This window comes from Neochlamydia sp. S13 (genome assembly GCF_000648235.2).
Taxonomy (GTDB): Bacteria; Chlamydiota; Chlamydiia; order Chlamydiales; family Parachlamydiaceae; genus Neochlamydia.
The window spans coordinates 1,787,819-1,845,489 of sequence record NZ_AP017977.1 but is presented as its reverse complement, the minus strand read 5'-3'; the positions used below and the strand labels follow the sequence as shown (position 1 = coordinate 1,845,489).

At 37.7% G+C, this 57,671-nt stretch carries 51 protein-coding genes, 2 tRNA genes and 4 pseudogenes (2 of these 57 running past the window's edge); 29 read left to right on the top strand and 28 right to left on the bottom strand.

Annotated elements, in window-relative coordinates:
• From TY21_RS07185 to gnd, 4 genes are all read left to right on the top strand, one after another.
• A protein-coding gene (locus tag TY21_RS07185; RefSeq protein ID WP_042243911.1) for a UDP-N-acetylmuramoyl-L-alanyl-D-glutamate--2,6-diaminopimelate ligase crosses the window boundary here: on the top strand, positions 1–686 show its final stretch. Its footprint begins 814 nt before the window's first position; 686 of the gene's 1,500 nt are visible here — the last part of the coding sequence; its start codon lies off the left edge, out of view; it ends in the stop codon at positions 684–686.
• A 4-nt stretch (positions 687–690) separates the two neighbouring features.
• Positions 691–1,458: an N-acetylmuramoyl-L-alanine amidase gene (locus tag TY21_RS07180; protein ID WP_079980012.1), complete on the top strand. Its 768-nt coding sequence runs from the start codon at positions 691–693 to the stop codon at positions 1,456–1,458.
• Positions 1,459–1,579: 121 nt separating this feature from the next.
• A tRNA-Arg gene (locus tag TY21_RS07175) sits at positions 1,580–1,653 on the top strand.
• Between the two features lie 87 nt (positions 1,654–1,740).
• Positions 1,741–3,192 (top strand): decarboxylating NADP(+)-dependent phosphogluconate dehydrogenase, encoded by a 1,452-nt coding sequence (gnd, locus tag TY21_RS07170; protein WP_042243913.1) that lies wholly within the window; start codon positions 1,741–1,743, stop codon positions 3,190–3,192.
• A 557-nt stretch (positions 3,193–3,749) separates the two neighbouring features.
• Here the strand turns inward: gnd and TY21_RS07165 are convergent.
• The 5 genes from TY21_RS07165 to TY21_RS07145 all read right to left on the bottom strand — a co-directional run bounded on the left by TY21_RS07165 (position 3,750) and on the right by TY21_RS07145 (position 11,177).
• On the bottom strand, positions 3,750–4,634 hold the full coding sequence (locus tag TY21_RS07165) for a hypothetical protein (RefSeq protein ID WP_042243915.1): 885 nt from the start codon (positions 4,632–4,634) through the stop codon (positions 3,750–3,752).
• Positions 4,635–4,752: 118 nt separating this feature from the next.
• Complete coding sequence (locus TY21_RS07160) at positions 4,753–5,394, bottom strand: lysophospholipid acyltransferase family protein (RefSeq protein ID WP_042243918.1); 642 nt, start codon at positions 5,392–5,394, stop codon at positions 4,753–4,755.
• Between the two features lie 257 nt (positions 5,395–5,651).
• A complete protein-coding gene (locus tag TY21_RS07155; RefSeq protein ID WP_130589616.1) occupies positions 5,652–7,286 on the bottom strand; it encodes an IS1634 family transposase in 1,635 nt (544 codons plus the stop codon).
• A gap of 176 nt (positions 7,287–7,462) precedes the next feature.
• Positions 7,463–8,812 carry a leucine-rich repeat domain-containing protein gene (locus TY21_RS07150; RefSeq protein ID WP_052354511.1) on the bottom strand — a complete coding sequence of 450 codons (1,350 nt, stop codon included), beginning with the start codon at positions 8,810–8,812 and terminating at the stop codon, positions 7,463–7,465.
• Positions 8,813–9,350: 538 nt separating this feature from the next.
• Positions 9,351–11,177 carry a leucine-rich repeat domain-containing protein gene (locus TY21_RS07145; RefSeq protein WP_197725043.1) on the bottom strand — a complete coding sequence of 609 codons (1,827 nt, stop codon included), beginning with the start codon at positions 11,175–11,177 and terminating at the stop codon, positions 9,351–9,353.
• Positions 11,178–11,515: 338 nt separating this feature from the next.
• Between TY21_RS07145 and TY21_RS07140 the strand changes: the two genes are divergently transcribed.
• From TY21_RS07140 to TY21_RS07130, 3 genes are all read left to right on the top strand, one after another.
• Positions 11,516–13,192: an IS1634 family transposase gene (locus TY21_RS07140; protein ID WP_130589615.1), complete on the top strand. Its 1,677-nt coding sequence runs from the start codon at positions 11,516–11,518 to the stop codon at positions 13,190–13,192.
• A gap of 674 nt (positions 13,193–13,866) precedes the next feature.
• Positions 13,867–14,748, top strand: coding sequence for an IS1634 family transposase (locus tag TY21_RS07135; protein ID WP_130589614.1), 882 nt, complete (start codon positions 13,867–13,869; stop codon positions 14,746–14,748).
• The gene (locus tag TY21_RS07130; RefSeq protein ID WP_130589613.1) at positions 14,745–15,500 is read left to right on the top strand and encodes a transposase; all 756 of its coding nucleotides are present in this window, start codon (positions 14,745–14,747) and stop codon (positions 15,498–15,500) included. The genes TY21_RS07135 and TY21_RS07130 overlap by 4 nt, the downstream gene beginning before the upstream one ends.
• A 202-nt stretch (positions 15,501–15,702) precedes the next feature.
• Here TY21_RS07130 and TY21_RS07125 read toward each other — a convergent pair whose 3' ends face one another.
• A complete protein-coding gene (locus tag TY21_RS07125) occupies positions 15,703–17,046 on the bottom strand; it encodes a leucine-rich repeat domain-containing protein (RefSeq protein WP_197725042.1) in 1,344 nt (447 codons plus the stop codon).
• Positions 17,047–17,494: 448 nt separating this feature from the next.
• Between TY21_RS07125 and TY21_RS07120 the strand changes: the two genes are divergently transcribed.
• Entirely contained in the window at positions 17,495–17,755 is a 261-nt protein-coding gene (locus TY21_RS07120) for a hypothetical protein (protein ID WP_130589612.1), read from the top strand.
• A gap of 29 nt (positions 17,756–17,784) precedes the next feature.
• Positions 17,785–18,795, top strand: coding sequence for a hypothetical protein (locus tag TY21_RS07115; RefSeq protein WP_130589611.1), 1,011 nt, complete (start codon positions 17,785–17,787; stop codon positions 18,793–18,795).
• A gap of 750 nt (positions 18,796–19,545) precedes the next feature.
• Here TY21_RS07115 and cmk read toward each other — a convergent pair.
• From cmk to TY21_RS07075, 8 genes are all read right to left on the bottom strand, one after another.
• Positions 19,546–20,223, bottom strand: coding sequence for a (d)CMP kinase (cmk, locus tag TY21_RS07110; RefSeq protein WP_042239929.1), 678 nt, complete (start codon positions 20,221–20,223; stop codon positions 19,546–19,548).
• Positions 20,224–20,247: 24 nt separating this feature from the next.
• Positions 20,248–21,102: a phosphatidate cytidylyltransferase gene (locus TY21_RS07105; RefSeq protein WP_042239932.1), complete on the bottom strand. Its 855-nt coding sequence runs from the start codon at positions 21,100–21,102 to the stop codon at positions 20,248–20,250.
• Positions 21,099–21,857: a polyprenyl diphosphate synthase gene (gene uppS, locus TY21_RS07100; protein WP_052354450.1), complete on the bottom strand. Its 759-nt coding sequence runs from the start codon at positions 21,855–21,857 to the stop codon at positions 21,099–21,101. Before uppS ends, TY21_RS07105 begins: the two co-directional genes overlap by 4 nt.
• A 9-nt stretch (positions 21,858–21,866) precedes the next feature.
• A complete protein-coding gene (locus tag TY21_RS07095) occupies positions 21,867–23,186 on the bottom strand; it encodes an adenylosuccinate synthase (RefSeq protein ID WP_042239935.1) in 1,320 nt (439 codons plus the stop codon).
• A 23-nt stretch (positions 23,187–23,209) separates the two neighbouring features.
• Complete coding sequence (gene lepA / locus TY21_RS07090) at positions 23,210–25,018, bottom strand: translation elongation factor 4 (protein ID WP_039383287.1); 1,809 nt, start codon at positions 25,016–25,018, stop codon at positions 23,210–23,212.
• A 192-nt stretch (positions 25,019–25,210) separates the two neighbouring features.
• On the bottom strand, positions 25,211–25,846 hold the full coding sequence (locus tag TY21_RS07085; RefSeq protein WP_042239939.1) for a thiamine diphosphokinase: 636 nt from the start codon (positions 25,844–25,846) through the stop codon (positions 25,211–25,213).
• Between the two features lie 33 nt (positions 25,847–25,879).
• Positions 25,880–25,963 (bottom strand) — tRNA-Leu (locus tag TY21_RS07080).
• A gap of 54 nt (positions 25,964–26,017) precedes the next feature.
• A complete protein-coding gene (locus TY21_RS07075; RefSeq protein WP_042239942.1) occupies positions 26,018–26,629 on the bottom strand; it encodes a hypothetical protein in 612 nt (203 codons plus the stop codon).
• A gap of 167 nt (positions 26,630–26,796) precedes the next feature.
• Here TY21_RS07075 and TY21_RS07070 point away from each other — a divergent pair, with 167 nt between their 5' ends.
• Positions 26,797–27,948 carry a sulfite reductase flavoprotein subunit alpha gene (locus TY21_RS07070; protein ID WP_042239945.1) on the top strand — a complete coding sequence of 384 codons (1,152 nt, stop codon included), beginning with the start codon at positions 26,797–26,799 and terminating at the stop codon, positions 27,946–27,948.
• A gap of 89 nt (positions 27,949–28,037) precedes the next feature.
• Here TY21_RS07070 and ispF read toward each other — a convergent pair whose 3' ends face one another.
• A complete protein-coding gene (gene ispF / locus TY21_RS07065) occupies positions 28,038–28,535 on the bottom strand; it encodes a 2-C-methyl-D-erythritol 2,4-cyclodiphosphate synthase (RefSeq protein ID WP_042239949.1) in 498 nt (165 codons plus the stop codon).
• A 350-nt stretch (positions 28,536–28,885) separates the two neighbouring features.
• On the opposite strand from ispF, the gene TY21_RS07060 reads away from it, so the two are divergent.
• The 6 genes and pseudogenes from TY21_RS07060 (at position 28,886) to TY21_RS07035 (ending at position 36,410) form a co-directional block, all read left to right on the top strand.
• On the top strand, positions 28,886–29,902 hold the full coding sequence (locus TY21_RS07060; protein WP_042239952.1) for a triacylglycerol lipase: 1,017 nt from the start codon (positions 28,886–28,888) through the stop codon (positions 29,900–29,902).
• A gap of 169 nt (positions 29,903–30,071) precedes the next feature.
• Positions 30,072–31,505, top strand: a complete 1,434-nt coding sequence (gene murA / locus TY21_RS07055; protein ID WP_079979869.1) for a UDP-N-acetylglucosamine 1-carboxyvinyltransferase — start codon at positions 30,072–30,074, stop codon at positions 31,503–31,505.
• A gap of 783 nt (positions 31,506–32,288) precedes the next feature.
• Positions 32,289–32,876 (top strand): hypothetical protein, encoded by a 588-nt coding sequence (locus TY21_RS07050; RefSeq protein ID WP_042239955.1) that lies wholly within the window; start codon positions 32,289–32,291, stop codon positions 32,874–32,876.
• Between the two features lie 400 nt (positions 32,877–33,276).
• Positions 33,277–34,605 (top strand): hypothetical protein, encoded by a 1,329-nt coding sequence (locus TY21_RS07045; RefSeq protein ID WP_042239958.1) that lies wholly within the window; start codon positions 33,277–33,279, stop codon positions 34,603–34,605.
• A gap of 444 nt (positions 34,606–35,049) precedes the next feature.
• Positions 35,050–35,284, top strand: a pseudogene (locus TY21_RS07040) (hypothetical protein); the annotation flags it as partial.
• A 148-nt stretch (positions 35,285–35,432) separates the two neighbouring features.
• Positions 35,433–36,410, top strand: coding sequence for a KamA family radical SAM protein (locus TY21_RS07035; protein WP_042239964.1), 978 nt, complete (start codon positions 35,433–35,435; stop codon positions 36,408–36,410).
• A 25-nt stretch (positions 36,411–36,435) separates the two neighbouring features.
• Here the strand turns inward: TY21_RS07035 and TY21_RS07030 are convergent, their stop codons facing one another.
• Positions 36,436–36,738, bottom strand: a complete 303-nt coding sequence (locus TY21_RS07030; RefSeq protein ID WP_052354452.1) for a transposase — start codon at positions 36,736–36,738, stop codon at positions 36,436–36,438.
• Between the two features lie 214 nt (positions 36,739–36,952).
• On the opposite strand from TY21_RS07030, the gene TY21_RS07025 reads away from it, so the two are divergent.
• Positions 36,953–37,885 (top strand): transposase, encoded by a 933-nt coding sequence (locus TY21_RS07025; protein WP_130589610.1) that lies wholly within the window; start codon positions 36,953–36,955, stop codon positions 37,883–37,885.
• Here the strand turns inward: TY21_RS07025 and TY21_RS11895 are convergent.
• From TY21_RS11895 to TY21_RS06995, 6 genes are all read right to left on the bottom strand, one after another.
• Positions 37,803–38,012 carry a transposase gene (locus tag TY21_RS11895; RefSeq protein WP_130589609.1) on the bottom strand — a complete coding sequence of 70 codons (210 nt, stop codon included), beginning with the start codon at positions 38,010–38,012 and terminating at the stop codon, positions 37,803–37,805. The genes TY21_RS07025 and TY21_RS11895 overlap by 83 nt on opposite strands.
• Positions 38,013–38,037: 25 nt before the next feature.
• Entirely contained in the window at positions 38,038–38,253 is a 216-nt protein-coding gene (locus tag TY21_RS11890) for a transposase (RefSeq protein ID WP_368668652.1), read from the bottom strand.
• Between the two features lie 29 nt (positions 38,254–38,282).
• A complete protein-coding gene (locus TY21_RS07010) occupies positions 38,283–38,651 on the bottom strand; it encodes an IS630 transposase-related protein (RefSeq protein ID WP_130589608.1) in 369 nt (122 codons plus the stop codon).
• Between the two features lie 476 nt (positions 38,652–39,127).
• Positions 39,128–39,820, bottom strand: coding sequence for a hypothetical protein (locus TY21_RS07005; protein WP_042239601.1), 693 nt, complete (start codon positions 39,818–39,820; stop codon positions 39,128–39,130).
• Between the two features lie 36 nt (positions 39,821–39,856).
• Positions 39,857–41,128, bottom strand: a complete 1,272-nt coding sequence (locus tag TY21_RS07000) for a hypothetical protein (protein ID WP_042239599.1) — start codon at positions 41,126–41,128, stop codon at positions 39,857–39,859.
• Positions 41,129–41,282: 154 nt separating this feature from the next.
• Positions 41,283–42,356, bottom strand: a complete 1,074-nt coding sequence (locus TY21_RS06995) for a transposase (RefSeq protein WP_042239598.1) — start codon at positions 42,354–42,356, stop codon at positions 41,283–41,285.
• A gap of 353 nt (positions 42,357–42,709) precedes the next feature.
• Between TY21_RS06995 and TY21_RS06990 the strand changes: the two genes are divergently transcribed.
• The 5 genes and pseudogenes from TY21_RS06990 to TY21_RS11490 form a co-directional block, all read left to right on the top strand.
• Positions 42,710–42,910, top strand: coding sequence for a hypothetical protein (locus tag TY21_RS06990; protein WP_042239596.1), 201 nt, complete (start codon positions 42,710–42,712; stop codon positions 42,908–42,910).
• Between the two features lie 484 nt (positions 42,911–43,394).
• Positions 43,395–43,857, top strand: a pseudogene (locus tag TY21_RS11495) (helix-turn-helix domain-containing protein); the annotation flags it as partial.
• 113 nt (positions 43,858–43,970) lie between these two features.
• On the top strand, positions 43,971–44,519 hold the full coding sequence (locus tag TY21_RS06980; protein WP_042240607.1) for a winged helix-turn-helix domain-containing protein: 549 nt from the start codon (positions 43,971–43,973) through the stop codon (positions 44,517–44,519).
• Positions 44,455–45,009 (top strand): IS630 family transposase, encoded by a 555-nt coding sequence (locus TY21_RS06975; protein ID WP_079979896.1) that lies wholly within the window; start codon positions 44,455–44,457, stop codon positions 45,007–45,009. Before TY21_RS06980 ends, TY21_RS06975 begins: the two co-directional genes overlap by 65 nt.
• Positions 45,010–45,050: 41 nt before the next feature.
• A pseudogene (locus TY21_RS11490) lies at positions 45,051–45,615 on the top strand (integrase core domain-containing protein); the annotation flags it as partial.
• 318 nt (positions 45,616–45,933) lie between these two features.
• Here TY21_RS11490 and TY21_RS06965 read toward each other — a convergent pair.
• From TY21_RS06965 to TY21_RS06955, 3 genes are all read right to left on the bottom strand, one after another.
• Positions 45,934–46,623 carry a hypothetical protein gene (locus tag TY21_RS06965; protein WP_130589607.1) on the bottom strand — a complete coding sequence of 230 codons (690 nt, stop codon included), beginning with the start codon at positions 46,621–46,623 and terminating at the stop codon, positions 45,934–45,936.
• Positions 46,624–46,667: 44 nt separating this feature from the next.
• Positions 46,668–47,711: a hypothetical protein gene (locus TY21_RS06960; RefSeq protein ID WP_130589606.1), complete on the bottom strand. Its 1,044-nt coding sequence runs from the start codon at positions 47,709–47,711 to the stop codon at positions 46,668–46,670.
• 213 nt (positions 47,712–47,924) lie between these two features.
• Complete coding sequence (locus TY21_RS06955; protein WP_042243814.1) at positions 47,925–48,986, bottom strand: hypothetical protein; 1,062 nt, start codon at positions 48,984–48,986, stop codon at positions 47,925–47,927.
• A 265-nt stretch (positions 48,987–49,251) separates the two neighbouring features.
• Between TY21_RS06955 and TY21_RS06950 the strand changes: the two genes are divergently transcribed.
• From TY21_RS06950 to TY21_RS06930, 7 genes and pseudogenes are all read left to right on the top strand, one after another.
• Complete coding sequence (locus TY21_RS06950) at positions 49,252–49,467, top strand: transposase (RefSeq protein WP_042243817.1); 216 nt, start codon at positions 49,252–49,254, stop codon at positions 49,465–49,467.
• Between the two features lie 209 nt (positions 49,468–49,676).
• A pseudogene (locus tag TY21_RS06945) lies at positions 49,677–50,015 on the top strand (hypothetical protein); the annotation flags it as partial.
• 3 nt (positions 50,016–50,018) lie between these two features.
• Positions 50,019–50,192, top strand: a complete 174-nt coding sequence (locus TY21_RS11045) for a hypothetical protein (RefSeq protein ID WP_158623041.1) — start codon at positions 50,019–50,021, stop codon at positions 50,190–50,192.
• A gap of 424 nt (positions 50,193–50,616) precedes the next feature.
• Positions 50,617–51,438, top strand: a complete 822-nt coding sequence (locus TY21_RS06940; protein ID WP_042243825.1) for a hypothetical protein — start codon at positions 50,617–50,619, stop codon at positions 51,436–51,438.
• Between the two features lie 99 nt (positions 51,439–51,537).
• The gene (locus TY21_RS11040) at positions 51,538–51,705 is read left to right on the top strand and encodes a hypothetical protein (RefSeq protein ID WP_158623040.1); all 168 of its coding nucleotides are present in this window, start codon (positions 51,538–51,540) and stop codon (positions 51,703–51,705) included.
• Positions 51,706–51,721: 16 nt separating this feature from the next.
• Complete coding sequence (locus TY21_RS06935) at positions 51,722–52,294, top strand: hypothetical protein (RefSeq protein WP_042243831.1); 573 nt, start codon at positions 51,722–51,724, stop codon at positions 52,292–52,294.
• A 202-nt stretch (positions 52,295–52,496) separates the two neighbouring features.
• Positions 52,497–54,278 (top strand): hypothetical protein, encoded by a 1,782-nt coding sequence (locus TY21_RS06930; protein WP_130589605.1) that lies wholly within the window; start codon positions 52,497–52,499, stop codon positions 54,276–54,278.
• Between the two features lie 162 nt (positions 54,279–54,440).
• Here the strand turns inward: TY21_RS06930 and TY21_RS06925 are convergent, their stop codons facing one another.
• The 3 genes from TY21_RS06925 to argS all read right to left on the bottom strand — a co-directional run.
• Entirely contained in the window at positions 54,441–55,718 is a 1,278-nt protein-coding gene (locus TY21_RS06925; RefSeq protein ID WP_130589604.1) for an IS66 family transposase, read from the bottom strand.
• Between the two features lie 5 nt (positions 55,719–55,723).
• Complete coding sequence (locus TY21_RS06920; RefSeq protein ID WP_130589603.1) at positions 55,724–55,939, bottom strand: hypothetical protein; 216 nt, start codon at positions 55,937–55,939, stop codon at positions 55,724–55,726.
• A gap of 343 nt (positions 55,940–56,282) precedes the next feature.
• A protein-coding gene (gene argS / locus TY21_RS06915) for an arginine--tRNA ligase (RefSeq protein ID WP_042241579.1) crosses the window boundary here: on the bottom strand, positions 56,283–57,671 show its 3' portion. Its footprint extends 378 nt past the window's final position; only the last 1,389 of its 1,767 coding nucleotides appear in the window; its start codon lies beyond the right edge, outside the window; it ends in the stop codon at positions 56,283–56,285.

Here is a 57,671-nt window from a genome sequence, read left to right as displayed (position 1 = left end):
TACAAGCCAAGAACATAGTCTTAACCTCTCTGGGGACAGAGTTTACTATCGGCTATGGTGGGGAAGAAGTTGCCTGCCACTGTCCTTTAGTAGGGCGTTTCAATATCTATAATTGCTTGGCGGCTATTTGCGTAGGCCTTGTAAGAAAAGAGCCTTTGAAAAAATTGGTAGAGATTATAGCCTCTTTTCCAGCCGTTCCAGGTCGTATGCAAGCGGTCCATAATGAATTAGGATTAAATATATTTGTCGATTTTGCTCACACGGATGATGCACTTACAAACGTTTTAGAATGTTTGCAAGAGTTTAAGCAAGGCCGAATTATTACTGTATTTGGATGCGGAGGCAATAGAGATGCTTCTAAACGCCCAAAAATGGCGCAGGTGGCTGAGAAATTTTCCGATTATTGTATTGTGACTTCCGATAATCCCCGTTCTGAGAATCCTCAAAGTATTTGCCAGGAGATTGCGCGAGGTTTTAATCAACAGAATTGGGAAATAGAAATAGATCGATACGAGGCTATTAAAAAAGCCATCTACTTGGCTAATCCCGCGGATGTGATTCTTATTGCCGGTAAAGGGCATGAAGCCTATCAAATTTTTTCCTACAAAACCATTGAATTTGACGATAGAAAAATTGCTGCTCGGATATGCTTGGAAAAATATAAAGATGAAATGATAAAAAAATAAATTTATGATGAAAAATTTTCAAAACTGTCTATGGATTTTTTTGTTACTAAGCCTTGGAGGATGTAGGTGCCCTTCCAAAGAGCTGCCTAGCCAACCTGCTGTGCATTCTGTCCCTGTAGCTCAGCTTCCTGCTGAGGGTATGATGGGCGTAAAGCATCCTATAAAGGATATTAAAAAGCCCAAACTTTCCAAAGCTGCACTGATTGTAATAGATGCCGGTCATGGGGGTGATGATTTTGGTACCCGTTCTTTATCACAGCCCAAATACCATGAGAAATTTCTTAACCTTACTACCTCTTTAGCTTTAAATGAGTTTCTGCAAAAGATGGGGTATCGAACTAGGCTGACACGTTCGAATGATGAATTTATTTCTTTGCAGAAGCGAGCAAATTTTGCAAATGACCAAGGAGCCGATCTATTTGTAAGCGTGCATTATAACTCTGCGCCGGCCAAGCAAGCCGATGGTATTGAAATTTTTTATTATAAATCGGAAATAAATAAGAAGCGTTCAACGCAATCTAGTCAATTAGCTTCTTCTATTTTAGCGCAGGTTATACAAGCCACAAAAGCTAAATCTCGTGGAGTAAAAGAGGGGAATTTTGCAGTCATTCGAGAGACAAAGATGCCTGCCGTACTGATTGAAGGAGGTTTTTTGACTAACGAAAAGGAAATGAATAAGATTAAAGAGCCAGCCTATATTAAGAGAATTGCTTGGGGTATTGCCAAAGGGGTGGAGGCTTATCTAAATGAGCGCGCTGTTTCTTTGCCTTAGTAGGGCTTTTTTTAAGAAGAATATAGCTATTTATCATTTTTCCCCTGAATAAAGTAATAGAGCGTCCTCTTGCCAATGCTTACTTTACAAAATTTCTTACATTCTCTATGCTGAAGAACATGTTCTCGTAGCTCAGTAGGATAGAGCGGTTGCCTCCTAAGCAACAGGTCGTGCGTTCGAATCGCGCCGAGGACAACTCTTTTGCTTTTTCTTGCACTTGCTCTTTACATTCATTTCTTCTCGCACTAAACTACGAAAAAATCACTCAAGGGAGGAAAATCTATGGGGCAAGCGGATATTGGTTTAATTGGATTAGCAGTCATGGGTCAAAACTTGGCTCTTAATATGAATGATCATGGCTTCATTGTTACCGTCTATAATCGTACGCGCGCCACCATTGACAGTTTTTTAAACGGCCCTGCCCAAGGATCAAAAATTATAAGTGCTTCTACTATCGAGGAATTTTGCCAATCTTTAAAGCGTCCAAGAAAAGTTATTTTAATGGTAAAAGCAGGAGAGCCTGTAGATGCGTGCATTCAGCAGCTAATACCTTATTTAGAGCCGGGGGATGTCATTATTGATGGGGGAAATAGCCTTTTTAGCGACACCAATAGACGTACTCAAGCTTTAAAAGAGAAAGGTCTTCTCTTTATAGGTAGTGGAATCTCTGGGGGGGAAGAAGGCGCACGGCATGGCCCTTCAATCATGCCCGGTGGAAATCCTGAGGCGTGGCCCTTAGTAAAGAATATTTTTCAATCTATTAGCGCCAAAGCTGACAATGGTGAACCTTGTTGCGACTGGGTCGGAGATGAGGGTGCGGGCCATTATGTTAAAATGGTTCACAACGGAATTGAATATGGTGATATGCAACTGATTTGCGAAGCATATAGCCTTTTAAAGCATGCTTTAAAGCTAAATCCTCAGCAAATTGCGCAAGTCTTTGCTCAGTGGAATAAAACAGAATTAGACAGTTATTTAATTGAAATCACAAGTGCTATTTTCAAGCAACTCGATGAAGATGGCCAGCCTTTGATAGATAAAATTTTAGATGTAGCAGGGCAAAAAGGTACGGGTAAGTGGACTGTCATAAATGCTTTAGAAGTGGGGATGCCTCTGACTTTAATTGGAGAATCTGTTTTTGCGCGTTGTTTATCGGCTATCAAAGAAGAGCGTCTTGAAGCCAGTAAAGTGTTGACGGGACCTTCTCCTTTATATGAGGGAGATCAAGAAGCCTTTATTGAAAGTATCAGGCAAGCTTTATATGCCTCTAAAATCATTAGCTATGCGCAAGGGTTCATGCTTATTCAGCAGGCAGCCAAAGATTATCATTGGAGGATTAATTTTGGAGGGGTGGCTCTCATGTGGCGAGGCGGCTGCATTATTCGGAGTAAGTTTCTTAACAATATTAAAGATGCCTATGAAAAGCAACCTGCCTTAAAAACCCTTTTATTAGATGATTTTTTTAAGAATGCATTAGTTAAAGCACAAAGCGATTGGAGAAGGATAGTAGCTAAAGCTGTAGAGCTAGGTATTCCCACTCCTTGTTTCAGCACTGCCCTTGCTTTTTATGATGGTTATCGCAGTCCTAACTTACCAGCCAATCTATTACAGGCCCAGCGTGATTACTTTGGAGCCCATACTTATGAGCGCCTAGATCATCCGCGAGGTCAGTTTTTTCACACGAATTGGACGGGTACGGGTGGTAAAGTAAGCTCTACTTCCTATAACGCTTAAAATATATAATCATACGTAGGTCTTAAAAAAATAGGAGACTACGGGGGTGATCGTCTAAAATTCTCTTTAACCTATTTCATAGCCTATCCCTTAATTTTCTTATGTATTAATCCTAAGAAAAGCAGGCGCTATTTAAAAAGAGAACATTAAGATATAGAGTCTAGAAGCAGAAAGCTTATAGACTAAGGGATCTTTTTTTAGTTGGCCTTTAGTATTATTGGATAGCTAGAGGGGTTTTCATCCTGCCTTTATATATTTGCTTAGGAAGGGAAGGGTAGCTTAAGCTGTTATCAACAAAAAGTTTAGAGGATGAGAAGCTTCTTTGACTCTTGCGTAAATAAAATCTTACGCTCCAGGTTATTGAACATCCTAGCTTAGGCAATCTGTAGGAATGGGTTGTTAAAAGACCTATTATAGAAAAACTTTTTTGGCTAACGAAGAGGGAGAAAAAAAGATATTTGCAAGCCAAAATAATAGGGGTTTAGAAAGATTACCCTTTTTAAACCCCTTTAATATGTGCTATCTCAGCAGCAAGTCCAAATAAAATTTTCTAAGTTTTAGCTTTCAATTTTTTCGGCTGCTGGTGCTTGAGGAGCTTCTGGAATACCTGTTTCTGCAGCTATCACAGCATTTTCTTCTTCTTTTCCATTTTTTTCTTCTAATTCAACTACTGCCTCTACTGCTGCCGCATGCTTGGCTTTAGCTTTAGCTACGAGCTCTTCGGTAAAGCCCACTTTCGGTTGCATAGCTAGCTCTGCTTCCTCTTTAGCTTTTTCTGAGTCTTCAACAGCTGTCTTATGAGTTACCTTTTGCACGTTTGTCGATAGTTCTTTTTTGTCGATAATAGAAGCGGGGTGTAAAGCTTCTGCTGTTTCATGATCTTGGATAGCTTCTACATTGTGTTTATGCTTCTCATAAGCTTTAGCAGCTATTTCTTCCTTCATAGAAATTGGCTGTTTTTCTTCCTCGCTACCTTCAACATGGTCTTCTTCTTGGCTACCTGCAGTCTCTTCAGTGTTTTTTGAAGGAGCAGCTTTTTTCTTAGGAAGGATTTTTAGCGTTTCATGAATTCGTGTAGCCTCTGTAGGCTTGATGAAAGACATAACCAAGGTGGCCAAAGTTGCAAAAGCAGTTGCTAATACACGGAGGGCTAATTTGGCTACATTCTTAGGACTAGCAAGCTTAGTTTTATTAAGGAGCTGAATAGCCCAAGGTTTCTTTGAAAACATTACTTGCACAGGTACTCTAAACGCACTAGCAATTGCAAATAAGGGTACGGCAATAGCATGGATAGCTGTGTCAGCAGCTAACACGCCAGCTGCTATTAAAGTTTGCTTGTTATTTTTAGATTCTCTGGCCTTTTCTAAATGCTCTGTAGTCCATTTGATAACTTTATTAGGATATTCACCTGATATAAAAGGTGTGACCAAATATGTAGACATAAAAATTACCCCTTTGAAATTGAAAAAATTTAAATTACGGTTAGTTTAAAAACCATCTATTTGTTTATATGCAATAGGCATTTATTTTCCAAAAGAAAACAATGCTAGGCGTACTACATTAAGGCGGTTCTCCTTGTGCACCATTCAAATACCAGAAGTTTAACATTTTTAGAGATTTTTGGATAGCATTTGAAATTTCTTCTTGTGCTTTTTTCTTGGGCAGATCTTTATACGCTTCCCAATAGATAGGCTTACCAAAAACGCAAGCCGTTTGTCCTTCTAACCTAGGTATCCACTTTTTTTTGGGCCAGGCTTCATAGGTACCATGAATATAGACAGGTATAATCGGGCACTGGCTTTTGCTGATAAGCATTCCTATGCCAGGCTTTATGGGTAGTAAGTGTCCGGTAGGGGTTCTCTTGCCTTCAGGAAAAATCACTACTTTTTTACTATCTTTTAATAATTGAAGAATTAATTTAAGTGAGGTTATATCTTGCGAGATGCCACCTACAGGATAAGAATTTAGGTGAGAAATCAACTTTTTAAAGATTGTATTGTTGAAAAGAGATCCTCTTGCAAGGAAGTTGACTTCCTCATCGCATGAAATAGCTACAAGAGGGGGATCTAAAAAAGAAGCATGGTTAGGAGCAAGAATGCAGGGCCCCGCAGGGAGGTGGTGTTTTCCATACACTTGATGGCGAAATAACAATGAAAAGAATTTTTTAGTACAGATATAAATTGAGCGATAAAAAAATTTCATGCCAACAAATAGTGAAGGTATATATATGTTTGCATCCTAAATAAATACCTCCTATTTATCAAGAAGATTTAAAAATTACAGGATTATAGAAAATTTAACTTTTACTTGTAGCTCAAATTAAAATGTTAACAGCTTAAGGCAATCAAGGCTTTAATGCTTAGTAACATGATAGATATTGGCTTTTTAAAACGGAAGTTCCATTTTTTTAGAAACAATCTGTAATAAACAAATTATTGATTATTAACAGATTATGCTTGTTATCGGCGCTTTTTTCTGGTGACTACATGCGCATGATTCTTTGGTAAAACTTTTGGTAACTCTACTTTTAAGGCTTCAAGCATTTGTCTGTTTTGGTGACGTGGTTCGGGGATTTGCTGAAAACTTAAGCCTTCATTTACTGTCCATTCTATTAGCGTTAAAGTAGATAAGCTGCGTAAGCCCTCTTCTACTGTTAAATAAAGGTCCTTCCAGGCTCTATCAAGCTCTCTGATAATCATGTAGACTAACATTACAATTAAAACATGGCCCCTTGTACTTTCTTCTGAATGTACATAGACTGGCCGTATCTCAAGATCGCTTTTTACTGTTCTAAAAGCTGATTCTACTCTAGCTAAATCTTTATAACGATCATGTACTTCTTGCATGCTCACTTCGTCGCAAGCAAGATCGGTTTTAATCACATAGCAACCATCTAGCTTAGCATCCTCAGCTAGTATTTCTTGATTGAAGCATACAGATAAGCTTCTATCTTGTGCGCTAACTGTCACGCAAGTTTTAAGCGCTAAACGCTCGATTTTAGCTTTAATTTTTTTCAGCGCTACTTCTACCTGTGCTTTGGGATGTGCATGTAGATAGGCATTTTGCATAGCGACCAATTTTTCTATGCTAGCTAGCTTGCTGAGACGAGAATGGGCGATTTCCTGGGCGCGCACAGGATTGCGCTTAAGAATATATCTTATCCCATCTTCTTTAACTTCAGCCAAGTTATTATCAAATAGCGTATATTCGATCACACCTTTTTTCATTAAGGTCTCTATTTGAGCTTTTGTCATAGCGGTAATATAATGAAAACCCTGCTCTTGTAAATTTTCGATCTGCCCGCTTTTAATCATCCCTCTATCGCCTACAAAAGTGACTTTTTCACATTTAAATCGTTCTTTGGCTTTTTTGATTTGAGCATAAAAGGTAGAAGTGTCTTGCATATTGCCTTTAAACACTTCGGTGGATACGGGTGTGCCATCGGCTGCACTTAGCAAGCCTATCACAATTTGCTTCTTACCTTTCTTTTTGTCTCGGTTATAACCCCAATCGGCAAGCTGATTCTTCTCGCCTTCTAAATACGAGCTTGTAACATCATACAAAAATAAGTGAGGAGCTTTCTTACAAAAACTTTTAGTAAACAATCGATCTTCGATAGAAGCTTGGCTTTGGCATAACCACAAAAGATTCTTATAAAGATCTTCTTCGTTAAAGCCTTTTTGCAAGCCAATTACAGAAGCAATGGCATAGGTTTCTGCCAACCTGACGGCAGAAAGTCTTGAGCCTTGCTCCAATACGCGTGCTACCACTTGCCACAACGCGAGCTGACCTTCTCGGCTATTGCCAAGTGCATCCACAATTCCTAAACGTTTAGTCATTTGGTATATCACCCATACACCACCGACAGATAATCCCTCTTGCATTGTGGCTCCATTACACGAGGTTAAAGCTTGGAGATTACCTTTATGTTTTAAAGCTAACTCGATCGCAGCAATTTCTTCAGGTGTGCAATTGGATAGATTACCCACAGTGCGTTTTTTGACGGTTTTACCTTCTCTATAGGATTCTCGCAGCAAAATTGTTTCATAAACTTTGCCGGCGGCTGATTTGAATTTTGATCTTACTATATGCATACCTACATAAATACACTAATAACAACATTCATGTAAATTCTAAAAACGATTTTTATCAAGTTTTTGGTGACTACATTTTTTTATAAAAAAGATATAATGCTTTAATAGTAAACTAATTAACTACTTCAAAACTAATACGAAAATGGAACTTCCGTTAAAAAGTACTTACGGCCATTCTACCATTGAAAACGCTGCCTTATTTTTCCTGGAATATCTTTCACTTTCAAAGGATTTTCCGTTAATACAAGCGTGTTAAGGCAAGGCATCTGTCCGATTTCTGCAGGCAGGCTGGTGAGCTGGTTCTTGTATAAGTAAAGCTGTTTCAGCTGAGATAGCTGCCCGATTTCTTTAGGAAGACTGGTAAGCTGGTTTTCATCTAAGTCAAGCGTTTGCAGCTGAGACAGTTGCCAAATTTCTGCAGGAAGACTGGCGACCTGGTTTTGATTTAAGTCAAGCCTTCGCAGCTTAGACAGCTGCCCGATTTCTGCAGGAAGGCTGGTGAGCTGGTTTTGATTTAAGCTAAGCCGTGTCAACTGAGACAGCTGCCCGATTTCTGCAGGCAGAGCGGTGAGCTGGTTTTGATTTAAGTAAAGCTCTTGCAGCTCATACAACTGCCCGATTTCTTTAGGAAGACTGGTGAGCTGGTTTTGATTTAAGTAAAGCCATTTTAGCTGAGACAGCTGCCCGATTTCTGCAGGTAGAGCGGTGAGCTGGCTTTGATTTAATTCAAGCGCTTGTAGCTGAGTCAATTGCCCAATTTCTGCAGGAAGGCTGGTGAGCTGGTTGTTGCTTAAGTAAAGCCATTGCAGCCGAGAAAGCCGCCCGATCCCTGCAGGTAGACTGGCGAGCTGGTTTTCGCGTAAGTTAAGCCTTGTCAGCTGAGACAGCCGCCCCATTTCTGTAGGCAGAGTGGTGAGCGGGTTTTGATTTAAGTAAAGCACTTGCAGCTGAGATAACTGGCCTATTTCTGGAGGTAAATAAGTCAAGCCTGCGTTAGATAAAGCTAAAGCCGTGATGTTTTTACAATTTTCTTCAATCCAATCTCTAAGAAGCTCCCCTTTTTTTTCTAGAGACAAGTGCTTAATGTCTTCTCGGCTCAAGTATTCTTCCCCCTCAGGAAGTTTTTTCCAAAGTAAAAGGCGATTGATATTTAAGAGATAAGAAGAGTAATTAGCCAGAGTTAAGGCTCTTGTTTCTTCTGTTTTCTCTTTAAATTCCAAAGGAGAAATAGATTTAGCTAAGGTAAAAACTTGCTTAAAAACTTGATAAATTTTTTCGGTGGAGGTAAGTCCAGGATTGAGCTGATAAACTTTAGCTAACATAAGAGTTCGCTGGGTAGTGGTATTCTTCTTGGGAAAATGAAGCTGTGCTATTTTTTTATAAAGAGAAGGCATCGTTTCAGAAGCCAGCAGATGATGCCATCTTTTACAGACGCTAAATAAGGGAGGAACTACGCAAGCCTCTAAGATAGGGAGTAGCAATTCATTGGGCAAGCTTCCAATAGATGCCGAAGAGATAGGATGCATGTTATTTCCTTGGGTAGTGATAAATTTTCAGCATTGTTATTTTTTAAAGACAATATAAAAAAATTAAAAAAGCCAGTCAAACGAATTCGTATCCTTATCAATGAAAATAACTCACAGATAATCTACCTCGCTTTTTTTTCAGATAGATTCACGGAAAGGGGGGAGACCTTCTAAGCATTTAGGAGCAGCCACAGGTTTTGGGGATTAAGTGACTCGGCAATTTTGGTTTGGTTAAAAGCATGAGATTGATTCTTTGCCTTATTTGAGAAAAACGGCTCTTTTTGGTGCCTTGTTTTAATTCTTCTACCGCATGATGGAATACAATACGCCTAGCTTCTTCCTGTCAAGGAAAATTGTTCTCCCAGCTATAACACTCTACAGAAAAAGAGAGAAGATCCTTGTCGTCATAAATGTGTAGGTTAGTTTAAGCTTGCTTAGTTGCAGGAAGGAAAGCGGATGACTTGTTTAAAGATAAGATGTCTAAAAGCTTTTTATTCCATTTTAGCCCACCACAATTTAAAAAGCACTTACAACCATTCTACAATTGAAAACGCTGCCTTATTTTTTCGGCGATATCTTTCCAAGGATTTTCCGCTAATTCAAGCTTGGAAAGCCGAGACAGCTGCCCGATTTCTTCAGGAAGGCTGGTGAGCTGGTTTTGATTTAAGTAAAGCGTTTGCAGATCAGACAGCTGCCCGATTTCGGCAGGCAGAGTGGTGAGCTGGTTTTCATTTAAGTAAAGCTCTTGCAGCTCAGACAATTGACCTATTTCTGCGGGAAGGCTGGTGAGCTGGTTTTGGCTTAAATCAAGCCATTGTAGCTTAGACAGCTGCCCGATTTCTGCAGGCAGACTGGTGAGCTGGTTTTGAGTTAAGTAAAGATATTGCAGCTGAGACAATTGGCATATTTCTGCAGGAAGGCTGGCGAGCTGGCTTTGATTTAATTCAAGCGTTTGTAGCTGAGTCAATTGCCCAATTTCTGCAGGAAGGCTGGTGAGCTGGTTGTTGCTTAAGTAAAGCCATTGCAGCCGAGAAAGCCGCCCGATCCCTGCAGGCAGACTGGCGAGCTGGTTTTGGCTTAAATCAAGCCATTGTAGCTTAGACAGCTGCCCGATTTCTACAGGCAGGCTGGTGAGCTGGTTTTGATTTAAGTAAAGATGTTGCAGCTGAGACAATTGACCTATTTCTACAGGAAGACTGGCGAGCTGGTTTTCTCTTAAGTAAAGCCATTCCAGCTGAGGCAATTGGCATATTTCTGCAGGAAGGCTGGTGAGCTGGTTTTGATTTAAGTAAAGATGTTGCAGCTGAGACAATTGGCATATTTCTGCAGGAAGGCTGGTGAGCTGGTTTTGATTTAAGTAAAGCTCTCGTAGTTGAGACAGCTGGCCGATTTCTGCAGGCAGAGCGGTGAGCTGGTTGTTGCTTAAGTAAAGCCATTGCAGCTGAGACAGTTGCCAAATTTCTGCAGGAAGACTGGCGACCTGGTTTTGGCTTAAATCAAGCCTTTGTAACTGAGGCAATTGCCCAATTTCTGCAGAAAGGCTGGTGAGTTGGTTTTGACTTAAGTAAAGCACTTGCAGCTGAGACAATTGACCTATTTCTACAGGCAGACTGGCGAGCTGGTTTTGGCTTAAGTAAAGCCATTCCAGCTGAGACAATTGACCTATTTCTGCAGGCAGACTGGTGAGCTGATTTTGATTTAATTCAAGCACTCGCAGCTGAGACAGCTGCCCGATTTCTGCAGGAAGACTGATGATCTGGTTTTTGCTTAAGTGAAGCTCTTGCAGCTGAGATAACTGGCATATTTCTGGGGGTAAATAAGTCAAGCCTACTCTAGATAAATCTAAAATTGTGATGTTTTTACAATTTTCTCCAATCCAATCTCTAAGAAGCTCTCCTTTTTTTTCTAGAGGCAAGTGCTTAATTTCTTCTCGGCTCAAGTATTCTTCCCCACCAGGAAGCTTTTTCCAAAGTAAAAGGCGATTAATATTTAAGAGATAAGAAGAGTAATTAGCCAGAGTTAAGCCTCTTTTTTCTTCTGTTTTCTCTTTAAATTCTAAAGGAGAAATAGATTTAGCTAAGGTAAAAACTTGTTTAAAAACTCGATAAACTTTTTCAGTAGAGGTAAGTACAGGATTGAGTTGATAAACTTTAGCTAACATAAGAGTTCGCTGGGTAGTGGCATTCCCCCTGGGGAAATGAAGATGGGCTATTTTTTTATAAAGAGAAGGCATCGTTTCAGAAGCCAGCAGATGATGCCATCTTTTACAGACGCTAAATAAGGAAGGAACTGTGCAAGCCTCCAAGATAGGGAGCAGCAATTCATTGGGCAAGCTTTCAATAGATGCCGAAGAGATAGGGTGCATTTTATTTCCTATGGTAGGGATAACTTTATCAGCATTTATATTTTTAAAAACAATATAAAAAAATTAAAAAAGCAAGTCAAACGAATTCGTATCCTTATCAATGAAAATAGCTCACAGATAATCTACCTCGCTTTTTTTTCAGATAGATTCACGGAAAGGGGGGAGACCTTCTCCTGACTTCAACATTTTAACATCAAAAAGTGATAAAGCTTTTCAAATTTTCCTAGGAAAACACTCCTGATTTTTCTGTTTTCTAGTTTGTAGTGCCTAGTAAAACATTTATCTTGCTTTATTTTTAGAAATCTTTTATATTGCAAGAAAACTTATAGCTTATTTTTATGTTTGTCAGAGTAAAAACCACACCTAATAGCCCCAGAAAATCTGTGCAGATTGTTGAATCGGTGCGCGATGGAGAAAAAGTTAAACAAAGAATCGTCCGCTATGTCGGGATTGCTATGGACGAGCAAGAACTTAAAAAAATGGTTGAGCTAGCGGAACATATCAAGAGCAAGATAGAACACCAACACGATCCCACTCTTTTTGGTCCTGAAGAAATGGCTCAGCAAGCGATTAAATCAAAAAACATGTCAAAGCTAAACGATGAGGAGCTAAACGTTAACCTTAAAAACCTAGAAGAAGAACAGCGTGCTATCGTGGGCATTCATGAGATTTATGGAAAAATCTATGAAGAGCTAGGTTTTGGAAATATTCTTAAAAACACTTCAAGTGCAGAAATATTAAAACACATTGTCATGGCCCGCATTGCTAATCCTGTTAGCAAAAGAGCTTCTGTTAGGCAATTAGAGCAAGACTTTGGGATACAAATCAACTTGCAAGGTGTTGATAGGATGATGGATTGTTTAAATCAAGAGGCTCAGCAAGCTATACAGGATTGTGCTTACAATACAGCCAAAGAATTATTTGGACAAAAAATCGATCTGATTTTTTTTGACGCTACTACCCTTTATTTTGAGTCTTTCCAAGAAGATGAATTTAAGCAAAATGGTTATAGCAAAGACCTTAAATTCAATCAGCCTCAAGTCTTAATTTCCTTAATGGTAACTAAACAAGGCATGCCTATTGGATACCAGGCTTTTCCAGGATCAACCTATGAAGGGCATACTCTTATGCCTATTTTAGAAAAGGTTAAAGCCAACTATCAGCTAGATAAAGTGATATTTGTAGGCGATAGTGGCATTTTAAATAGCGCTAATCTTTTAGCACTTGAGCAAGCAAAATATGAGTATATTATTGGAGCACGCCTAAAAAATCAAAAAACAGAGATTAAGAAGAAGATTTTAGATTTAAATGCTTATGCAACCTATCCTGAAAATGGTCAAACACGCCTTACTGCTATTTACTTAGATGAGGATCATCGTCTAATTGTTACCCATAATGCCTCTAGAGCGAAAAAAGATGCTTATGATCGAGAAAAAGCTCTTAACAAGTTAATAGAGAAGCTAAAGAAAAGCAAAAAGTGCCAAGCATTTATTTCAAATTACGGTTACAAGAAATATTTAAATTTTAAAGGGCAGTCACAAATATCTTTAAATGAGAAAAAACTACAAGAAGAGGCTCAGTGGGACGGGCTGCATGGAATAATTACCAATGCCAAACACTTATCACCCCACGAGCTGTTAGAACACTACCGCGGTCTTTGGCAAGTAGAAGAATCTTTCCGAATCACTAAACATGATCTTAAAGTCAGACCTATATTTCATTGGACGCCTGAGAGAGTAAAAGCTCATCTTGCCCTATCTTTTATAGCCTTTTGTTGCGTAAGGCATCTTGAATATCGGGTAGCCTTACAATATGAGAAAATGTCACCTGAAGCTATTCGTCAAGAGCTAATTAGAATTCAATCCAGCATTTTGAAAGATAAAAATGGACAGCGCTACGTGATCCCCTCAAAAGCTAGTAACCATGGCTTAAAGATTTATCAAGTCATGGGGTTAAAATATTCCACAACCCCTTACAAGCTCATTTCCTCTAAGCCTAAATTTCATAAGCCTTAAATTAGCTCCTTATCTTTACTTTCTTTCCAATGTAGTGCCCATAGAAATTTTGGGGATTTTCATAATCAGATACTTACGCAAAAAAGTGTTGAAGTCAGGAGATAGGGTGCATTTTATTTCCTATGGTAGGGATAACTTTATCAGCATTTATATTTTTAAAAACAATATAAAAAAATTAAAAAAGCAAGTCAAACGAATTCGTATCCTTATCAATGAAAATAGCTCACAGATAATCTACCTCGCTTTTTTTTCAGATAGATTCACGGAAAGGGGGGAGACCTTCTAAGCATTTAGGAGCAGCCACAGGTTTTGGGGATTAAGTGACTCGGCAATTTTGGTTTGGTTAAAAGCATGAGATTGATTCTTTGCCTTATTTGAGAAAAACGGCTCTTTTTGGTGCCTTGTTTTAATTCTTCTACCGAAGGGTGGAATACAATACGCCAGTTTCTTACTGTCAAGGAAAGTTGTTCTCCCAGCCATAGCACTCTGCAGAAAAAGAGAAAAACTTCTTATCGTTATAACGGAAGTTCCATTTTTTTTATAAGGTTAAAGTGTTTAATTATTTTATTATTAAAGCTTTATGGCTTTTTTATAAAATTTTGTAGTCACCAAAATTTTAATTAAAATTGTTTTTAATATTTACATAAATCTTTTTATTAGTGTATTTTGTAGGTATGCATATAGTGAAGTCAAAATTTAAATCAGCTGCCGGCAAAGTTTATGAAACAATTTTGCTACGAGAATCCTATAGAGAAGGCAAAACCGTCAAAAAACGCACGGTGGGTAATCTATCCAATTGCACACCTGAAGAAATTGCTGCTATCGAGTTAGCTTTAAAACATAAAGGTAATCTCCAAGCTTTAACCTCGTGTAGTGGAGCCACAATGCAAGAGGGATTATCTGTCGGTGGCGTATGGGTGATCTACCAAATGGCTAAACGTTTAGGAATTGTGGATGCACTTGGCAATAGCCGAGAAGGTCAGCTCGCGTTGTGGCAAGTGGTAGCACGCGTATTGGAGCAAGGCTCAAGGCTTTCTGCCGTCAGGTTGGCAGAAACGTATGCCATTGCACCTGTAATTGACTTGCAAAAGGGCTTTAACGAAGAAGATCTTTATAAGAATCTTTTGTGGTTATGCCAAAGCCAAGCCTCTATCGAAGATCGATTATTTACTAAAAGTTTTTGCAAGAAACCTCCTCACTTATTTTTGTATGATGTCACTAGCTCGTATTTAGAAGGCGAGAAAAACGAGCTTGCCGATTGGGGTTACAACCGAGACAAAAAGAAAGGTAAGAAGCAAATTGTGATAGGCTTGCTAAGTTCAGCCGATGGCACACCCGTATCAACCGAAGTGTTTAAAGGCAATACCCAAGATACTTCTACCTTCCATGCTCAGATCAAAAAAGCTAAAGAACGCTTTAAATGCGAGAAAGTCACTTTTGTAGGCGATAGAGGGATGATTAAAAGCGGGCAGATCGAAAATTTACAAGAGCAGGGTTTTCATTATATTACCGCTATGACAAAAGCTCAAATAGAGACCTTAATGAAAAAGGTGTGATCGAATATACGCTATTTGATAATAACTTGGCTGAAGTCAAAGAAGATGGGATAAGATATATTCTTAAGCGCAATCCTGTGCGCGCCCAGGAAATCGCCCATTCTCGTCTCAGCAAGCTAGCTAGCATTGAAAAATTGGTCGCTATGCAAAATGCCTATCTACATGCGCATCCCAAAGCACAGGTAGAAGTAGCGCTGAAAAAAATTAAAACTAAAATCGAGCGTTTAACGCTTAAAACTTGCGTGACAGTTAGCGCACAAGATAGAAGTTTATCTGTATGCCTCAATCAAGAAATACTAGCTGAGGATGCTAAGCTAGATGGTTGCTATGTGATTAAAACCGATCTTGCTTGCGAAGAAGTGAGCATGCAAGAAGTACATGATCGTTATAAAGATTTAGCTAGAGTAGAATCAGCTTTTAGAACAGTAAAAAACGATCTTGAGATACGGCCAGTCTATGTACGTTCAGAAGAAAGTACAAGGGGCCATGTTTTAATTGTAATGTTAGCCTACATGATTATCAGAGAACTTGATAAAGCCTGGAAGGACCTTTATTTAACAGTAGAAGAGGGCTTGCGCAGTTTATCTACTTTAACGCTAATAGAATGGACAGTAAATGATGGCTTAAGTTTTCAGCAAATCCCCGAACCACGTCACCAAAACAGACAAATGCTTGAAGCCTTAAAAGTAGAGTTACCAAAAGTTTTACCAAAGAATCATGCGCATGTAGTCACTAGGAAGAAGCGCCGATAATTCACTTAAATTATTAATAATCAACAGCTTGATTGCTACCGATTGTTTCTAAAAAAGTGGAACTTCCGTTATAAATGTGTAGGTTAGTTTAAATTTGCTTAGTTGCTGGAAGGAAAGCGGATTACTTGTTTAAAGATAAGATGGCTAAAAGTTTTTTATTTCATTTTAGCCCACCACAATTTAAAAAGCACTTACAACCATTCTACAATTGAAAACGCTGCCTTATTTTTTCGGCGATATCTTTCCAAGGATTTTCCGCTAATTCAAGCTTGGAAAGCCGAGACAGCTGCCCGATTTCTTCAGGAAGGCTGGTGAGCTGGTTTTGATTTAAGTAAAGCGTTTGCAGATCAGACAGCTGCCCGATTTCGGCAGGCAGAGTGGTGAGCTGGTTTTCATTTAAGTAAAGCTCTTGCAGCTCAGACAATTGACCTATTTCTGCGGGAAGGCTGGTGAGCTGGTTTTGGCTTAAATCAAGCCATTGTAGCTTAGACAGCTGCCCGATTTCTGCAGGCAGACTGGTGAGCTGGTTTTGAGTTAAGTAAAGATATTGCAGCTGAGACAATTGGCATATTTCTGCAGGAAGGCTGGCGAGCTGGCTTTGATTTAATTCAAGCGTTTGTAGCTGAGTCAATTGCCCAATTTCTGCAGGAAGGCTGGTGAGCTGGTTGTTGCTTAAGTAAAGCCATTGCAGCCGAGAAAGCCGCCTGATCCCTGCAGGCAGACTGGCGAGCTGGTTTTGGCTTAAATCAAGCCATTGTAGCTTAGACAGCTGCCCGATTTCTACAGGCAGGCTGGTGAGCTGGTTTTGATTTAAGTAAAGATGTTGCAGCTGAGACAATTGACCTATTTCTGCAGGCAGACTGATGAGCTGATTTTGATTTAATTCAAGCACTCGCAGCTGAGACAGCTGCCCGATTTCTGCAGGAAGACTGATGATCTGGTTTTTGCTTAAGTGAAGCTCTTGCAGCTGAGATAACTGGCATATTTCTGGGGGTAAATAAGTCAAGCCTACTCTAGATAAATTTAAAGTCGTGATGTTTTTACGATTTTCTGCAATCCAATCTCTAAGAAGTGCCCCTTTTTTCTCTAGAGGCAAGTGCTTAATTTCTTCTCGGCTCAAGTATTCTTCCCCACCAGGAAGTTCTTTCCAAAGTAAAAGGCGATTATTATTAAAGAGATAAGAAGAGTAATTAGCCAGCGTTAAGCCTCTTTTTTCTTCTGTTTTCCCTTTAAATTCCAAAGGAGAAATAGATTTAGCTAAGGTAAAAACTTGTTTAAAAACTTGATAAATTTTTTCGCTGGAGGTAAGTCTAGGATTGAGCTGATAAACTTTAGCTAACATAAGAGTTCGCTGGGTAGTGGCATTCCCCCTGGGGAAATGAAGATGGGCTATTTTTTTATAAAGAGAAGGCATCACTTCAGAAGCCAGCAGATGATGCCATCTTTTACAGACGCTAAATAAGGAAGGAACTGCGCAAGCCTCCAAGATAGGGAGCAGCAATTCATTGGGCAAGCTTTCAATAGATGCCGAAGAGATAGGGTGCATTTTATTTCCTATGGTAGGGATAACTTTTTCAGCATTTATATTTTTAAAAACAATATAAAAAAATTAAAAAAGCAAGTCAAACGAATTCGTATCCTTATCAATGAAAATAACTCACAGATAATCTACCTCGCTTTTTTTTCAGATAGATTCACGGAAAGGGGGGAGACCTTCTAAGCATTTAGGAGCAGCCACAGGTTTTGGGGATTAAGTGACTCGGCAATTTTGGTTTGGTTAAAAGCATGAGATTGATTCTTTGCCTTATTTGAGAAAAACGGCTCTTTTTGGTGCCTTGTTTTAATTCTTCTACCGCATGATGGAATACAATACGCCTAGCTTCTTCCTGTCAAGGAAAATTGTTCTCCCAGCTATAACACGGGTGTAATTAAAAGTGTTGGCAAGATAAGGAAGGATTAATACATACTGAAAGTATAGCAAAAGGAGGTTGCATATGCTTAACGAAGAAGAAGTTAATAAAGTATTTAATCGCTTAAAGAATCATCCCGGTCTATTAGAATCCATTAGAGAATTATTAGATATTACCGAAGGAGTTAAAGGGATTGAAGTGGCGGATGATGCTGAATTTGCTCTTATTCCCGAAGTTAGAGGTTTAGGGAAAAAATGCCTAGAGGATTGGGCAAAGCATCAAGTAAATGAACAAGAAGTTAAGACTCGGGAAATGAAATTAAGGCAGCACTCAAAAAAAAACTAAGTTGGCATACAACATTTGGGATAGTAGGTATGGAAGAGAGATGCTTCCTACAAGCAGGAAAATTGATTAGACCCTTTTCTTTATCTTCTAAGGTTAGGTGTAGAGGGTATTCTTTACCTTTAGAGCGAGCAATAACCGACTTTGGAGCAGATATTGCGTTTGGAAAAGTAGGGGAAAAGATGAAGGAGCATTATGGAATTGAAGCTTCTTCTTCCATGGTTAGATTGATTACCCAAAAGCATGCAAACAAAATAGCTAAGCTAAAAAAAGAAACGTCGAGTCAAGAAGCAATCATTATTAGTGAAACAGATGGGAGTATGGTACCCATTGTGGAGATAGATGAGGTTGACAAACAAGCAAAAAAAGATGCAAGAAAAGCAAGAAAAATATGTTGGAAAGAAGCCAAAATAAGTTTGGCAAGAGGCAAGGACAAAGTCAACCGCTTTTATGCTGGTAGTATTGGAACAGCAGAACAAGCAGGCCAACAGATGCTAGAATGTGCTTTTCTAGCGGGTCTGAAAGAAGGTAGTTATGTGCATGCCATAAGTGATGGAGCGCCGTGGATAGCTGAACAAGTAAAACTAAAGTTTTGCAATCGAAGCGGCCACTTAATTGATTTTTATCATTTATGTGAATATTTATCCGAGGCTGCGATTTGGTGCAATATTTTTGCGCCAAAAAAGTTGTTAGAAGAAAGTAAAGAAAAGTTAAAAGCTGGAAAAAGCCGAGAAGTTTTCAAAGAGATTGAAATTAAGTTCAAGGCGCTAGATCATCCTGAGCAGGAGAATGGCTTAGTAAGATGCTATAGATATATGGAAAAAAGACTGGATATGATGAATTATAAAAGCGCTTTAGATAAAGGCTTACCGATTGGGTCAGGTGAGATAGAAAGTAGCCATAGGCATGTGGTACAAAAGAGGCTGAAGATAGCGGGAGCTTGGTGGAAGGTAGAAAATGCTAATGCGATGTTGAGCTTAAGAATAGGTAGATTAAATGGTTATTGGGAAGCTTACTGGAATTCCTACAAGGCTGCTGCTTAAAAAAAGGTTGCCAACACTTTTGTTTACACCCCTATAACACTCTACAGAAAAAGAGAAAAACTTCTTGTCGTTATAAATGTGTAGGTTAGTTTAAGCTTGCTTAGTTGCAGGAAGGAAAGCGGATGACTTGTTTAAAGATAAGATGGCTAAAAGCTTTTTTTTCATTATAGCTCATTCAATTTAAAAAGTATTTACGGCCATTCTACAACTGAAAACGCTGCCTTTTTTTCTCCGATATCTTTCAAAGGATTTTCCGTTAAAAAGGAAGATAAAGTATGCAAGATGTTTAACTTAAAAAAATTAAAAACAATCTATTATTTTGGTCTATTTAGAAGGAAAAAGTAAGAAGATAAGCCGGACTTATTAACATAAAAATAAACTTTTTTGCTTAAAGCCTAATAGGACTCTTTCTAGCTTTTCTAAATCTTTAGGCAAAAAAAACATCTTAGCCATCTTTGGGAGAAAAAAGGTGGGAAAAATAAAAAATGAGCTGCTTTCCATAAAAAATTGATGAGCTGTTTAAGAAGAGGAGCTATATAGCAAAAGAAAATCACTTAGAGGAACGGCTCTATTCTCAACTTTAACCTCCTTTATTCAAAAAAAATCTTATTTTTCTTATTCCTCTTATACTCTGCTGCTTGAATGTTAAGCTTTGTCTTTATTTTATAAAGCTATTTTAAATCAGGAATAAAAGTAAGGTGTTTAATTTAAGAGCTGTATTTAAATTTTGTTTGCTCATTATTTAGATCCTCAAACTTTTATGTTTAAATCTTTAAATTCTAGGATTTTGAAAATAATTTCTTGGATACTTAAATCAGAAGTATCAATCACGAGAGCATCAGGAGCTTGTTTAAGAGGAGATATTTCGCGAGTTAAATCGAGATGATCTCGTCGATTAAGATCTTCAAGGGATTTTTCAATCGTAAGCTCTCTTGTTTCTTCAGGATATTTTCTTTTGAGTTCGTCATATCTTCTTTTAGCACGTACTTCAGGACGTCCTGTTAAATAAATTTTTATCTCGGCCTTAGGAAAAACTATCGTACCCATATCTCTTCCTTCAAAGACCGCATTTACTCCTATAGCAAGTTCCCTTTGCATAGCCACTAACTTATCGCGTATCATAGGGATAGCCGAGATGCTGGATACATGAGAAGTAACTTTATCGAGGCGAATAGCATCGGTAACGTCCTCATTTCCTACATAGTAATGTTTTTTTCCATGTTTACTTTTGATATCAAATTTAAATGTATGGAGAAAGTCATTAAGTTGCTCAGGATCATCGACGTTGATATCTTTCTTTAAAACACCATAAGTTAGGCAACGATACATGGCTCCTGTATCAAAATAAATGTAGCCAATTTCGCGTGCTAATGTCTTAGCAATCGTACTTTTGCCTGTAGCAATGGGACCATCAATGGTAATAATCATGCAAAATCTCCTGTACTATTGCATTTAGCTAGATGCAGATTGAATTTCAAGAAAAATATAAACAATAGGAGAAGTAAAGACTAGCGAATCGAGCATATCTAGTATACCACCCAGTCCGGGGATTTGATTGCTATTTTTAATATCAGCATCACGCTTTAGCAAGGATTCAGCAAGATCCCCTATCTGTCCTAGTGTGCTTAATAAAATTCCTAATGTCAGGCATTGAAAAAGAGTGATCTGAAAAGGAATGTGAGCACTTATCCAATAAAAAGTAAAGCTTGCGCCTAAACCGCAGCAAAGTCCTCCCACTGCTCCTTCGTTGCTTTTTTTAGGACTTAAGTAGGGAGCCATTTTATGCTTGCCAAGAATGCTACCCACAAAATAAGCCCCTATATCGGTTGTTTTCGTAACAGCCAATAAGTAGAGCAGCCACCACCGTCCTTCTTGAGGAGAGTTTTCTGGAAAAAAGTAGGCAATGTTGAGCCAAGATGCTAAAGGAATGGCTACATACATTAATGCAAGCAGGGTAATGGAGATATTAAGCAAGGGCTTATCGCCTGTTTTAAAAAAATAGAAAAAGCACATCCATACAATCAATATAAGAACAATGTAGGGGAGAATTTGAGCTTGACCATACTGGGTACTCACATACACTGAAAGAGTGTATAAAAAACAGCCTGTCAAGCCTATTTTCGTAAGGGGTTGGTAGTTTTTGCTTTTGGCTAGGTGAAAAAGTTCAGCGGCAGCAAGGGTAACGAAAGCAGCAAGGATTAAAGCAAAAATAGGACGAAAAAATAGGTAGGGAGAAAACCAAAGCAGCAAAATAGCAAAAAGAGTGGTCATACTGCCCAAAAGAAGGCGGTGTTGAAGATTGCTCATGCGCCCCCTAAGCGCCTTTCACGCTTTTGGTAGTTTAATAATGCTTCTAAAAGATGATAAGGAGTAAAATCTGGCCATAATACGTTTGACGAGAATATTTCAGTATAAGAGAGCTGCCATAATAAATAGTTACTCAATCTTAATTCACCACTCGTGCGGATAAGTAAATCTGGATCGCTCCAGGGTGCCGTATCAAGATATTGAGAGATAATTTCTTCAGAAATTTGCTCGGGAATAATTTTTTTATGGATTATATCTTGCGCGATAGATTGCACAGCACGTTTGATTTCATCGCGACTTCCATAATTCAGGGCAAAAATTAGGTCCGCTTCTTGGCAGTGGGCAGTAACTTGTCGGGTTTCCTCTATAGTTTTTTGTACGTACTCTGGTAAAGCAGCAATATTTCCAATAGTACATAAACGCGTCCCTTCTTCCACAAAAGAAGATTGTTGCTCGAGTAAATAAGTATGCAAAAGCCACATCAAGGCATCGATTTCTTCTTGAGGACGGCTCCAATTTTCGGTAGAGAAAAGGTAAAAAGTAAAATTTTTTATTCCTAGTTCTTTTCCTGCTTTTACAATTTCAATCAGGTTATCAGAACCTTCTTGATGACCTTCTATGGATCTCATTTGTTGTCGTTTGGCCCAGCGTCGATTGCCATCCGGAATAAAAGCTACATGATGAGGAATACGCTTAGGATCTAAGCTGGCCTTTTGTTCAAGAGTATAATAGTTGTTTTTCACGCTAATATTCATAAATTCTATTTAAGCATGCTTGCAAGCTGCCTTTTCCTTTGTTGAAAATAAATCTTTTAAAATAAGGGTTTTTTCTCGTTGAGGCCCTAAAGAGATGATATTAATAGGTACTCTACAAAGCTGCTCAATTTTTGATAGGTATTTTTGTGCATTTTGAGGTAATTCCTTATAATTGGTAATTTGGCTAGTGGAGGCGTTCCAGCCTGGTATAGTTTCATAAATAGGGACAATCTTATCTAGATCCTCGCTAATGTAAGGAAGATGATTGATACGTACTCCATGAATTTGATAGCCTACGCAAACTTTAATAGGATCTAAATAATCTAGACTATTGAGCTGAGTCACTGCTAGTGAGTCAATGCCATTTATGTGTACAGCCGTTCGTGCTAGCACTGCATCAAACCATCCAATCCGTCTTCTACGCCCTACTGTATTGCTGTACTCACTTGTGATAGGATGATTCAAAAAACTTTCATTTTCTTGAAACTCAGTAGGAAAAGGTCCATTGCCCACACGTGTAGTGTAGGCTTTAACAACTCCCAAGGTATGATCGATGCAGGTGGGGCCTACTCCAGCGCCGGCACAGATGCCCCCAGCGATTGTAGATGAAGAGGTGACATAGGGGTAAGTTCCTAAAGAAGTATCTAGGAAAGTCCCTTGAGCTCCTTCGAACAAAATATTTTCTTTATTATCTATAGCTTGATGAATAAGCTCTTCCACTTCTGCCACAAAAGGTTTTAAAAGCTCCGCATAGCGGCTATACTTTTTATAAATTTCTTCCTCATTTAGTTTTTCAGCACCGAAAAGCTTGGTAAGCTCTTCATTTTTTAGCTGAAGAATGCTTTTTAGCAATTTGCCGAAAATATCAGGACGCACAAGTTCTCCCATGCGAATGCCTAAACGCTGGGCTTTATCAGCATAACAAGGCCCAATTCCTCGGCCGGTTGTGCCTATAGCACGTTCGCCTTTCTTTTGCTCAAGAAGATAATCTAGCATTCGATGGTAGGGGAAAATAATATGGGCAGAAGGTGAAATTAATAGACGTCCTTTAATTTGGACACCTTTACTTTCTAAATCTTCCATCTCTTGAATGAGTACTTCAGGATCGATGACGGTGCCAGCACCTATATAGCAATGCGTGTGAGAATGGAGAATAGCTGAGGAGATTAAATGGAATTTGTATTCTTGTTTATCAAGGACAGCTGTATGGCCTGCGTTATTGCCGCCTTGAGAGCGAATAACATGCTTGGCCTGAGCTGTAAGTATATCAATAATTTTACTTTTATCTTCATCCCCCCATTGTGCACCAATCAAAATCACTTGTGGCATATTAACTCTTTTTTAATGATCGATTAATCTCCTGCTTTTAAAACTTCCATAAAAGCACTTTGCGGGATATTGACTTTACCAATTTCTTTCATACGTTTTTTACCCTTTTTTTGCTTCTCCCACAGCTTGCGCTTGCGTGTAATGTCGCCTCCATAGCACTTAGCTGTCACATTTTTGGTGAGGGCGCGGATAGTCTCTCGCGCAACAATTTTCCCCCCAATAGCCGCTTGAATAGGTACTTTGAAAAGCTGCATGGGGATTACTTCAACGAGTTTAGAGCAAATGGCTTTTCCTTTAGATTCTGCTTTGGAGCGATGCACTAAGCATGAAAATGCATCTACTGGCTCTTCGTTAACACGAATTTCTAATTTAATGATATCGCTTTTCTCATAACCATCAAATTCATAGTCAAAAGATCCATATCCTTTAGTGATTGATTTAAGCTTATCATTGAAATCGGTAATAATTTCATTAAGCGGAAAGCGATAGGTAATTAGAAGCCGGCGCGCATCCATAGTTTCTGTCTTAATACAATTTCCTCTTTTATCCATCCCCAAATTCATGATCGCGCCTAGATATTCGGCAGGAATCATAATGTGGCATTTTACCCATGGCTCTTCTACATAGTCGATGTGAGTAGGGTCTGGATAGTGAGCAGGATTATCGATTTCTTTAATGGAAGTATCATTCAAATGGAACTTGTAAATAACACTGGGAGCTGTAGAAATAACATCTAAGTCAAATTCACGTTGAATGCGCTCAAATATAATTTCCAAATGCAAAAGTCCTAGAAAGCCACAACGGAATCCAAAGCCCAAAGCCATGCTGCTTTCTTGTTCGATATGCAGAGAAGAATCGTTAAGTTGAAGTTTTTCTAAAGCATCGCGTAAAGCTTCAAAATCTGTGGAATCAATAGGATATATGCCTGCAAATACTACCGGGCTGATATTCTTAAAGCCTGGCAGAGCATCGGGAGCTGGATGTTTTTGCAAAGTAATGGTGTCCCCAATTTTAACATCGGAAGTTTTTTTTATGTTGGCGATCATATATCCCACTTCCCCTGACCTTAAAGTTTCCACAGGTTTTTCAGAGGGGGTAAATTTTCCTACTTCTAACACTTCACAGGCTTTATGGGTAGCCATCATGCGTATTGCAGAGCCTTTGCGAATTTCTCCACTAATCACACGAATGTAAACCATAACTCCTCGATAATTGTCGTAATGGGAGTCAAAAACCAGGGCACGGAGTAGATCATCGACAGGTTCTTTAGGAGCAGGAACATCGTTAATGATACGTTCTAAGATGGTCTCAATCCCTATTCCTGATTTGGCTGAGCAGCAGATAGCATGAGAAGCATCTAGCCCAATTACATCTTCAATCTGTTGCTTTACACCTTCTATATCCGCACTGGGAAGATCAATTTTATTAAGCACAGGCACGATTTCCAAGTCACGTTCAATCGCTAAATGAACATTTGCAAGAGTTTGAGCTTGGACGCCTTGAGCTGCATCTACCACTAGCAGGGCTCCTTCGCAAGCGGCTAAAGATCGCGAGACCTCGTAGGTAAAGTCAACATGCCCTGGCGTATCGATTAAGTTAATTTGATAAATTTGTCCATTTTCGGCTTGATAATTCATGGTCACAGGGTGAGCTTTAATAGTAATGCCCCGTTCTCTTTCAAGATCCATATCATCCAGTAGCTGCTCTTGCATCTCTCGCTTGGAGACTGTATGGGTAAGTTCTATCAATCTATCCGCAATCGTTGACTTTCCATGGTCAATATGAGCAATAATAGAAAAGTTGCGAATATTTTTTCTGTTGTATGAAACCATGCAAAAATCCTAATCACTGCCTTTTATTACATCTAAATTTATCAAGATGGGGGTTGTAAGGGAAATCAATCAACTAAATTAATCGATACCATGAATGTTTTCAAGCAACATTTAATTTATAGCTATCTTGGTGCATAAACTTTTTTGAAACAGACTAGATACAGGAAGAAAAATCTAATTTCTCTAAATAAATTAGGAGTTTTTATGAAGAAAGCATATTAAATCACCAGAAAGTACATTAATTTCCACAGCGTTGCTATTACATACATTTGATAAACTCATAAATTTTTTGTCAAAATCAGCATTTTGCAACTCCCATTTAAGGCCCTGAGTTCGGATGCCATACACAGGGGATAAAGGAATTAAAGAGATCGTTTGCCCGATAAACGTCTTAATCCGATTGTGTCCTTGTAAACAAAAAATAGTCTCCTTTTCCGATTCTATCATAAGCTGAGAAGGGTGGCGAGACAGAAGGTACAAGGTATAAAGAAGATGATCACTGCGCTTTCCTAATACACCAAATAAAGCAATAGATCCTACTTTTTCCATTAAAAGCTTATGGATGGCTAGCTCTAAATCACTTTCATTTTTATCTTCAGGATATTTTAAAAGGGGAAGATCTGCATATTGTTCAAGAACTTCTTTTTCTAAAGAGTCTAAATCTCCGATAAGAAGGCAAGGAGTGACTCCCATTTTCTGGCAATGTTTTAAGCCCCCATCTACGGCTATGATCTTTGAAAAAGAAGAAAGAAGGTGCTTGGTCTGAGAATAAGAGGAAATTTCGCCATTAGCGACAATAGCTACTTGGGGAGATAAAGGGTAATGCATCCTCACTCATACATAAAAATTTAGCTCAAGGATTGCGGCCAAGATGACTCGAACATCCACAGGGTTACCCCTACTAGAACCTGAATCTAGCGCGTCTACCAATTCCGCCATGGCCGCTTAATGAACAGACATCGTATTAAAATAAGCTTATTTCCGTAAATGGAAAATATCTTATTTAAGAGAGAAGCAGCCTTTATTTAGATAAAGGGGCTCTATTATCAAATAGCTGTGATCAGGATTTTGAAGAATAGAAAATGTTTTTCCATCTTGTCTGACCAGCTTTCCTAGTCCCACTAATAAGTTATGCTGAAAATTTCCTGTTAGTTTATCTCCATTACTGTAAACAATCAATCCTCGACCATTTAATCTTCCCCCACGAAATTCGCCGGAGTAGGTGGTAAAGAAGAGAGTTTGGGTTTTTTCGTTTATCATTTCGTAGGTAAGCTTACCGATTCCTTCGGGAAGACCTGCTTTTAAGGGTCCTATATATTTGATGCCATTAGAGAGTAGTTTCCTGCTTTTTATTTCTTCTCCTTGCTTTAGGATGTCTTCAGGAGGTTTCAACGGTAATAATGGAGGCAGGGGAGTAGGTTCGTTGCCTGCATTTTGGCTTGGATGGGAAGAAGCCTGAGACGAAAGTTGAGCAGCAGGTGGGTGAAGAGGCTCGGCAATGCCCCAAAAAAAAGTACTCGTGTCTTTTGTTCTTGTGGGTAAAAAAGTGATATTCTTATCAACCGATTGATTGTTTGTAAAGATTTTATAATCACAATTAATTAAACTCATAAAAACCTAGTGTGTTTTCTTATTATATTAAAAATAATAGTGGATGAATTGTTAATTTTCAAGCAGATTATGAGAGGTAACTCATTTTTAAATAAGTTAGAATTTTGCTGAAAGCCAAAAAGAATTATGTTACACTTTGTTGATTTTAACTTCTAAATACTAGTTTTATGGAATCCTTAATTTACAATCGACATCATCCTTTTCTGGCCACAATCAAAGAACGTTATAATTTAACTCGAGAAGAATCTATAAAAAATACTCAACATGTGGTTTTAGATATTAAAGGATCAGGCTTGACCTATAAAGTGGGCGATAGCCTAGGTATTTTTCCTATCAATCCTCGGGATATAGTTAATAAAACACTTCTTGCTATGCGTGCACAAGGTTCGGAATTGATAATTAGCAAGCATACAGGAAAGAGTATGTCACTGCGCGATTTTTTAACCACAAAAGCTAATGTGACCGACTTAAGCAAAAAGTTTTTGTCAATAATTGCTCAAGGGCAACCTAATCAGAAAAAAAGAGAAACGTTAGAAGCTGTTCTGGCAGAAGGCGCTCAAGAAAAGTTTAAAGCTTATTTACAGTCCCATGAGCTGTGGGATATCTTAGAAGAGAACAACGAAGTAGTTTTTTCGTTGCAAGAGCTATGCAATATGCTTATGCCCTTGCTACCTCGTCTATATTCTATTTCTTCTTCAATGTCGGCAGTAGGAGAAGAAGTGCATCTTACCGTAGGGGTATTAAAATATCATACCAATGGATATCAGCGGGTAGGGGTGTGCACGCATTATTTATGCGAAACAGTCCCTCTTCACCAGCCTGTTGTACCCATCTATATTCAACCTCATCATGGTTTTACACTTCCTTCTCACTCTGATACGCCTATTATTATGATTGGCCCTGGCACTGGAGTAGCCCCCTTCCGTGCATTCATGCAAGAAAGGATGGCGAAGGAGGCTCAAGGTAAAAATTGGCTTTTCTTTGGGGAGTGCAATCGCGCGACTGATTTTTTTTATGCAGATTATTGGACAAGCTTAGAGCGGCAAGGTAAGCTCCGCTTAGATGTCGCTTTTTCACGTGATCAGCAGGAAAAAATTTATGTCCAACACCGTATGCTAATGCAAGGCGCTGACCTTTATCGCTGGATTAATGAAGGTGCTTACATTTATGTTTGTGGAGATGCTGCGCGTATGGCAAAAGATGTAGAATCTGCCTTGCATGAAATTATTCAAGTTCATGGTAAGAAAAGCGAAGCGGAAGCAAAAGCACTCGTTAAGCATTTGCGTAACGAAAAACGTTATCTTCGGGATATTTATTAACATTCTTATAAACTGCCTTCTACAGATCTTTAAAGAGGCTTAAGAAGTAGATTTAAGCCTTAGCTTATTTGAAAGTAGAAGGAAGGCACTCACGGAGATAAAGGTGTAGGCTGACAGGTGGTCACTATTGCAAAGCATTGGACCCCTTCGCCACAACCGAAGTCTGTCAAGCCTTCGCCTGAAGTTGCTGTTATTCCTACTTGGGACACCTCGATTTGCATTACGCGTGCAATGTTCTCCCTCATCGCTTGAATGCGATCTTTAAATTTAGGCTTCTTACCTTCTAGGGTGATAGACACATGCGTAACTTTCTGGGCCCCTAATGTTTTTATAGCTTCAAGAAGGTAAACTTCACTATCGGTAATTCCATCTTTTAAGCAAAGCTCATCGGCAATATTTCCTAAAATTAAGACTCCTGAGAGCGAGCTTATAGCATTACAAATGGCATGAAAAACAATATCACCATCAGAATTAGCATTAAATCCAGGGGTATGTTCAAAGATTAGCCCCGCAATAATGCAGGGTTTTGAGGTTTCAACCGGTAAAAAACGATGGCTATCTTGACCTATACCTGTTCTTACTATCATTTCTACCTCTTAATCGTTAATAGATGTGGCGTTATTTTAGAAATCTGAGAATTTGAATGAAACATTTTTTTGCTTTTTCTTAAATTAGAAAGGTAAGTTGAGCTCTTGGCTGGTTGCTATTTACAAAAGATCAAGTAAGAAAAGGCAGATGAATGTTTAGAAATAGAAAAAAGCAGTAAGTAAGGCTACAGTTAACATTCTATAAGCTTTCTGAAAAAATTATGTCTCTACTTATTAGGTAATAGGATTAAAGATAAGTATTTAAAGCTAATATAGATTTATTAAAAATAAAAAGTTCAAAATAAAAATATTTTTTAGTAAAATGGCCACTCTTAAAGAAGGATCATAAAATGGCATCTCTAAATCTTCACCGTCCCCACCGATTCCACCTTAAACACCCCTTTATCAATGAAGGGAACCAAAAAAGTGAAAAAGCAGGGTTTTATTGGAAAATTAAGCATTTAGCCCTTGTAGCTTTAGCTACTTTATGTAGCCTGGCTACTTTGGCAGGAGTAATAAATTTATTTTCTAGAACTTCATTTTCTATGCTTTCTAAGTATACATTTATACTTTCGGTCAGCGCTTTAGGAGTTTTTCTTAGTGGAAATATGTTAAATTCGATGGCTTCTAGGCTTCCTCAATCTTTAGTTTCTTTGGCCAATTATATTTATTCTATTGTTTGTGAATTTTTTTCTTTGATGGCTTTAAATTTTTTACGATTTGTAAATTTAGAAAAACGAGATCCTCAAAAAGGAAATGGGCAACAACCTATTTTACTTATCCATGGACTTTATAGTAATAGTGGCTCATGGGCATATTATCGTTACCGCTTTTCTAATGAAAAATTAGGGCCTGTTTTTACGGTGCATCTAGGAAAGCCTTTCGACTCTATTGAAACTCATGCCGAAAAAGTTCGAAATAAAGTGCTAGAAATTCAAAAAGTGACAGGCAGGAATGATATTACACTTATTGGCCATTCAATGGGGGGGATAGTAGCCTGTGTCGCTGCTTCTAAATTGGCTGAATGTAATTTGCTAGTAACAGATATTATTACTTTAGGCTCTCCATTAAAAGGAGCTTTCTTGGCGGCTTGGGGGATAGGGAAGGCTGTTAAAGAAATGCATCCGCAAAGCGCTTTTTTAGCCAACCTTAGTAAGAGAATTTTAAATTTGCCCTCTACAACTCATTTTTTCCATATAGCTAGTAAAACAGATTTATTAGTTCCTCTTTCCAGTGCTTTATTTAATGAAACTACTTATACCAAGCGATTAACACTTTCAAATGTAGGCCATTTATCCCTTTTATTTTCAGACTCGTTGATTGAAGAAGTGATAAATTATTACAAAATTCGACAAAATAAAGTGTAAAAATAGGTGCTTTATTTTATCTATCCAAAAAAATTAACTTTAATTCAGATTCTTATTGTATTTAAAAGTTTTTTTTGTTAATAAGATAATCAAAAAAACTACGGATAATCGAGCTTTTTTTCGAGCATTTAACAATAAATTAATTTTTACGTATGGTTGCATTAAAAACATGGAAATATTGAAAATTAAGGGCGGAACCCCTTTAAAAGGTCATGTAAAAGCAGCAGGTGCAAAAAATGCGATGACTAAACTGCTGGTAGCCTCTCTTCTCTCAGATAAAAAATGTCGCTTCTATAATGTTCCTAACATTGGGGATGTGGCTGTTACAGTAGATTTATGTAAAGAAATAGGCATGGATGTGCAGTGGGACCGTGTGAATGGGGTCATGGAAGTGATTACTAAAGAACTTAAAACTTCTTATATCCCTCAAAGGTTCTCTGGAGCCAATCGAATTCCTATTTTGATGATTGGAGCGCTATTGGGACGTACTGAAGAAGATATTATTGTGCCAACGGTGGGGGGATGTAATATTGGAATGCGCTTGGTAGATTTTCATATTGCTGCCCTAGAGAAATTAGGAGCTGTTATTGAATATAGAGGAATGAAGCGCGAAGGAGCTTATTTTGCTCATGCTCACAATGGCCTGAAAGGTACGCTAGTACATTTGCCTTTTCCGTCGGTAGGAGCTACAGAAAATACCATTTTAGCAGCCGTCACAGCTCGGGGCTTAACCACAATAAAAAATGCAGCCATTGAACCAGAAATTGTAGAATTAATTCTTTTTTTGCAAAAACTCGGTGCCATTATTACATTAGATGTGGATCGTACGATACATATCCAAGGCACACGACGATTTTATGAAGTGGAACATACCGTGATCCCTGATCGTATTGAAGCAGCTTCTTGGGGAATAGCAGCTATAAGTTCCAAAGGACGTGTTTTTGTGGAAGGCGCTCAGCATCAAAATATGATTACTCTTTTAAATAAGCTTAGAGAGGTAGGAGGAGGATTTGAAATTAAGAGTAATGGAATTGAATTCTACTATGACGGGCCCCTTCAAGGCGGGCTCCACCTAGAGACAGACGTGCATCCCGGCTTCATGACAGATTGGCAGCAGCCTTTCGTTGTGCTGCTTACACAGGCGACAGGATCATCAGTGGTGCATGAAACTGTGTATGAAAATCGTTTTGGCTATACGGAGGTGTTGAAGGAAATGGGAGCTGATATTACGCTTTTTAGGCAATGTTTAGGTGGTAAAGAATGCCGCTTTGCTTCCCAAAGTTTTTGCCATAGTATTATAGTTAAAGGTAATACTCCTCTTGTTGCTAGGGATATTTCTGTTCCTGATTTAAGAGCAGGTTTTGCTTATGTAATGGCTGCAATCTTAGCTAAAGGAACTAGTGTAATTTCGGGATTGCATTTCTTAGACAGAGGCTATGGAGAGCTTTTTCAAAAGCTTGGTTCTTTAGGGGTAGATGTGACGCGTACGACGGAAAAGGAAAAAACTTTACAACCCGTGTCAAAAGGGGAGGAAGTAGCTATTTTAGCCAAACCTATCAAAGAATTAAAAAAGAAAAAATTACCTGTTTTGCAAACTATCTAAATTTTTCTAAAGGTTTTTGTAAGCGGTCACCGGCCGGGGGCTACTTAAGACATTGATGCTAAGGGTCTACTATAAATTAGAAAGGACAATAAATAGAAAAAACAGCTATTTGTGAGCATTTTTGGCATTGCAGATGTCCGCAGAATCGCGTCTAAAGCTGGGCATACTCTATGACCACTTACAGGTTTTTAAAGAAAGATAGCTTGGTACTACAGTGGTAAATATTAACTTCGGCAAAGAAAGCTTAAGGTATCCTCTTGCTTTTCGATAAGCAAACCTTAAGGTTATCTGTAAATAACGTTAAAATTTTTATTCGCGGGGATTGCTGCTTTATAGAAAAGATAGTGGGGAAAAAACAGGGCCATTTGTAAACTGGAAAAAAGGGATGATTAGGAACGTTTGCTTAATTGAGAACGGTATGAAATCGAGAGGTTCTAAGTCTCATTTTAAGAGAGGCTGGTGGGGAAGTTCAACGGGTCGACTTACCATAAGGTTTATTGGCAATTAGGATATTTCTTATGAAGAAGTTAAGAGCAAAGTTCATAAAGACCACGGCCCCGAAAGTCTATTTATTTTGAAAAAATGCATTATGAAATCTCCTAAAAGCTGATAAAGACAAAAGCTAAGAATCAAGGGTAAGAGAACGAAAGCCGGATGGGATCATGATTATATAATGAAAAGGGTGAATTAAATCTTTATGTAATTTCCCTATAATGCAGCATAAAATTAAAGAAATTAAGCTATTAGATAGACCTAAGTGCAATAATAAGTAGAGTTTATATCATGACACCTTTAAGTGCTACCGTAAGTCTTTCCTCCAAGACCCTACCCTTATCAACAGAACAATCAGCCCAAGCAGATTTCCAAGGTTTCTTAGATAGTCGATCTATCCATCACCTATCAGGTATTAACTTTAAATATTTGCAAAATGCTGAAAAAGCGGGACCACTAAGCGTCAAAGCTAGCGAAGCATTTTTTAAGCAAGTAGAGGATTTGACCGTTTCAAAAATAGATGAACTTTCAAAAATTGCAGAAAAGTTGAGATTACAACTAGAGGCTTTTATATGCACAGCACAAGAAGTAGATGAAAAATTTATTGAGCATACTGCCAAAGTGATGGCTGAAAAGAGTAAAGAGGTAGTCCTAGATTCTATGCTACAAAAATTTATTTTGAGGAATAAGATAGATACAGCTGTGAAAGAAGTTGTTGCTACAACTGTTAGAATTCATCAAGAGTTAATCGACATACAACTCGATCTCATAGCTCAAGGTATGAAAGGAATCATCGATGTAGCATCTGACAAGAGAAACAAAGGTATAAAAATGCTTGAAGCAAGTTTAGATGGATATTCATACAGCACAAAATTCTGAAATAGAAAATTTTTTAAAATTACATAGCTAAGTTTAAAAGAAAAAACTTAAATTTATGATTAGTTGATGCAATTCAAAAGTTTTACATATAAAGATAAAGAGTACGCTAGACGTATGAAAAAATAAAAACTCACTATAAAGGTGGAAAAACTAACGATCCAAGGCAAAGAAGCAGAGCATAACGCTAAATAGAAAATATGCAAGAGAGAGTGAGAGTCAATAATAATATTTGATAAAAGGTTTTATTCTTCTCCTCGTTTCACCACCACCCACCCACAGCGCCTCGAAAGCATGTAAATGCTGTCTGCTTCTCTCAACCCCGCAGCAAATGCAGCATGGAATAGTCCGCTACCGTTACAGGTTAAAACAGTATTTAGCTAAAATAGCAAGGAGAGTATTTATGGATGCCCCAATGTCAATTGCCTCAGAGTCTATTCACTTATTTTCAAGGATGTTTAGTGAAGAGGTGGATCAACAAAAACAACGTTTTCATGGACGTATGGATTCCAAGATGAAAATTTGTAAAGCTTATGAGGAGTATGAAGACCTTGTAAAAAGTAACTGTGAGATAATGCTGGCTGAAATTAAGATAGAAGATGATGTCGAATGTTACGCCAAAACTATAGAGACACAAAGGGAAAGAAACGTCCTTGCTTTAACAGGCATATTTAATAAGGCTTTAACGATAATAGAGGTGCCATCAGAAAGAATAATTGCAGAAATGCCTAAGCTCAAGGAATATGAATCGAAAGAAGAAGACGGAAATCAATCGCTCAACAAGGAATCAATTGACACTCCTATTAAAGCCATAACTAGCGCTTTTGCAAAATTTGATAAAATTAGCCAAAGGTTTGCTGAAAAGTGCAAAGCATTTAGATTGACAAGCATATTTAAAGGTTATACAGGTAGTAACTCTCCAACTGTTGCTAGCCAATTTTTAGAGATCGAAAGACTTAATCAATTACATCATGATGAATATCATCAACCTTGTGTTAGTTGGAGGGCGGTATACCTTGGAGAAGAAAAGAGAAATAATTATAGCTCCTTTTTAAAATTTAACCATCAATATGGGCAAGAATATTTAAAATTAAATAGGACTTTGCAAAAATTATCTACTGATGTGGTGGTCGAGTTAAGTGAATGGGAAGAAATTATGAGAGAATCCTTACTCAATATGGAGGAAAGTCATAGAAAATTTGCAACACAAGCAATTGAGGCAATGCTTATAAAAATAAATATCGAACAAGACAATCAAAAATATGCTAAAATCATAAATGTTTATCTTGATATAATAAAATTATCAGGAGAAATGGGATTAGACGGCTTTGCAAGCCTTCATGAGCGTATGTATAAATTACGCGATGATCATATAAAGGATCAAATTGCTATAATAGAAAAAATTTTGGAGGTCCAAAAAATTCTAAAATTACAAGAGAATGAAAATATATCAATAACTTTAAAAAATGAGATTAAAATCAATGCCACTGAGCGTGAAAATCTTATACGTCACTTTAAAGAAAATGCTTCCCCCTGTGGTCGGATTGCACCACACAGAATGGCTAGATTCGAGAGTGAATTAGAAGCTTTAGCCTGGTCCATTGAGCGAAAAACTTGGTCATTAAATGAGAATGACAAACATTTACATCATATTGCTAAAGAAGAGCAATTTATGAAAAATTGCGTTGATATATTGCAACAAATCCGCTTGCAATTTAATTTGCACATTTAAAAAAGAGTTTGCTGCCCTAGACAACACTTGAACTGACAAATATGAGAGATCTAGCAGACACTATTTTTGTCATTTGTAGCTTATCTAATACTACTTTGTTAGGGCTAAGAGATATCAGAAAATAGTTTTTTGGATAAGACATGAATAGCTTGGTAAAAAGGGTAAATAGTAATGTAAAATAAGCTGTTAATCAAGCTTCTTACTTGAGGTAGAGTCGTTAAGATTTTTTTTATCTTTTGCCTGGTGTTTCAGTAAGGGTAAGAAGCTATAAGTCATAAAACATAACGTCAGATAATGAGGGAGGCCTAGCCATGGCCTTCCCTCAAAGTGTCCTAATTCTAACTTCTCTTTCATCTGCTGATAGTCTTGCTCGATTTTCCATCTTTCACGAATCTATTCTACCCTACGTGTAAGGGAAGTGTTTTTTGAGGCATTAGAAACAACGAATTTTATGCCATAGCTTTTAGGAAGAAAGTATTTAAAAATGCTGAAGAATCGCAAGGAGGGAGATCAAGGGGATGTGGATAAATGGATGAATGAGTATAATAACGAAAGAACACATACAGGAAAGTATTGTTTTGGTAAGGCGCCTTTACAAACATTCTTAGATTCAAAATACCTTGCGCAAGGAAAAATGTTAGATAAGTTACAACTGACAGAAATAGTATCTGCTAGGTAACTCATGTTTGTCAGGTTAAGTACTATCCAGGACAACTTTAAGATTATCTGTAAATAACGTTAAAATTTTTATTTGCGGGAATTGCTGGCTTGCAAAAAATATTTACAAACTGCTAGTTTTAAGGTGACTAATTTTTTTATTAGGTAAAATGCAGACTTCTCCAACTTTATGGCGTCAAATACAACGCAGCAATTTCGCAAATTGGAATCAATTAGTAGACTTTTTAAAGCTTTCCCCTGAACAGGGGGAGCGAATATTGAAAAATCCTTCGTTTAAATTAAATTTACCCCTCCGCCTTGCTCAAAAAATTACTAAAGGAAGTTTAGATGATCCTATTCTTAAGCAATTTCTTCCTGCCTTAGATGAAAAGCTGGAAGCTACTGGCTTCCAGCTAGACCCCGTCCAGGATCAATTATTTCGAAAGGAAACTAAACTTTTGCAAAAATATAAAGGCCGGGCTCTTTTAGTCTGCACAAGTGCTTGTGCGATGCATTGTAGGTATTGCTTTCGTCAAAATTTTGAGTACGATAGCAAAAAAACTAGCTTTGCTAACGAATTGGAGCTTATTCGAGGAGACTTATCTCTTAAGGAAATTATCTTAAGCGGAGGAGATCCTTTATCGCTGGAAAATAGGACATTAAGCAATCTTTTAGATCAACTAGATTCGATTTCTCATCTCCGCCGTGTTCGCTTTCATACTCGTTTTCCTATCGGAATTCCGGAAAGGATTGATAAAGAGTTTTTAGATATCTTAAGAGCCCGTCGTGTACAAATTTGGTTTGTAGTCCATGTCAATCATCCCCGCGAGCTAGATGAGGAAGTTCTTTTAAGACTTAAAAATGTGCAATGTTTAGGCATTCCTGTTCTTAATCAGTGCGTGCTTTTAAAAGGCGTTAACGATGATAAGGAAACTCAAAAACTCCTCTGTGAAAAATTGGTAGATCACGGGATTTTACCTTACTATATGCATCAGCTAGATCGGGTAAAAGGGACTGCCCATTTTGAGGTAGAGCAAGGACAAGGTTGTGAATTAATCCGTTATCTAGCTGCTAATTTATCGGGTTATGCGGTCCCTAAATATGTGCAAGAAGTACCGGGAGAGTTCAGTAAAACTTCTCTTTTCTAGCCCTTAAACTAATAACTACCTCACCTTACGACGACATAAAATTCCTTTGTAAAATTTGCAGTTCTTGATAGGCCATCTGATTGGCTTTAAGGATTAGCTTGTATTTTAAAGCAAAGTGATTGAGTAAGGTTTTAATTTTAAGAAATTCAAGCTTGCAATAAGCGATAAGAGAGGCAAAAATATGATTCCTTTGAGAGCGAGCAATTTTGGTGGGTGACTTCTCAAGGCTAGTATTCTGCTTTATCGATTTGTGATACTCTTCTATGCGCCATCGTTTGTGGTAGACTTCATAGATAGGATCAGAATCATGATTTAGGTCGTTAGTCACAATATGGAGAATGCCTATAGAGCCGTCTTCGTTTTTGAAGATCTTTGTCCTGACTTCAACATTTTAATCTCCAAAACCGCTAAATTTTTTCAAATTTTCCTAGAGATACATCGGTAATTTTTTTGTTTTCTATCTTATAGTGCCTAGTTAAACATTTATCTTGCTTTGTTTTTAGAAAACTTTTATATTCCAAGAAAACTTACAGCTAATTTTTATGTTTGTCAGAGTAAAAACCACGCCTAATAGCCCTAGAAAATCTGTGCAGATTGTTGAATCGGTGCGCGATGGAGAAAAAGTTAAACAAAGAATCGTCCGCTATGTAGGGATTGCTATGGACGAGCAAGAACTTAAAAAAATGGTTGAGCTAGCGGAGCATATCAAGAGCAAGATAGAGCACCAACATAATCCCAATCTTTTTGGCCCTGAAGAAATGGCCCAGCAAGCGATCAAATCAAAAAGCATGCCCAAGCTAAACGGTGAGGAGTTAAACGTTAACCTTAAAAACCTAGAAGAGGAACAGCGTGCAATTGTGGGCATTCATGAGATTTATGGAAAAATCTATGAAGAGCTAGGTTTTGGAAATATTCTTAAAAACATTGCAAGTGCAGAAATATTAAAACATATTGTCATGGCTCGCATTGCTAATCCTGTTAGCAAAAGAGCCTCTGTTAGGCAATTAGAGCAAGACTTTGGGATACAAATCAACTTGCAAGGTGTTTATAGGATGATGGATTGTTTAAATCAAGAGGCCCAGCAAGCTATACAGGATTGTGCTTACAATACAGCCAAAGAATTATTTGGACAAAAAATCGACCTGATTTTTTTTGACGCTACTACCCTTTATTTTGAGTCTTTCCAAGAAGATGAATTTAAGCAAAATGGTTATAGCAAAGACCTTAAATTCAATCAGCCTCAAGTTTTAATTTCCTTAATGGTCACTAAACAAGGCATGCCTATTGGATACCAGGCTTTTCCAGGATCAACCTATGAAGGGCATACTCTTATGCCTATTTTAGAAAAGATTAAAGCTAACTATAGTGGTTTGAATTTTAAATTTCTAGTCATTAACATATACTTAAAAAAGAGTAATCAATGGTTTGAGCAAGAGTCGAAAACTTACTTAAGTTTGCTGCCACAATCTTTTTAAAATTAGCCCAAAAGGTTTCAATAGGGTTTAGATCTGGAGAATAAGGCGGTAAAAATAAAATCTCACACCCTGCCTTTTTAATAAGTTCATGAGTGGCTTGCGATTTATGGAAGGTAGCATTATCCATTATCAGAACTTGTCCTGCTTTAAGTTCAGGTATCAATAATTTTTTCTAGCCAAAAGTTAAACAGAAGAGAATTACAAGTACCTGTATAACAAAAAGGAGCTAAAATTTTAGACTTGCATTTAGCTGCTATAAAGCTTTCTCTAGCAAATGAACGACCTGCTATAGCACCATAAATCTTTTCTCCTATAGGTGATCTTGCATGCTGGCGCTGTAAGTAGGCATTTATCCCGCTCTCATCTATGTAAATCCTATTTTCTTCCGGAATGTTTTCTAGCTTTTGTCTAAACTCCTCTCGTTTATTCTCATCTCTTTCCTTGTAGAAGGGTGTCTTTTTTTTAAAGTGATTTTCAGTCTTTTACAGGCATAAAAAACTGCAGTTATTGTCACTCCGAATGCCTCAGCTATTTCTCTAAGGTAGGCATCAGGATTTTGTTTTATATATAATTTTAGCTTTTCACTATCAATTTTACTGGGGCTCTGCCGTCTTTTTTTAGGAGCTAGGCAACCTTGTTTTTTCCGCTTAATCCAGTTTGTTAACGTGCGAACTGTTACGCCAAACACCCCACTAGCTGTGGCCATTGAGCCGCCATTCTCTATATAATTCAAAGCTTTTTTTCTTAAATCGTGTGAATATACCATGCCAATTGATTATACATATATCCTTAGAAAAATAGAATTCAAATAACTATACCAAGATGCTCAAGGCGAGTTGGTTGCTAGTGAATTCTTTAAAAACAGCACTAGTAATATTATGCAATTAGAGGAAATTATACTCACATTGGCTAAATACCAAGATGCTCAAGTCGAGTTGGATGCTAATGAAAAATTCTTTAAGAAAAGCACTCGTGATATCTTGCAACAAGTCCGCATGCGATTAAATTTGTACACTTAGAAATTTATTTAAAATTATGCTTCAGAAGGATTTAGTGGGCTGCCACATATAGAGACGCTATTTTAAATATGTCCTAAGCAGTCTTTTCCTGGCAATTTACAATTACCTGGTAGCTTAAGTAGCTGCAAGGTAGCAGTAATTTGGCAGGTTAAGTTCTGCCTAGAACATATAAGAAGAGGAACCTGTGAGGCTCTTCTCTGGTAGGTATTTAAAATGGCTTATGCTAGCCCCTGCCCACACATTTAACCCATCCCTGGGTGACTGTATTAGACCTTAAATCCATAGAGGGTGGTTGATGCTTAATCTCAACATTGCGATGCTTGGCTAGAATAGCTTTAGCAACTTCCATATCCTTATTGTAAGCAGCTAAGTAGGCGTCATATTGCCTTTGAAGAATTTCTGCCTTGTTTTTTTCATTTGTCTGCTGGATGTCTGCATCGAATTTTCTTTTTTGTAATTCCAGCTCTTGCTTGCTTTTTTCCGCGCTAATAATAATTTCTATCTTCTCGCCCTCTTGCTGAATTAGCACTAATCTTGTTTTAATAGCCTCTTGAATTACATGGGTTTGATGGTTTATACCCAATTCAAGAGTACGCAGAGCGATGTCAGCCATCCTAGTGACTGCATCAAAACCGGCTGTAAGAGAAACCTCTGCCGCTTCCTTAGATAAAATAGTAAGCTCTCTTGCCTCTGCAATATTTCCTGCAGCCATTTTGTTTAACATCTGAGCTCGAAGTGCTTCAATAAATTGTTGCTGAGCTTTCTCTGCTCTGATTGCCGCCCCTAATACTTCCCCATGGGTCGTCTTAATGCTTTTTAATGATTCGCTGAAAGCAGTTACCATTGTCTCCACCTCATCAGCACCTACTGCGAATAGGGCGGAAGCGTTAGGATTTCTATGTGTTGTTTGGATCATATAAATACTCCTAGTATAAAGGTTAATATATTTAAATTAAAATTGGGCTAATTGGTTGATTTTTTGCTCCACATCCTCTCCTTGCAAATTGATGCTTAGCAATTTTTCTAATATGGACAGTTGCCTTTCCTCTGACCACTTTTTCATTTCTGTGAAAATCTTATTAATATTTTCTCTTAATGCTAGGATTTTCCTAGCTTTTGATTGATCAGTTATTACGGCTACTAGAGCATCTCGATACCGTAACTCGAATTCCTCTTGTTTTTTTAAGATCCTTCGTCCGTAATCTTCTACATTTCGAATTTTTTCACTTTCTTCTACATTTTTTTTATGGCTATCATACAATCGACTCAAGGTTTTTGCTTTTTCCTCTTTAACCTCTTCTATATTTATTCCTGTCCTTCTATGTATCAATTCTTGCAAACGTTTGTAAATTTCATCTCTTCGAATATTATTTGCTTCCTGTAAAGCAGTGCCTTTCTCCTGAAGCACATTAAATAATGATGCTGCTTCAGAATAATCTCGTGCTTGCCTCCACAGATCCTCTAATACGGCCATTATCTCCCCTAGTTTAGCAAGTAGCTCATTAGGTTGAAGCTCATTTAACTCTTGTTGGATATTCTCTTTAAAGATGATTAGTTTTGATTCCAAGCCAGCTGCACTTAATTTCAACACATGTAAAATAAGTTGATGATCTTTTATCCTATTTTCTGTTACAGATAGCATTTCTTGTAAAACCCCTTGGCTACACAGATCTTTGAATTCATCTTGGCCTGCTTCCTTAGAAATGAATTTTTTATATTCTTCCAACTTGTTTCTATGATCCTGAAAGCTATGCTGAATGGCTTCTAGCTCTTGTTGTAAAGAGGAAGAGGTCTCAAAATTTCCTCCTGCAGCAAAAAAAAAATCACGCACTAGCAAATAAGAATACTGAGAGGAGGTCAGGGACCTTTGATATTTTGCAATAAGATTATCAAGATATTTAGACGCAGCTCTTTTGTCCCACGATAATCGCTTAATTTCAAGTGCATCTTCCTGTTCGCTAAAACTTACGAAAGTATTTTTAAAATAGTGGAGTGCTACGTTTGCAATGCGCTCGGTTGGAATTTGATCTAAAAATTTAGCGGTTTGCTGAGAAATTCTTAAAGAGATTGGGTGCTCACTCTTTATCGCAGTTGAAAATCCACTCGTTTTATCATAAAAAAGGTCAATAATTTTATTACTGTTAGGTAGGGGCCAGGACCATATTAATGATACGGATGGTGCCGAAATAGGTCTTGCTGAAGAAAGAATAATAGGGGGATTCATTTTTAAACCTCCAAGGTTTGAATACACCTAACAGCTATATGTTAAATACAATTATTGGTCTACAAAAAAATTAAAATTTTATATTTGTGGCAAACTAAACGGGATACATAACCGTGCTGTAAGATTCTTAGGTACTTTATATTATGTATTCATCTTACGCAGACATAAAATTCCTTTGTAAAATTTGCAGTTCTTGATAGGCCATCTGATTGGCTTTAAGGATTAGCTTGTATTTTAAAGCAAAGTGATTGAGTAAGGTTTTAATTTTAAGAAATTCAAGCTTGCAATAAGCGATAAGAGAGGCAAAAATATGATTCCTTTGAGAGCGAGCAATTTTGGTGGGTGACTTCTCAAGGCTAGTATTCTGCTTTATCGATTTGTGATACTCTTCTATGCGCCATCGTTTGTGGTAGACTTCATAGATAGGATCAGAATCATGATTTAGGTCGTTAGTCACAAAGTGGGGAACCCCTGTAGAACCGTCTTCGTTCTTGAAGATCTTTGTAATCAAAGCTACAGGGAAAACTAGCTCTTTAAGCCAGACTATCCTTTTATCTCCATCTTTGAAATTAAACGTATTTAAATTCTGATACTGGCCTTTTTTTCTTTCTTCCTCAGAAAAAGCAATTAATCGATTAGACTTTATGCCAAATACAAACATTTTTTTGAGTTTATAGTGGATAAATTCCATATTATCTTTAGCACCAAACCAATTGTCAGCCAGCACATACTCAAACTTCACTTGATTGGCAGCTGCCTGTTGGATAAGTGCTCTAAAATGTTGGTTTTTAGTAATGGATGACTGTCTTTTTTCTTTCTTTGTTTTCACATCGCAAAAATGCATATCTTTTTTGATTACTTCAAAGCCGATAGGAAAAGTGTAATCTCCATAGCTAATGAGACAGGAAAGTAGATTAATTCCCTTTACACATCTTCCTTGAGTATGAGAAAAGTGCCAGCAGACGATTTCGTATTCATCCGTATAGGGCTTTTCTTCTATCGTATCATCAATAATCAATACACCTCCTTTATCTTGTTCTAAATGGTGCACTTGCTTTTTAACATACTGCCATAGTTCTTTCGATCCTCCTGGATTGTTGTTAAGAAAAGGGGTGATTTTATCATGGCTAATCTGCCCATCTAAAAGATTTGATAGCCCTGTGGCTGTTGCTTGTTGGTTTTGGCTGATAAGATAATCTGTATAAATATCAAGAAGATCAAGTTTCATTTTTTTTCTCCTTTTTTCAAAGAAAAAATATACTCTTATAATAATTTTTTCAACTCATCTGTGCGTAAGGTGAGTTATGTATTGATAAGAGAATCCTATAGAGAGGGCAAAACCGTCAAAAACGTACGGCTTGTAATCTATCCAATTGAACAGCCGAAGAAATTACTGCTATCGAGTTAGCTTTAAAATACAAAGGTAATCTCCAAGCTTTAACCTCTGGCCGTGAAGCCAAGATGCAATCTATTGTTGGCGTATGGGTAATCTACTAAATGGCTAAACGTTTAGGGATTATGGATACTTTGGGCAACAGCCGAGAAGGCTAGCTTGCGTCGTGGCAAGTGCTGGCACGTATATTGGAGCAAGGCTCAAGACTTTCTGCAGCCAGGCAGGCAAAAACCTATACCATTGCTTCGGTAATTGATCTACAAGAAGGCTTTAATGAAGAAGATCTTTATAAAAACCTTTTGGGGTTATGCCAAAACCAAGCCTCTATTGAAGATCGATTGTTTACTAAAAGTTTCCGCAAGAAAACTCCTCACTTAATTTTTATATGATGTCACTAGCGCCTATTTAGAAGGTAAAGAAAACGAGCTTGCCGCTTGGGTTACAACCTAGACAAAAAGAAAGGTAAAAAAATTATTATAGAATTGCTAAGTTCAGCTGAGGGTACACCTGTATCGACGAAGTATTTAAAGGTAATACGCAAGACCCTTCTACTTTTCATGCGAAGATCAAAAAAGCTAAAGAACGCTTTTACTGTGGAAAAGCCACTTTTGTAGGCGATAGAGGAATGATTAAAAGCGAGCAGGTCGAGAATTTGCAAGAGCATGGTTTTCATCACATTACCTGTAATAGATAGGACTTAATCTGACATTTGTGACAAAAATAAAGGAAACGCGATTTAAAAGCCGCGAAGCTTGAAGCCCTGTTGCTCATCAAAAGTGATAGGGCTAGAAGTTGAAGTGAGCGGCCCCAAGACCAACAAGAAGTATCAAAATGTCAAATTTAGCAACCCATCAAAAAGTTATCAAAAATATAATGGGTGTTTTAAAGCTAGCCGAAACGTTAGGAAATGCCTCTTAAAGCTTGTAAGATGATGGGATATTCTAGAGATAGCTTTTATAGATTTAAAGAACTTTATGAAACAGGTGGAAAAGCAGCTCTTCAGGATATGACGCCTAGAAAACCTTATATAAAAAACAGTGTAGATGAGTCCATTGAGGAAGCTGTGGTTGATTTTGCTCTTCAAAAGCCTGCTTATGGACAATTAAGAGTATGTAACGAGCTTGAAGAAACAGGGAGTTTTCATTTCGCCAGAGGGCGTACGTTCTGTTTGGCTACGATATAATCTTTAAGACTTTCCAAAAACGCCTCAAAGCATTGGAAGCTAAAATGGCTTTGAGAAGAAATGATATTAACAGAGGACCAACTAAAAGCTTTTGAAAAAGCCAAGGAAGAAAAAGAAGCGCATGGTGAAATTGAAACTGAACATACAGGTTATACCATTTAAACAAACTCCGTAAGTATCAGCTATTGGGAATGCAAACAGCCTTTTTCTAAATTCAAATAAGGAGGATAATTTAGGGAGAGAAAAGGTTGGGAAAGGAGGAAACCATGTTTGTAGCTTTTTATCATACAATAGAGGAATTAAACGCCATGGCAAAAAAGAAAGCCTGTGGCAGTTACAGTTGTAAATTAAGAGCAGTGGTGATGGCGATGGAAGGAGAAAGCGCGTATCAGATAGGAAAAGCGCTAGGTTATTGTACAAGCGCTATTCAAAAATGGATCCGAAGGTATAATGCTCAAAATTTAGAGGGTCTGAAAGATAGGAGGCCTGTAATAACAGGAAGAAAAAGAGCTTTAACGTTTGAGCAAGAAAAAGCTTTCTTAGAGAGGGTAGAAAAAGGGCCTGAACCTGAAGAAAACATCAATGTTTTTCACCTAGTTGATCTGCAAGCTATTCTAAAAAAAGAGTTTAATAAAAACTTAACCTTGCAAGGAATTTGGACAATCTTACGTCGCTGCCGCTATACACCCCTGGTCCCTCGTCCTCAGCACTATAAAGCTAGCCTAAGGGACCAAGAAGCCTTTAAAAAAAATTCCAAAAGCCATCGCCCGCTTAAAAAAACAATTTCCCAAGCAAAAAATCGAAATTTGGTTTGAAGATGAAGCACGGCTTGGACAACAAAGTACCCTTATTAAGGTATGGGCTAAAAAAGGAACGCGGCCAAAAGCTCCTAGACAGACAGAATATAAAAATCTGTATGTAGCTACAGCTGTTTGCCCACGTTCAGGGCAAGCAGAAGGAATGATTCTACCTTTCTTAAATAGCCAAGGAGTGGAAATTCTTCTTGAGCAAGTTAGTCAATCACTATCCGCTTCTTCCCAGGCTTTGCTAATTTTAGACCGAGCTAGCTATCATACTAGTAAAATGCTTAAAGTTCCTTCCAATATTCACCTGCTCTTTCTACCTCCTTATAGTCCTGAACTTAATCCTGTTGAAAACTTATGGCATTACTTGCGTAGTCATTTTTGGTCTAATCGTATTTATCGTGGTTATAAAGAATTAGAAAAGATGGCAATAGTTTCTTGGAGAAAGGTATGTCTAGAAGAAAAAAGAATGAAAAGCTTATGTGCTGTATCGTATGTCTAATTGCGTAAGGAGTAATTTAAAAGCGTATTATCTACTCTCTCAAAGATACCTATTATGTAGGCATTATTAAAGGTATGGGACGCATTTATCAACAGCCAGTGATCGATACCTATTCTAAGGTTGCTTTTATCAAACTATACGATAGGAAAAATGCGTTGGTAGCAGCGGATATGCTAAATGATCGAGTCATTCCCTGGCTGGAAGAGCAAGATATTCGTGTTTTAAGAATATTGACCGATTGTGGTACAGAGTACTGTGGAGCAAGAGAGCATCATGAGTATGAACTTTACTTAGCCATCGAAAGCATAGACCATTCTCGCACTAAAGCCAGACACCCTTTAAACCCATGGAATCTGTGAAAGGTTTCATCAGACCATTCAGAACGAATTTTATGCCACAGCTTTTAGGAAGAAAGTGTTTAAAAATGTTGAAGAATTACAAGAGGATGTGGATAAATGGATGAATGAGTATAATAACGAGAGAACACATACAGGAAAGTATTGTTTTGGCAAGACGCCTTTACAAACATTCTTAGATGCAAAACATCTTGCGCAAGAAAAGATGTTAGATAAGTTACAACTGACAGAAATAGTACCTGCCAGGTAACTCATGTGTGTCAGGTCAAGTACTGTCTAGGACACCTTATCGCTTATTGCAAGCTTGAATTTCTTAAAATTAAAACCTTACTTAATCACTTTGCTTTAAAATATAAGTTAATCCTTAAAGCCAATCAGATGGCCTATCAAGAACTGCAAAATTTACAAAGGAGTTCTATGCCTGCGTAAGGTGAGCTCCTCATAAAAGGCAACCGTATAACTTTTTAGACGGATTTTTTCTGTTTTTGTTCTATACCGATAGCAAGGCCTCCATCAGAATTTAATGCCAATTCTATTAATCTTCTTTAATTTACTATTTATGAGTATGTTATGGTAGCTGCTCAGCTTCTCTTTCTATCTGCTGTTTTTCTTTTTCTGAAAGGAAATCCGTCATGACATACTCTATGAAATGCCTGATTTGTTTTAATTTCTCTTCCAGGCTTAATCCCTCTATTGGTATAGAGAGATCTTTAACACATGTAAAATTTACAGATTTCCAAACCTGAATCGGATCTGACTTTCTGATTGGGTAAGTTGCTTCTTCGCCAGCAATAGCTGCTAAATAGTAGCCCTCTCCAAATTCAATTACACTAGTAGTAACTCCTACCGCGCTGCCCAGCTCTAATCCAAGCAAGTATCCATCCTTATTTTCATTTGTAAAGAAAGCTATACTTAATAGGAAACATAAAGGTCCTTGTGAATACAACCAATCTACATCGTAAACATTATCCACACAATTTGCTACAATTTTTGTGATTTTTTCGTTACATCCTAATTTGAACGTGTGGGAAGGCTTGGAGTAATGAGGTGAAGGGTGATCGGGATTAGGAGCTAGCCCACGCCAAGGCGTAGCTTTATTCCCATAGTTAACTTGAAGCCCGTATATACCATCATTGTAATAATCTGTGATAGCACTAATTTGTGTAATTTTCCCATATATTTTGAAATAAGGCATATCGTCAAAGCTGCTTGTAGTAGGTTTCTTATAATTGCCTCTTAAAGTAAAGCTATGAGGCATACTATAGCTGGTAACGATATCTACAATGCTTGTGGTTTCATGCTTTAGAAATGCAAGGATTTTTTTTCTTTTTCTAATAGAAAAGCAAAATGCCTATCTTGGGTAACTATAACTAAATTGAAGGCACAAATCACTTTTTTGATCATGATCTCCAAGTTATTTTTCATTAAATCACTATAAGCATTCATTGTGTTTGCATAGGCTGTACAAACCTCTTTAGCTATATCTTTTGTATCTTCAGCTGAAATCTGAGTATTTATTTGATTTTTCCCTTTGCCGGTAAGCATTAGTTCTATTTTTTTCTTAGTACTATCAGATAAAAAAGTAAGAAAATCTGGCTCAGATTCTTGAATCTTTTTCCTAGTTTTCTCTATCCTCTTCTTAAAGGCTTCAGTGTAGTCATCTAGAATGGCTTCAAACGTTTCTTTAGCAACTTCGCTTTTTCTGTCTTTAATAAATTGATCAAAATTTTTTAGCTGATAACGTACTTTTTCGGAAATAGCATCTCTAGGTAAAAGCCCATAGGCCATAGAAAGATAATAATCGAGCTTATCAATAGCTTTTAAATATTGGCTTCTATAAGCTTCAGTCAGTCGCCTTTTACTAAAATACAGCTCCTTTGTTTGTTGAAAAATGGTGATAGAGTAATTATTTATTCCTTGTAGCGTTTGAGCTTTTGCTTGCTCTAATTTCTGTGAGCAAAAATTTTTAATTTCTTCTTGGGTCTTTTTTTCTTCTTCTACTAACTTAATGACCCTATCTAAGGTCTCTTTCTTGGTCAAATCTTCTTTAACTTGATTAATTAACTCTTTGGATACGCCTGAGATAATTTTTTCTCTTATTTCTCTAACAGAAGATTGATATTTTTCTAAATGAGGCAGGCAACATCCTTCAGACTCTTTCTTTAAATCTTCCTCAAACGCTGGCAAGCTTCCTTTAAGAGCGAAAGCTAGTTTTTTTTCTTCTACGCTTACTAAAGGCTCTCCTGGATATGATTGCTCAGCATGAAAAGATGATTCGTCCGATACATCTGGCGAAGAAAATAGGGGCCATTGAGTCATGCTTTTCCACTCACTTGCATGGGACACCTCTTGTATGTCTTATTTAATAAATACTTAGAATAGCGTTAGCTCTATCCTATACGCTTTTTCATCCTGTAATAATTTTTCAACCTTACCTCTCTGTTCTATATGTATGCTTCAATTAGGTAAATTGAGAGTTAAGAAGGAATAAGAAAAGAAATTCAAGCATTCAATGAATGCTTGAATGAATTTTCTTTCCTAAGGTTCCTTAAATTTTTTTTACATAAGAAGGCAACCAGGAGACGGAATAGGTAAAGGTGGTATAGGCAACGGAAGAGGTAGATTAGGTCCTGGAGAGGGCTTAGGCTTAGGGGAAGGTTGGGGTAGCTGAGAGGCTTGTTTGGCCATTTCTATTCTTTCGTTTACTCTTATTTTTTCTTTTTCTATCCCAGCATTAAATTCCATTTGAGCCATGCGATAAGCCTGATCATAAGCATTTTTTTTTGCTTCCAAAGCTACCCTATCTTCCGCTTCCCTTCTTTTAAATTTTAGTTTGTCTCGCTTGATATCTAATTCGTTCTCTTTTATATGTCTAGCATGCTCTTTATCTCTTTCTTCCGAGTTAAAAACTTCTGCTTGCATTATTTGATCATAAATTTGAGCTTCTTCTTTCAAGTATTGGCTATGTAGTTTTATAAAAATTTCTACTTCATGGTTTTGAGCTTGGTGAATAACATCTAAACCTGCTTCCAAAATTTTTATCCCTTTGATCCTCTCATCAAATGCCACTTCAATAATTCCTTTCCACCTCTCGTCCATCCCAGCTAATTCTTTCTGCAGTGTCATATAAGTTCTAGTCGTATCCGAGTAAGCATTTTTCAAGTCCATATTGACTTGCTTTAACACTTGATATCTCTCAAGATTTTCTTGAGACAATTCTATTTTCATCATCTGGACAGCAAATTCGGCAAACCTAGTATCAGCCTCATCTGCTTTTCTCATAAAAGTTTCTATTCTTTGCCTAGCTTCGTCCGCTACTTTTTGGATATCGCCTATCCTGCTTTTAATCAAAGCATCCGCCTGTTCAAAAAAGGTTTCAACTGATTTGACGCTTAAGGCTCCCCCGTTAACCGCATCTTCTATGTATTTGGCACCTAACAACGATACTTTTTGAACAGAGCGACCAGCTAAATCCACTTCTTGACGATTTTGAGATAAGTTTTGTAGCGATAAATTCGATACATTTGATAAAGGACTTGCAGCCCTTCCAAAGGGAGAGGGACCTGACAAAGGGGAGGGCCGTGATAAAAGGCTTGAGTTACTATTAAGATTGTTTACCATAATAAGTTTCCTTTTTTAGGGAGTTGAGTTACATAAGTTGGACTCTTTAAAAGTTTGCCGCTTAGCCACTGTATGCCTATTAAATAGGCACTTGTCGCTTATTAACGAACATGGATATAAATTATTATTCTTATTCATGTCTACTTTTTTAAGATAATTCTTTTCTATATCCTACACTCCTCAGCAAAAAAAATAATCAGTACTACCTCGTTAAGTGTCTTTCTGATATTAATGTAGGGAAGTTTTATTAATTAAGGAGGGGGCAATGGATCTAGAGCAATTAAATTCTATTCGCGAACAAGTTAATGAATGGATTAATGTTTTTAAAGCCAACTCAGGAAGATCAGAAAGAGTTCACTGGTGCAGATTGTACATAGCAGGATTAATATTGGAGGGGGAAAGGAAATCTATCGAGCCTATGGCAAAAAGGCTTCCTGGAGGAAATGAACAAGCTATTCAACAATTTGCCAATCAATCGTAACCTGGCATTACTGTGAAAAAGACAAAGAGCATTTTCCTATCATAGGTGAATGATTCCTTCCCCAATGCTGGACAAAAAGCAAAAAAAGAATGCAGGTAGCCAAAATTCCACTGGCAAGGTACAAGTTTTTAAAGAAATGGGAGCTTGCTTTGCATCTTTTAGATAGTATTCTGCAGGAAAACTTTCTCTAGGAAGCGCTTGTTTTTGATGCCGATTATGGAGAAAAACGAGAGTTATTGGGAGAATTAGATAAAAGACAGCTAACCTTTGGAGCTCAAATTCCTGAAAATCATAGCTTTTGGCCTAGCGATATTCCTTTAAATTCTATGCAGAACACTAGAGGTAGGCCGAGAAAATATTCAGAAGTAGCCGATAGAAACTTTAAGCTCTTGCGTGCCACGAAATGGTTGAAAAAACTGTTACAGCAAGGAAGTAAGTGGCAAAAAGCAACTTTAAGCCTTAAATCGAAAAAATATAGTGAAGTAACGGCTATAAGGGTTAAAGAAACGATCACAGGGGCATTTTATCGATCAGATGCGGATAGATAGCTAGTGATTGAAAAGTTAGGAAATGATCAATACAAATATTATGTTTCCAATGCCTTAAAAGATACTCCTCTTCCACGTATGACGGAATGGATTCATGAAAGATGGAAAATCAAACAAGGCTATCAACAGATGAAAGACGAGTTAGGATTAGATCATTTTGAGGACGTTCATGGCTAGGGCTACACCCTCATCTGACGCTATATTTTATGGCTTAAAGCTTCTTAACCTTACTGAAATATCGAACAAAAGAAAAAAAAATTCGATGACTCTACCTCAAGTAAGAAGGTTAATCAACAACTTATTTTGCATTATCATTTGCCATTCTTGCCAAGCTATTCGCGGCTCATCTAAAAGGCTATTTTTTGATTCCCCTTAAATTTAACGAAGTAGTACTACATAGCAAATAAAGACCTGAATAATTATGATTTTTTTAAAAAAAGTAGACATGAATAAGGATAATAATTTATATACATTATCGTTATAAGCAACAGTTGTTTATTTGATAGGTATGTAGTGGCTAAGCTGAGCAATACAGCTAAGGTTTAAAGAGTCGAAATGTAGGTAACTTAGTTCAGTTTAAAAAATAAGGAGAGCTTATATAATGACCCCTTTTAACAGTAACTTAGGTTCTTTATCAAGGCCTTCCCCTTTTTCAGGACATTCCCCCCTTTCAGGGCCTTCTCCCTTTTCAGGGCCCTCTCTCTTTGGTAGAAATTCAAGCCCTTTATCAAGAATTTCAAATTTATCAATTCAGCACTTATCTCAAGCTCGCCAAGAGCTAGCACTAGCCAGCCAATCTGTCCACCAATTGTCAATGTTAGGTGCCAAGTATATAGAAGATGCAGCTAATGGAGGAAACATATGCATCCAATCTTTAGACAGCTTCTTTGAGCAAGCGAATACCTTAATCAAGAGCGCGATTGGGGATATCCAAGAAGTGGCCTATGAGGCAAAGGAAAGAATACAAGCTTTCAGCCACCAAGCACACAAAGTGGATGAAAGATTAGCTACCTATGTCTTAGAAATGATAAACAAAGAAAATCTCTCCAACGAAGAATTGAAAAGATATGAATTATTAAAAGAGTTCAATAACGATATAAAAGAAGCCACGGCTAAAACCGTTAGAATTTATCAAGAGTTAATAGCCAAAAATTTAGAGCTTAGAGATCAAAGAATAAGAGGGCTTATTGACGTGGCCTTTGACCTGAGAGTCAAAAGTATAAAAATTTTAGAGGCAGGTTTAGATGTCATTCATCAAGCACACTACACTGAAGCAGAGATTTTTATAAAGCTGCATAGCCACTACCTAAAAGAAGAAGCTCAAACATATGATCAAATAATGCAAGCAGAAATTGTGGCGTCTGAAGAGATAGACAAAAAGCATACTAGATATTATGGAAAGAGAGAACTGGATAGTAAGTAAAACAAACTGAGAATCGCAAGGGAATGGGGGCGGAGGATAAAATCGTTTTGGAAGCGCAGAAACATGCTATATCAGGCTTATTGGATAGCTCCAAGGAAAGTGAATGCTAGTTCAGAAAGAAAAAAAAGAAGAGCAAATGTAATAATAGGGATACCCCAGCGTACTTCGGAAGCACTAGGACAGACTGAATCTGCCCTCAACTTAGGCACTTTAGTTTATCACTGCCTTAATATATATGGCAGACCTATTGAATGCCAGCTTATGTAAAATCAAGGAGATTAGCATGAATACACAACAAATAGATGGTTCTTCATATAACGTACATACTCTCTATCCTAAATTTGACCAAGCAATGCATAGAACAAAGAAAGAGATTGAGGATAATTATGAACGTAGGCTTCAAGTCATCGCGACAGTAGGAGAACTGTTAGAAGAGGAAAAAAAGCTGCAAGCGCACCGAGCGGATCTTAATATAAAAAGCCGTAATATTGTTTTACAAGAAGAGACCACTAAATTTGAACAGGAATTAAGAGAGCGTATTCGAGTTTCAGAACAAAAAGAAGCTGAATTTAATAAAAATTTTGCCGCTCGAGAAGAAGCCTTAAGGAAGGAAATAGAGGAGCAAGAAAAAGAGCAAGAAGAAATGCAAAAAAGAATAGAACAAGATGTCATCTCAGATGATAAGACTAGCTATTCTTCTTGCTTCATCCCCATGCCTAGGGAGAGCATGCAGCAGCCTGCATGGAATATGCAGCACCCACCAGCTTGGAACGCTATGCCTACAAACACACAAAATGAGAGCTACGAGGTAAGCAAACAGGAAGATAATCATACGGTTAGATGCTTGTTAGCATAAGAAAAAAAACTATTCAAGCATTCAATGAATGCTTGGATTTCTTTCTTTATTTCTTCTTAACCCTCAATCTACACATTAATACTTTAAAAAAAAGAGGGATAGAAAGTTGGGGTTGGAAAAGTATTACAAAATTAGAAAGCGTATAGGATAAAGCTAACGCTACTCCAAGTGTTTATTAAATAAGACATACAAGAGGTGTCCCATGCATGTAAGTAATGCAAGTGAGTGGAAAAGCATGACTCAATGGCCCCTATTTTCTTCGCCAGATGTATTTGACGAATCATCTTTTCATGCTGAGCAATCATATCCAGGAGAGCCTCTAGTAAGCGTAGAAGAAAAAAAACTAGCTTTCGCTCTTAAAGGAAGCTTGCCAGCGTTTGAAGAAGATTTAAAGAAAGAGTCTGAAGGGTGTTGCCTGCCTCATTTAGAAAAATACCAATCTTCTGTTAGAGAAATAAGAGAAAAAATTATCTCAGGTGTATCCAAAGAGTTAATTAATCAAGTCAAAGAAGATTTGGCCAAGAAAGAGACCTTAGATAGGGTCATTAAGCTAGTGGAAGAAGAAAAAAAGAGCCAAGAAGAAATCAAGAGTTTTTGTTCACAGAAATTAGAGCAAGCAAAAGCTCACACGCTACAAGGAATAGATAATTACTCTATCACCATTTTTCAACAAACAAAGGAGCTGTACTTTAGTAAGAGGCGACTGACTGAAGCTTATAGAAGCCAATATTTAAAAGCTATTGATAAGCTCGATTATTATCTTTCTACGGCCTATGGTCTTTTACCTAGAGATGCTATTTCCGAAAAAGTACGTCATCAGCTAAAAAATTTTGATCAATTTATTAAAGACAGAAAAAGCGAAGTTGCTAAAGAAACGTTTGAATCCATTCTAGATGACTACACTGAAGCCTTTAAGAAGAGGATAGAGGAAACTAGGAAAAAGATTCAAGAATCTGAGCAAGATTTTCTTACTTTTTTATCTGATAGTACTAAGAAAAAGATAGAACTAATGCTTAGCGGCAAAGGGAAAAATCAAATAAACACTCAGATTTCAGCTGAAGATACAAAAGATATAGCTAAAGAGGTTTGTACAGCCTATGTAAACACGATGAATGCTTATAGTGATTTAATGAAAAGCAACTTGGAGATCATGATCAAAAAAGTGATTTCTGTCTTCAATTTAGTTATAATTACCCAAGATAGGCATTTTGCTTTTCTATTAGAAAAAGAAAAAAAAATCCTTGCATTTCTAAAGCATGAAACCACAAGCATTGTAGATATCGTTACCAGCTATAGTATGCCTCGTAGCTTTACTTTAAGAGGCAATTATGAGCAACCTACTACAAGCAGCTTTGACGATATGCCTTATTTCAAAATATATGGAAAAATTACACAAATTAGCGCTATTATAGATTATTACGCTGGTGGTATATGCGGGCTTCAAGTTAACTATGGGAATAAAGCTACGCCTTGGCGTGGGCTAGCTCCTATTCCCGATCACCCTTCTCCTTATTACTCCCAGCCTTCCCAAACGTTCAAATTAGGATGTAACGAAAAAATCACAAAAATTGTAGCAAATTGTGTGGATAATGTTTACGAAGATGTAGATTGGTATCTACTAGGACCTTTAAATTTTCTATTTAGTATAGCTTTCTTTACAAATGAAAATAAGGATGGATACTTACTTGCATTAAAGGACAGTGCGGTAGGAGTTACTACCAGTGTAATTGAATTTGGAGAGGGCTACTATTTAGCAGCTATTGCTGGCGAAGAAGCAACTTACCCAATCAAAAAGTCAGATCCGATTCAGGTTTGGAAATCTGTAAATTTTACATTTGTTAAAGATATCTCTATACCAATAGAGGGATTAAGCCTGGAAGAGAAATTAAAACAAATCAGGCATTTCATAGAGTATGTCATGACGGATTTCCTTTCAGAAAAAGAAAAACAGCAGATAGAAAGAGAAGCTGAGCAGCTACCATAACATACTCATAAATAGTAAATTAAAGAATATTAATAGAATTGGCATTAAATTCTGATGGAGGCCTCGGTATTGGTATAGAACAAAAATTAAAAAAACCGTCTAAAAATTGTAACAGTTCAGATACCCCTTTTTTTATTCAGGAACGTTTGAATGGAATAGAAGCTAGGTAATGGCTTCTTGCAAGTTGGCCTGTCGATCTATGGCTAATAGACGAGGGCTGCCTCGGATGGCATCTGCCAAGGCATCCCAGACATTCCAGCCTTGTTTGCGTGCCGTAGAAATGTAGCTGCGGATGCGGCAAAAAATCTGCCCTCCTTTAGGCTTACGGAAACAACCCGATATCTTTTGCTTTAACTTAACCATACGAATGTCTTGTTCGCCTTGGTTATTGGTAAAGGGTACGGCAAAATCGTACATGAACCGCAACACGCACTCTCGCTTTTCTTTTAGACGGTCCAGAAGGTTTTTACCTTCCCGTTGCCTTTGCTTACCTCTTTTACCTTTTGGCAATGCAGGCAGGCTAGAATGATAGGTAAGCCCATCAATAATTTTCTGTTTATAAGCCTGCTCAATGTCTTGTAAAAGCTTTGGAGGTAGAGCTTCTTGATTTACATGTTTTTCTACTTCTTGCTGGGCAAAAAGCAGTAATTCTTTCATTTGTTTTGCCCACATTTCCTGCTTTTCCTCATGCATAAACGTCAATTCTCTCAAATGATGCGCATTGCACAATCCATGCAACATTTGTTCATAAGAAAAGTAAGGAAGCCAATGGTCATGAATGGCTATACTTTTAAATTGAGGTAAAATGTTTGCCTCATCCATGGCTTGTTGCCCGCGCTTAGCATGCAGGGTGTATAAAGTAGCCCTTGGTGAAGAGGCTACGTGCACCCACGATAGTTTTTTTTCACAGCGGATGCCTGTCTCATCAAAGTGTAAAACGCGTGTGGCTAGCAAGTATGTTTTCAGACTATTTTCAAAGGTTTCAAGTTTCTCAAAGAGTTTTTTGTCGATATTTACACAAGTGCCAGGTGAAAGAGCTACATCAAACACATCCTCAAAAATTTCGCAGACGCGGTCCACGGGTATAAAATGTTGATCGGCAAAGTAAGCTGCCAGGGCTTGAACTCTCTCGCCATATTGCACAGGCCCTCTAACGTTTTCAGGAAATATTCCTCTACTATTTTTTCCACAGCAAGGGCATTTTTTCTCCTCCACCCGATGTTCTGTCACCTCACACTTAGAAGGAGGAATTTCAAAAACCTGACGTCTTTCTACACAAGCACCTTTGATTTCACTAAGGGTTGTTTGGCATGTTTGACACATTGTGGGTGTATGAATCACCAAGAAATCGGGTTCTTCGACCTGCAAAAGACCTTTTCCAACATGCCCTTGTTGAGCACCTGGTTTTTTGCCTGATGAGCCACGTTGGCTTTTTGGCATCCGCTTCAAACCATCACTGCTAGGAGGTTTGTTGCTATTAGAACTGTTCTTTGTGAGTTGATATCTTCTAAGCTACTAATACGATCTTGCAGTTGTTGGATCTGAGCCTGTTGCTGTTGGATCTGAGATTGCTGCTGTTCGATGATCTTTTCAAGATAGCGAATATAAGTGCGAATGGCAGCTGGAAGAGCATCAAAATCTTTACCGGAAATAGAGGGCATAAAATTTGGGTTATCTGCATTCATGTCTATAGAATAGCAAATCTCTCATACTAAAGGGAATCAATATTTATTGATGGCCATTTCGTTGAAGTGAACAGGCATTGGTTGGGGGGGTATCTGAACTGTTACGTTAAAAGAGGGGTTTTAAGATAACCTCTTACTTGTAAATAACGTTAAAATTTTTATTTGCGGGAATTGCTGATGATTAAGCAAATATAAACTCTAGAAATAATTTTATTTATCAGGAAATAACTGGCAACCGCCTTGACCGCTTACAGTACTGCCAGCCTATTTCCTTATTCTTTATGAATAGTAAACCTTGCCTGTTAATTTTTAAAGAAGATCACATTTTTTCTACTGTTTGTACACCTAATAAATTTAAGCCTTTTTTCAAAATGCGTGCTGTTGTTTCACATAAAAGTAATCGTGAATTTTGCTCAGGTACTCCTTCCACACGGCAATCACGGAAAAAGGCATTAAACTTTTCTGCTAGGGTATAGAGGTAATCTGTTAAGCGGTGGGGTAAAAGATCACGCGAAACTGCATGGATCGTTTCTCCAAACTGTTCCAAATGCAATGCTAAAGCTATTTCCGAAGGATGCTCCAAAAGAATGGGAGTAACGTTTCTAATTAATTCTAACTCGAATTTAACTTTACGTTTGATGCTAGCTATTCTGACATAAGAATACATTAAATAGGCGGCAGTATTGCCCTCAAATTTCAACATGCGCTCGTAACTAAATGTATAATCGCTAGTGCGATGGCAAGCTAAATCGGCGTATTTAATGGCGCCGATTCCTAGAATGCGGGCCATATGATCAGCCTCTTGTGGTTCTAAGGTAGGATCTCGCTTAATTAAAATCTCTTTAGCATATTTAATGCCTGCTTGAAGCAGATCAATCAATTTTTCTGTGTCTCCAGAGCGCGTACGAAATTTTTTTCCATCACTTCCTAAGACTAGCCCAAATGGAACATGATCGAGCTGCACCTTTCTCTTCTTTAAAAATCCCGCTTTTTCAGCTACTTTGAAAATCATTTGAAAGTGTAGACTTTGGCCTGCATCAGTCACAATAATAATACGGTCTGCCTTTTCCTCAAAAATCCTTTGTTTAATTGCTGCCATATCGGTAGTATCATAATTGTAGCCTCCATCAGATTTTTGAATCATAAGGGGCATAGCATTGCCTTCACGATTGCGAAATTCCTCTAAGAAAATGCATTTTGCGCCTTGAGAAATTTCAACTAAACCCAGATCTTCTAGCTCTTTAACTACTTCTGGTAAAAGAGGATTATAAAAAGATTCTCCGCGCGTTTGAATTTTTACTTCGAGAAGATTATAAATCTCTTGATAAGCTTTCTCAGAAATAAGGCAAATCATCTCCCAAGCTTTTCTGGAGAGAGCATCCCCACTTTGCAGGGCTACAACCTCTTTTTGAGCTCTTTGTTTAAACTCTAAATCGCTATCAAATTTTTGCTTAGAAGCTTTATACCAGCTGACCAGCTGGGACAAGTCAGTAGCGTTATTGGCTTGTAATACATGAGGAGCTGTCTCTTTAATATAAGCTATCAGCATACCAAAAGCAGTTCCCCAATCTCCAATATGATTGAGCCGTATAACTTCGTGTCTCAAAAATTCCAAAACACGAGCGATACAATCGCCGATAATGGTAGAACGCAGATGCCCTACATGCATTTCCTTAGCAGTATTAGGACTCGAAAAGTCAATAACAAT

Excerpts from the sequence above, each read along its gene's own strand:
- TY21_RS07095 (WP_042239935.1), bottom strand. The coding sequence starts at position 23,186 with ATGCCACAAGTGATTTTGATTGGTGCACAATGGGGGGATGAAGATAAA.
- TY21_RS07165 (WP_042243915.1), bottom strand. The coding sequence starts at position 4,634 with ATGTCTACATATTTGGTCACACCTTTTATATCAGGTGAATATCCTAAT.
- TY21_RS06940 (WP_042243825.1), top strand. The coding sequence starts at position 50,617 with ATGACCCCTTTTAACAGTAACTTAGGTTCTTTATCAAGGCCTTCCCCT.
- TY21_RS07150 (WP_052354511.1), bottom strand. The coding sequence starts at position 8,812 with ATGCATCCTATCTCTTCGGCATCTATTGGAAGCTTGCCCAATGAATTG.
- TY21_RS06965 (WP_130589607.1), bottom strand. The coding sequence starts at position 46,623 with ATGCCTCATAGCTTTACTTTAAGAGGCAATTATAAGAAACCTACTACA.
- lepA (WP_039383287.1), bottom strand. The coding sequence starts at position 25,018 with ATGGTTTCATACAACAGAAAAAATATTCGCAACTTTTCTATTATTGCT.
- TY21_RS07070 (WP_042239945.1), top strand. The coding sequence starts at position 26,797 with ATGGAATCCTTAATTTACAATCGACATCATCCTTTTCTGGCCACAATC.
- uppS (WP_052354450.1), bottom strand. The coding sequence starts at position 21,857 with ATGAATATTAGCGTGAAAAACAACTATTATACTCTTGAACAAAAGGCC.
- TY21_RS07135 (WP_130589614.1), top strand. The coding sequence starts at position 13,867 with ATGCATATAGTGAAGTCAAAATTTAAATCAGCTGCCGGCAAAGTTTAT.
- TY21_RS06925 (WP_130589604.1), bottom strand. The coding sequence starts at position 55,718 with ATGCCAAAAAGCCAACGTGGCTCATCAGGCAAAAAACCAGGTGCTCAA.
- TY21_RS07120 (WP_130589612.1), top strand. The coding sequence starts at position 17,495 with ATGCTTAACGAAGAAGAAGTTAATAAAGTATTTAATCGCTTAAAGAAT.
- TY21_RS07115 (WP_130589611.1), top strand. The coding sequence starts at position 17,785 with ATGGAAGAGAGATGCTTCCTACAAGCAGGAAAATTGATTAGACCCTTT.
- TY21_RS07060 (WP_042239952.1), top strand. The coding sequence starts at position 28,886 with ATGGCATCTCTAAATCTTCACCGTCCCCACCGATTCCACCTTAAACAC.
- TY21_RS07000 (WP_042239599.1), bottom strand. The coding sequence starts at position 41,128 with ATGAATCCCCCTATTATTCTTTCTTCAGCAAGACCTATTTCGGCACCA.
- ispF (WP_042239949.1), bottom strand. The coding sequence starts at position 28,535 with ATGATAGTAAGAACAGGTATAGGTCAAGATAGCCATCGTTTTTTACCG.
- TY21_RS07050 (WP_042239955.1), top strand. The coding sequence starts at position 32,289 with ATGACACCTTTAAGTGCTACCGTAAGTCTTTCCTCCAAGACCCTACCC.
- TY21_RS07105 (WP_042239932.1), bottom strand. The coding sequence starts at position 21,102 with ATGAGCAATCTTCAACACCGCCTTCTTTTGGGCAGTATGACCACTCTT.
- TY21_RS06930 (WP_130589605.1), top strand. The coding sequence starts at position 52,497 with ATGCATGTAAGTAATGCAAGTGAGTGGAAAAGCATGACTCAATGGCCC.
- cmk (WP_042239929.1), bottom strand. The coding sequence starts at position 20,223 with ATGATTATTACCATTGATGGTCCCATTGCTACAGGCAAAAGTACGATT.
- TY21_RS07010 (WP_130589608.1), bottom strand. The coding sequence starts at position 38,651 with ATGGTATATTCACACGATTTAAGAAAAAAAGCTTTGAATTATATAGAG.
- murA (WP_079979869.1), top strand. The coding sequence starts at position 30,072 with ATGGAAATATTGAAAATTAAGGGCGGAACCCCTTTAAAAGGTCATGTA.
- TY21_RS07035 (WP_042239964.1), top strand. The coding sequence starts at position 35,433 with ATGCAGACTTCTCCAACTTTATGGCGTCAAATACAACGCAGCAATTTC.
- TY21_RS06950 (WP_042243817.1), top strand. The coding sequence starts at position 49,252 with ATGGATCTAGAGCAATTAAATTCTATTCGCGAACAAGTTAATGAATGG.
- gnd (WP_042243913.1), top strand. The coding sequence starts at position 1,741 with ATGGGGCAAGCGGATATTGGTTTAATTGGATTAGCAGTCATGGGTCAA.
- TY21_RS07125 (WP_197725042.1), bottom strand. The coding sequence starts at position 17,046 with ATGCACCCTATCTCTTCGGCATCTATTGAAAGCTTGCCCAATGAATTG.
- TY21_RS11895 (WP_130589609.1), bottom strand. The coding sequence starts at position 38,012 with ATGGATAATGCTACCTTCCATAAATCGCAAGCCACTCATGAACTTATT.
- TY21_RS06980 (WP_042240607.1), top strand. The coding sequence starts at position 43,971 with ATGTTTGTAGCTTTTTATCATACAATAGAGGAATTAAACGCCATGGCA.
- TY21_RS07155 (WP_130589616.1), bottom strand. The coding sequence starts at position 7,286 with ATGCATATAGTAAGATCAAAATTCAAATCAGCCGCCGGCAAAGTTTAT.
- TY21_RS07045 (WP_042239958.1), top strand. The coding sequence starts at position 33,277 with ATGGATGCCCCAATGTCAATTGCCTCAGAGTCTATTCACTTATTTTCA.
- TY21_RS07025 (WP_130589610.1), top strand. The coding sequence starts at position 36,953 with ATGTTTGTCAGAGTAAAAACCACGCCTAATAGCCCTAGAAAATCTGTG.
- TY21_RS07005 (WP_042239601.1), bottom strand. The coding sequence starts at position 39,820 with ATGATCCAAACAACACATAGAAATCCTAACGCTTCCGCCCTATTCGCA.
- TY21_RS06955 (WP_042243814.1), bottom strand. The coding sequence starts at position 48,986 with ATGGTAAACAATCTTAATAGTAACTCAAGCCTTTTATCACGGCCCTCC.
- TY21_RS07145 (WP_197725043.1), bottom strand. The coding sequence starts at position 11,177 with ATGCACCCTATCTCTTCGGCATCTATTGAAAGCTTGCCCAATGAATTG.
- TY21_RS07160 (WP_042243918.1), bottom strand. The coding sequence starts at position 5,394 with ATGAAATTTTTTTATCGCTCAATTTATATCTGTACTAAAAAATTCTTT.
- TY21_RS06920 (WP_130589603.1), bottom strand. The coding sequence starts at position 55,939 with ATGCCCTCTATTTCCGGTAAAGATTTTGATGCTCTTCCAGCTGCCATT.
- TY21_RS07075 (WP_042239942.1), bottom strand. The coding sequence starts at position 26,629 with ATGAGTTTAATTAATTGTGATTATAAAATCTTTACAAACAATCAATCG.
- TY21_RS07180 (WP_079980012.1), top strand. The coding sequence starts at position 691 with ATGATGAAAAATTTTCAAAACTGTCTATGGATTTTTTTGTTACTAAGC.
- TY21_RS07085 (WP_042239939.1), bottom strand. The coding sequence starts at position 25,846 with ATGCATTACCCTTTATCTCCCCAAGTAGCTATTGTCGCTAATGGCGAA.
- TY21_RS06995 (WP_042239598.1), bottom strand. The coding sequence starts at position 42,356 with ATGAAACTTGATCTTCTTGATATTTATACAGATTATCTTATCAGCCAA.
- TY21_RS07140 (WP_130589615.1), top strand. The coding sequence starts at position 11,516 with ATGTTTGTCAGAGTAAAAACCACACCTAATAGCCCCAGAAAATCTGTG.
- TY21_RS06935 (WP_042243831.1), top strand. The coding sequence starts at position 51,722 with ATGAATACACAACAAATAGATGGTTCTTCATATAACGTACATACTCTC.